The 42,578-nt window shown below is 44.8% G+C and carries 47 protein-coding genes and 1 pseudogene; 30 read left to right on the forward strand and 18 right to left on the reverse strand.

Going from position 1 to position 42,578, the window contains the following annotated elements; translation table 11 throughout:
* Positions 1-108 precede the first annotated feature (108 nt).
* From GTK07_RS18280 to GTK07_RS18320, 9 genes are all read right to left on the reverse strand, one after another.
* A complete protein-coding gene (locus tag GTK07_RS18280) occupies positions 109-456 on the reverse strand; it encodes a hypothetical protein (RefSeq protein ID WP_163636552.1) in 348 nt (115 codons plus the stop codon).
* On the reverse strand, positions 453-872 hold the full coding sequence (locus GTK07_RS18285; RefSeq protein ID WP_127021323.1) for a GreA/GreB family elongation factor: 420 nt from the start codon (positions 870-872) through the stop codon (positions 453-455). Before GTK07_RS18285 ends, GTK07_RS18280 begins: the two co-directional genes overlap by 4 nt.
* Positions 873-931: 59 nt before the next feature.
* Complete coding sequence (locus GTK07_RS18290) at positions 932-2,224, reverse strand: Glu/Leu/Phe/Val family dehydrogenase (protein WP_127021325.1); 1,293 nt, start codon at positions 2,222-2,224, stop codon at positions 932-934.
* A 41-nt stretch (positions 2,225-2,265) separates the two neighbouring features.
* Positions 2,266-2,421: a hypothetical protein gene (locus GTK07_RS18295; protein ID WP_163636553.1), complete on the reverse strand. Its 156-nt coding sequence runs from the start codon at positions 2,419-2,421 to the stop codon at positions 2,266-2,268.
* Positions 2,422-2,462: 41 nt separating this feature from the next.
* Complete coding sequence (locus tag GTK07_RS18300) at positions 2,463-3,050, reverse strand: hypothetical protein (protein ID WP_163636554.1); 588 nt, start codon at positions 3,048-3,050, stop codon at positions 2,463-2,465.
* Between the two features lie 134 nt (positions 3,051-3,184).
* The gene (locus tag GTK07_RS18305; RefSeq protein ID WP_127021330.1) at positions 3,185-3,550 is read right to left on the reverse strand and encodes a hypothetical protein; all 366 of its coding nucleotides are present in this window, start codon (positions 3,548-3,550) and stop codon (positions 3,185-3,187) included.
* Positions 3,547-4,029, reverse strand: a complete 483-nt coding sequence (locus GTK07_RS18310) for a GreA/GreB family elongation factor (RefSeq protein WP_163636555.1) — start codon at positions 4,027-4,029, stop codon at positions 3,547-3,549. Before GTK07_RS18310 ends, GTK07_RS18305 begins: the two co-directional genes overlap by 4 nt.
* A 225-nt stretch (positions 4,030-4,254) precedes the next feature.
* Entirely contained in the window at positions 4,255-5,586 is a 1,332-nt protein-coding gene (locus GTK07_RS18315) for a sigma-54-dependent transcriptional regulator (RefSeq protein WP_127021334.1), read from the reverse strand.
* A gap of 2 nt (positions 5,587-5,588) precedes the next feature.
* Positions 5,589-6,677, reverse strand: a complete 1,089-nt coding sequence (locus GTK07_RS18320; protein ID WP_127021336.1) for a sensor histidine kinase — start codon at positions 6,675-6,677, stop codon at positions 5,589-5,591.
* Between the two features lie 275 nt (positions 6,678-6,952).
* On the opposite strand from GTK07_RS18320, the gene GTK07_RS18325 reads away from it, so the two are divergent.
* The 3 genes from GTK07_RS18325 (at position 6,953) to GTK07_RS18335 (ending at position 10,382) form a co-directional block, all read left to right on the forward strand.
* Entirely contained in the window at positions 6,953-7,330 is a 378-nt protein-coding gene (locus GTK07_RS18325) for a hypothetical protein (RefSeq protein WP_127021338.1), read from the forward strand.
* A 96-nt stretch (positions 7,331-7,426) separates the two neighbouring features.
* Positions 7,427-9,487, forward strand: a complete 2,061-nt coding sequence (locus GTK07_RS18330; RefSeq protein ID WP_127021340.1) for a TonB-dependent receptor plug domain-containing protein — start codon at positions 7,427-7,429, stop codon at positions 9,485-9,487.
* A 40-nt stretch (positions 9,488-9,527) separates the two neighbouring features.
* The gene (locus GTK07_RS18335) at positions 9,528-10,382 is read left to right on the forward strand and encodes a hypothetical protein (protein WP_127021342.1); all 855 of its coding nucleotides are present in this window, start codon (positions 9,528-9,530) and stop codon (positions 10,380-10,382) included.
* A 127-nt stretch (positions 10,383-10,509) separates the two neighbouring features.
* Here GTK07_RS18335 and GTK07_RS18340 read toward each other — a convergent pair whose 3' ends face one another.
* Positions 10,510-10,941 (reverse strand): RrF2 family transcriptional regulator, encoded by a 432-nt coding sequence (locus tag GTK07_RS18340; protein WP_127021345.1) that lies wholly within the window; start codon positions 10,939-10,941, stop codon positions 10,510-10,512.
* Between the two features lie 116 nt (positions 10,942-11,057).
* Between GTK07_RS18340 and GTK07_RS18345 the strand changes: the two genes are divergently transcribed.
* The 16 genes from GTK07_RS18345 (at position 11,058) to nrdD (ending at position 24,342) form a co-directional block, all read left to right on the forward strand.
* The gene (locus GTK07_RS18345; protein ID WP_127021347.1) at positions 11,058-11,570 is read left to right on the forward strand and encodes a c-type cytochrome; all 513 of its coding nucleotides are present in this window, start codon (positions 11,058-11,060) and stop codon (positions 11,568-11,570) included.
* 5 nt (positions 11,571-11,575) lie between these two features.
* Positions 11,576-12,157, forward strand: coding sequence for a fasciclin domain-containing protein (locus GTK07_RS18350; protein WP_163636556.1), 582 nt, complete (start codon positions 11,576-11,578; stop codon positions 12,155-12,157).
* Between the two features lie 82 nt (positions 12,158-12,239).
* Complete coding sequence (gene nosZ, locus GTK07_RS18355; protein ID WP_417939687.1) at positions 12,240-14,147, forward strand: Sec-dependent nitrous-oxide reductase; 1,908 nt, start codon at positions 12,240-12,242, stop codon at positions 14,145-14,147.
* Between the two features lie 126 nt (positions 14,148-14,273).
* A complete protein-coding gene (locus GTK07_RS18360; RefSeq protein WP_163636558.1) occupies positions 14,274-14,888 on the forward strand; it encodes an LPXTG cell wall anchor domain-containing protein in 615 nt (204 codons plus the stop codon).
* The gene (locus GTK07_RS18365; RefSeq protein WP_163636559.1) at positions 14,885-15,316 is read left to right on the forward strand and encodes a nitrous oxide reductase accessory protein NosL; all 432 of its coding nucleotides are present in this window, start codon (positions 14,885-14,887) and stop codon (positions 15,314-15,316) included. The genes GTK07_RS18360 and GTK07_RS18365 overlap by 4 nt, the downstream gene beginning before the upstream one ends.
* 18 nt (positions 15,317-15,334) lie before the next feature.
* The gene (locus GTK07_RS18370; RefSeq protein WP_163636560.1) at positions 15,335-15,634 is read left to right on the forward strand and encodes a cupin domain-containing protein; all 300 of its coding nucleotides are present in this window, start codon (positions 15,335-15,337) and stop codon (positions 15,632-15,634) included.
* A gap of 121 nt (positions 15,635-15,755) precedes the next feature.
* Positions 15,756-16,940: a nitrous oxide reductase family maturation protein NosD gene (locus tag GTK07_RS18375; RefSeq protein WP_163636578.1), complete on the forward strand. Its 1,185-nt coding sequence runs from the start codon at positions 15,756-15,758 to the stop codon at positions 16,938-16,940.
* Complete coding sequence (locus tag GTK07_RS18380; protein ID WP_163636561.1) at positions 16,937-17,665, forward strand: ABC transporter ATP-binding protein; 729 nt, start codon at positions 16,937-16,939, stop codon at positions 17,663-17,665. The genes GTK07_RS18375 and GTK07_RS18380 overlap by 4 nt, the downstream gene beginning before the upstream one ends.
* Complete coding sequence (locus GTK07_RS18385) at positions 17,643-18,425, forward strand: ABC transporter permease (protein ID WP_163636562.1); 783 nt, start codon at positions 17,643-17,645, stop codon at positions 18,423-18,425. Before GTK07_RS18380 ends, GTK07_RS18385 begins: the two co-directional genes overlap by 23 nt.
* Positions 18,426-18,441: 16 nt before the next feature.
* Positions 18,442-19,662 carry a hypothetical protein gene (locus GTK07_RS18390; protein WP_235932923.1) on the forward strand — a complete coding sequence of 407 codons (1,221 nt, stop codon included), beginning with the start codon at positions 18,442-18,444 and terminating at the stop codon, positions 19,660-19,662.
* Between the two features lie 140 nt (positions 19,663-19,802).
* Complete coding sequence (locus tag GTK07_RS18395) at positions 19,803-20,237, forward strand: RrF2 family transcriptional regulator (protein ID WP_163636580.1); 435 nt, start codon at positions 19,803-19,805, stop codon at positions 20,235-20,237.
* Positions 20,238-20,301: 64 nt separating this feature from the next.
* Positions 20,302-21,030, forward strand: a complete 729-nt coding sequence (ric, locus tag GTK07_RS18400; RefSeq protein ID WP_163636563.1) for an iron-sulfur cluster repair di-iron protein — start codon at positions 20,302-20,304, stop codon at positions 21,028-21,030.
* Between the two features lie 7 nt (positions 21,031-21,037).
* On the forward strand, positions 21,038-21,499 hold the full coding sequence (locus tag GTK07_RS18405) for a hemerythrin domain-containing protein (protein ID WP_163636564.1): 462 nt from the start codon (positions 21,038-21,040) through the stop codon (positions 21,497-21,499).
* The gene (locus GTK07_RS18410; RefSeq protein WP_235932924.1) at positions 21,456-21,803 is read left to right on the forward strand and encodes a hypothetical protein; all 348 of its coding nucleotides are present in this window, start codon (positions 21,456-21,458) and stop codon (positions 21,801-21,803) included. The genes GTK07_RS18405 and GTK07_RS18410 overlap by 44 nt, the downstream gene beginning before the upstream one ends.
* Positions 21,804-22,057: 254 nt before the next feature.
* Entirely contained in the window at positions 22,058-22,507 is a 450-nt protein-coding gene (gene nrdG / locus GTK07_RS18415; RefSeq protein WP_127025131.1) for an anaerobic ribonucleoside-triphosphate reductase activating protein, read from the forward strand.
* A gap of 8 nt (positions 22,508-22,515) precedes the next feature.
* Positions 22,516-24,342 (forward strand): anaerobic ribonucleoside-triphosphate reductase, encoded by a 1,827-nt coding sequence (gene nrdD, locus GTK07_RS18420; RefSeq protein ID WP_163636565.1) that lies wholly within the window; start codon positions 22,516-22,518, stop codon positions 24,340-24,342.
* Positions 24,343-24,443: 101 nt separating this feature from the next.
* Here nrdD and GTK07_RS18425 read toward each other — a convergent pair whose 3' ends face one another.
* Together GTK07_RS18425 and GTK07_RS18430 are read right to left on the reverse strand one after the other, a co-directional pair.
* A complete protein-coding gene (locus GTK07_RS18425) occupies positions 24,444-24,896 on the reverse strand; it encodes an RrF2 family transcriptional regulator (RefSeq protein WP_163636566.1) in 453 nt (150 codons plus the stop codon).
* Positions 24,897-24,974: 78 nt separating this feature from the next.
* Positions 24,975-25,538: a 5-formyltetrahydrofolate cyclo-ligase gene (locus tag GTK07_RS18430; protein WP_163636567.1), complete on the reverse strand. Its 564-nt coding sequence runs from the start codon at positions 25,536-25,538 to the stop codon at positions 24,975-24,977.
* 135 nt (positions 25,539-25,673) lie between these two features.
* Between GTK07_RS18430 and GTK07_RS18435 the strand changes: the two genes are divergently transcribed.
* The 4 genes from GTK07_RS18435 to GTK07_RS18450 all read left to right on the forward strand — a co-directional run bounded on the left by GTK07_RS18435 (position 25,674) and on the right by GTK07_RS18450 (position 27,643).
* Positions 25,674-26,075, forward strand: a complete 402-nt coding sequence (locus GTK07_RS18435; RefSeq protein WP_127025114.1) for a group III truncated hemoglobin — start codon at positions 25,674-25,676, stop codon at positions 26,073-26,075.
* Positions 26,065-26,358 carry a hypothetical protein gene (locus GTK07_RS18440; RefSeq protein WP_127025111.1) on the forward strand — a complete coding sequence of 98 codons (294 nt, stop codon included), beginning with the start codon at positions 26,065-26,067 and terminating at the stop codon, positions 26,356-26,358. The genes GTK07_RS18435 and GTK07_RS18440 overlap by 11 nt, the downstream gene beginning before the upstream one ends.
* A 78-nt stretch (positions 26,359-26,436) precedes the next feature.
* Positions 26,437-27,348 carry a tryptophan 2,3-dioxygenase family protein gene (locus GTK07_RS18445; protein WP_127025108.1) on the forward strand — a complete coding sequence of 304 codons (912 nt, stop codon included), beginning with the start codon at positions 26,437-26,439 and terminating at the stop codon, positions 27,346-27,348.
* A 1-nt stretch (position 27,349) separates the two neighbouring features.
* Entirely contained in the window at positions 27,350-27,643 is a 294-nt protein-coding gene (locus GTK07_RS18450) for a cupin domain-containing protein (RefSeq protein WP_163636568.1), read from the forward strand.
* 58 nt (positions 27,644-27,701) lie between these two features.
* On the opposite strand, the pseudogene GTK07_RS18455 reads toward GTK07_RS18450, so the two are convergent.
* Positions 27,702-27,824: pseudogene (locus tag GTK07_RS18455) on the reverse strand (ATPase); the annotation flags it as partial.
* A gap of 83 nt (positions 27,825-27,907) precedes the next feature.
* Here GTK07_RS18455 and GTK07_RS18460 point away from each other — a divergent pair.
* Positions 27,908-28,720 carry a DUF4138 domain-containing protein gene (locus GTK07_RS18460; RefSeq protein ID WP_163636569.1) on the forward strand — a complete coding sequence of 271 codons (813 nt, stop codon included), beginning with the start codon at positions 27,908-27,910 and terminating at the stop codon, positions 28,718-28,720.
* 153 nt (positions 28,721-28,873) lie between these two features.
* Positions 28,874-30,421: a Fic family protein gene (locus GTK07_RS18465; protein WP_163636570.1), complete on the forward strand. Its 1,548-nt coding sequence runs from the start codon at positions 28,874-28,876 to the stop codon at positions 30,419-30,421.
* 91 nt (positions 30,422-30,512) lie between these two features.
* On the opposite strand, the gene GTK07_RS18470 is transcribed toward GTK07_RS18465, so the two are convergent.
* Positions 30,513-31,439: a site-specific integrase gene (locus GTK07_RS18470; protein WP_313790833.1), complete on the reverse strand. Its 927-nt coding sequence runs from the start codon at positions 31,437-31,439 to the stop codon at positions 30,513-30,515.
* Positions 31,440-31,840: 401 nt separating this feature from the next.
* On the opposite strand from GTK07_RS18470, the gene GTK07_RS18475 reads away from it, so the two are divergent.
* The 5 genes from GTK07_RS18475 (at position 31,841) to GTK07_RS18495 (ending at position 38,427) form a co-directional block, all read left to right on the forward strand.
* The gene (locus GTK07_RS18475; protein ID WP_163636571.1) at positions 31,841-32,281 is read left to right on the forward strand and encodes a hypothetical protein; all 441 of its coding nucleotides are present in this window, start codon (positions 31,841-31,843) and stop codon (positions 32,279-32,281) included.
* A gap of 82 nt (positions 32,282-32,363) precedes the next feature.
* Positions 32,364-33,548 carry a TolC family protein gene (locus GTK07_RS18480; RefSeq protein ID WP_163636572.1) on the forward strand — a complete coding sequence of 395 codons (1,185 nt, stop codon included), beginning with the start codon at positions 32,364-32,366 and terminating at the stop codon, positions 33,546-33,548.
* Positions 33,549-33,567: 19 nt separating this feature from the next.
* Positions 33,568-33,813 (forward strand): hypothetical protein, encoded by a 246-nt coding sequence (locus GTK07_RS18485; RefSeq protein WP_163636573.1) that lies wholly within the window; start codon positions 33,568-33,570, stop codon positions 33,811-33,813.
* Between the two features lie 12 nt (positions 33,814-33,825).
* A complete protein-coding gene (locus GTK07_RS18490; RefSeq protein WP_163636574.1) occupies positions 33,826-35,331 on the forward strand; it encodes an efflux RND transporter periplasmic adaptor subunit in 1,506 nt (501 codons plus the stop codon).
* A 12-nt stretch (positions 35,332-35,343) separates the two neighbouring features.
* Positions 35,344-38,427: an efflux RND transporter permease subunit gene (locus GTK07_RS18495; RefSeq protein ID WP_163636575.1), complete on the forward strand. Its 3,084-nt coding sequence runs from the start codon at positions 35,344-35,346 to the stop codon at positions 38,425-38,427.
* A gap of 172 nt (positions 38,428-38,599) precedes the next feature.
* Here the strand turns inward: GTK07_RS18495 and GTK07_RS18500 are convergent, their stop codons facing one another.
* From GTK07_RS18500 to GTK07_RS18515, 4 genes are all read right to left on the reverse strand, one after another.
* Positions 38,600-38,809, reverse strand: a complete 210-nt coding sequence (locus GTK07_RS18500) for a heavy-metal-associated domain-containing protein (RefSeq protein WP_051947607.1) — start codon at positions 38,807-38,809, stop codon at positions 38,600-38,602.
* Positions 38,810-38,836: 27 nt separating this feature from the next.
* Positions 38,837-41,095, reverse strand: coding sequence for a heavy metal translocating P-type ATPase (locus tag GTK07_RS18505; RefSeq protein WP_163636576.1), 2,259 nt, complete (start codon positions 41,093-41,095; stop codon positions 38,837-38,839).
* A gap of 126 nt (positions 41,096-41,221) precedes the next feature.
* Positions 41,222-41,866 carry a formyltransferase family protein gene (locus GTK07_RS18510; protein ID WP_163636577.1) on the reverse strand — a complete coding sequence of 215 codons (645 nt, stop codon included), beginning with the start codon at positions 41,864-41,866 and terminating at the stop codon, positions 41,222-41,224.
* Between the two features lie 134 nt (positions 41,867-42,000).
* Positions 42,001-42,558, reverse strand: a complete 558-nt coding sequence (locus tag GTK07_RS18515; protein ID WP_313790834.1) for a helix-turn-helix domain-containing protein — start codon at positions 42,556-42,558, stop codon at positions 42,001-42,003.
* Positions 42,559-42,578 lie beyond the last annotated feature (20 nt).

Consider the following 42,578-nt stretch of genomic DNA (forward strand, 5'->3'; position numbering starts at 1 on the left):
CAACACTCAAATAGAATCGATCTTTTTAGTGGCTCACGTTCATCCGCCCCACTATGCTCACTTTGGTCCGCCGCGGGTGGCTCACTTTGACCCGCCGAAGGTGGTATACTATGCCCGTTTTTTGCAAACATGATCCATGTAACCGTCTCGGTTCTTTTCATGGGTGTTCAAATAATATGCATCACATTCGGTGGTATCGCATTTGATTGCTTTGGTCATGGTCCGTTCGTAGCGATACAGTGCACCGAGACGGAATTGGTTCTCACGTTGTACCGCTACAAGCTGCTGGTTCCATTGGGGACTGCCAAGCACCTGCTTTTCCAACAGGATCAGACTTTGCAGTTCCTCGTTGATCAATTCCATGCTTTCGGTCCAATTGCTGATCTCGGCCCTGTCTTTCTTAACGATGATCTGGCTCAGCGATTCATGAAAATAAGGTCGGTTCATGGTGCTCATAATACCATATCTAGGTTGATGGATTGGTTTTCCTGTTCTACTTTTTCTATCTGTAACTGTTGGTTTCCCGAAGGGAATTCCCAAACCAGCGAATCCCCTTCCGCATAACCGATCACCGCTGCCCCCATAGGGGTGAGGATGGAAATATGGTTGTTCTTGACATCGCTGTTGCTCGGCAGTACCAATTTGAATTTTTTGTGCCATCCAGCCTCGGATACGATGGTGACCATGGTATTGAACCGGATGACATCTTTCGGCATTTCGCCGTCATCCAAGATTTGGGCGGTTTCCATCTCCCCGACCAATTTCTTGACAGAGCTACGTAAGGTGTTGTCCTTGTAATACCCGGTTAGGTTCATCAACCGCTTGAGCAACACATACTCCTTTTTTTCTATAACTAAATTGCCGTATTTCATCTTAACATGTATAATATTAGTCCATTACCTCTTCGCAGATCCTTGTGGGGGCATAACCATTAAGGGAATATGCCTCTTTGGACATAGGTTTCCTCCAGCCGTTCAATGGCAATGATAAAGGCGGCGGTCCGCATATCGACCTTTTTGGATTTTGCCTTTTGGGCCACCTTAAAGTAGGATTCCCTCATCTTTTTCTCCAATTTGTCCAATACTTCCTCCAAGGTCCAAATTTCACCATTACGGTTCTGCAACCACTCAAAATAGCTACCAATCACCCCGCCGGAGTTGCACAAAATATCGGGAATGATGTCCACGCCCCGCTGTAATAGAATCTCTTCGGCCTGTACATCGGTCGGTCCGTTGGCACCTTCCGCAATGAGTCCTGCCTTGATGGTATGGGCGTTCTTGACCGTGATCTGGTTGCCCAAGGCCGCTGGAATGCAAATGTCACAGTCCAATGAGAAAAAATCTCCGTTGTCCATGGGACTGGCCCCTGCAAATCCAAGGATGCTCCCCTTGTTTGCCTTGGTATAGGCCATAAGGTTCTCTGTGGAAATGCCCTGATCGTTATGGATACTGCCATAGGCATCCTGTACCGCCGTGAGCACTGCACCTTCCCTTTCCAAAAAATAGGCGGCCCAATACCCCACATTACCGAATCCCTGTACAATGAATTTTTTGCCCTTCAAGTCCGTGTTTTTGGATTCCGCCCAAAACTTGATGGTCAAATAGACCCCATAGCCCGTGGCCCTGTCCCTTCCCTCGGAACCTCCGGCCCCAATGGGCTTACCAGTGACCACATGGAGGTTTTTGGAACGTTCGTTGGGGGATTTTGTGGACATATAGGTATCCAGTATCCAGGCCATGGTCTGCGCATTGGTGTTCACATCGGGAGCGGGAATATCCAACTCGGGTCCGATATTGTCCCCCAGGGCATAGGTGAACCTTCTGGTGATACGTTGGAGTTCGTCCTGGGAATATTTGGTCGGATCCAATTGGATGCCCCCCTTGGCCCCGCCATAGGGCAATCCGGCCAACGATGTTTTCCAGGTCATCCACATGGCCAATGCCCTTGCGGCATCGATATCCACGGTTGGATGATAGCGAAGCCCTCCTTTATAGGGACCCAAAGCGTTGTTGTGCTGTACCCGATACCCGGTAAAGATTTCCACCTCACCATTGTCCATACGGACCGGAAAATGCACGATGAACTCGCTATTGGTCACCTCTAGGATCTTGCGAATGTTCTTGTTCAGTTCGATGATGTCGGCCGCATTGTTGAATTGGCGCATGACATTGTCCAACATGCCCTGTTTGGGCTGTTTTTTTTCAGATGTTATCGTTGTTGTCATTGTTGAAAATTAAACGGACCTTCGGTCCATTGTTTGTTGATTTACATTTCATCGGTGACCATAATGGCCGGTTCCCTGGAATCGTCCAATCGATGGACATATTCATTGCAAACCAGGGTCTTGGTTTTGTCCGTGTTCAACGAGCAATCGTCAAGGTACAGACACGTTGTGCACAAACTGCGGATGATCTCTTTCATGTGGTATATGTTTTATTTTATCTCTCCTAGGTTTTCAATGGTCAGTTCCAATGGATGGGTTGGAATATCTTGACAGGATAAAAGATCAAGAGCATGATGCAAATGGCAATGATTACCAGGAACACCACTTCCAAATTGGACAACATCCGGTTCACACCCAAGGTTTTTTCAGATAGCTCGGTCAGTCTGTTCCCTTGGTCCAACTGGATCTGCTCCAGCCCATCCAAGGTTTGCCCTATTCTTTGCAATTGGGCCAGGGCGGGTTCCCTATCCTTTAGGTCCAGGGCAGAAAACTGCTGTCGCAGTTCCCCCAGCAGCCGGGCCTCCTCCCGAGTCAATTGGGTTTGCGCAAAATCCCCCAAGAGGCCGTCGATACGTCCTTGGGGATGGTAGGTATCAAATTGCTGCTGTTCCCCGATAAGATCCAATGCCATTTTATGGACATGGTTCTGCAACTGATAGATATAGTCCTGTACCACGATACGGTCCACATAAATGGATTTTACGGATTGTTCAATGGTCGAAAAATGTCGCCGATCCATGAGGTTGGACCCAAGGACCAGTCCAAAGGCGACACTCAAGATCAGACCAACCTGTATCCGTTGTTTGACTGAAAGTTTTGCAATCATGGCTATAAAGGTTTTATTCGTTCAAAATTTGTGCTGTCCAATACTGAAAATCCACCCGGTCTCCGACACTACCTGAGCTAAACTAACTTTGGGATTCCGGGTGGACCACATCAATCAACTAACCGGTCTTCAATTCATTTTACGGCCAACAGTTCACCGGATTCCATGGCATGTTCAAATTCGGCCCCTATCTGGGCATGGCTGCCAAAAAATCGTCTACCATCGGCGCGTTTGATCTTTATCTTGGTACGGCCGTCCCTGCGTTCCTTGATCGACACTACGGTTACCCTCTCACCGATCAAGCGTTTGAAATCGGCAATGCCTCCTTTCTTGATGATAAAATTGGCCCTGGGAAAATCAATGTACCGGTATTGGGCCGATTCGGGCTTGCCTATTTCAAGGACGTCGCCCACATTGACCTCCAAACGGGCCGGAATTGAAGTATCTTGGGCACTCAACAGGCCCGTACTGAACAAAAGGACAATTACATATTTGATCATATCATATCAATTTTGGGTTCTTTGTTTTTTCGAGGGTCCACCACCATATTCCTCAAATCCGCATCCGAAATGGAAAGACGCATCCTTCCGGGGCCCTGTACCACATTTTCAATGAGCAAGGATCTTTGGTTGCCCGGCAGGCCGTGGGAAATCCTATCGCCTTTGGAAAATCCGATCAGGGAGGCTCCCAATCCACTGATGACCGAAATGTGGTCTTCTTTGGCATCGATCTCATTGGGGGGCACCAGACGGAAAGAACGGCGTTGACCCGAATAATCAACAATGGTAACCATAGAATACAGCCCGATAACGTCGGAAGGCACCTGACCTTTGTCCATCACTATGGCATTGTCCAGATTTTTTTCCAATGTTTCCAACACATACTGATGGGCATAGTCTTCCAACAATGGGTTCCCTTTCAAGAACTTTCTGGTCATCAAAAACTCGTTCTTTTCAAAAATGAGGTTTCCATATTTCATAAGCGTACTTGATTACCGTTTAACCTTTTCCGTGCCTTCAGGATAACTTCCATTTCACGATGGGCATCTTTTGGCATACAAGGAGCAAAGTCTATGCCCAAGAATGACATAAACAACTTGAAACCATTCAAGTTTCTGAAAAACAGCTATTTAATATTTTATTTAAATATGGAAGAAATCAAAGAAATGGGGAATATTTCCCCAGTTGGGGAATATTGCACCAACTCAATCCAGCTTGTCACGGAGGGTTTTACGATCGATTTGCAAAATTTCTGCAGCCTTGCTCTTGTTTCCCTGGGTATGGTCCAATACTCTTTTTATGTATTGCCTTTCCATCTCCCGGAGTGGAAGAAAGGGTGTTTCGGGAAAATCAATCTGAAATTTGAGGTTGGTCGGTAGGTCCTTTACATCGATTTGGCCATCGGACATGATGACCGCACGTTGCACAACGTTTTCCAGTTCCCTAATATTTCCTGGCCACCCATAGCGTTCCAGGATTTTCAGGGCTTCAGGGCTTATGCGCAAAAGACGGTCCTTGTATTCCACACCATATTTGTGAAGAAAACGATCTACCAAAAGAGGGATGTCCGACTTACGTTCCCTAAGCGGGGGAACATTGATCTCCACAACGGTCAGCCGGTAATAGAGGTCTTCCCGGAACTGTTTGTTAGCTATGGCTTCCACCAGGTCGACATTGGTTGCCGCCACGATCCGTATCTCCACTTTTTCAGTTCTTCGTGAACCTACCTTGGTAATTTCCTTTTCCTGCAGGGCCCTAAGCAGTTTGGTCTGGACCGCGAGGCAAGCCGATCCTATTTCGTCCAGAAACAACGTTCCCCCTGATGCCGCTTGAAAAAAACCATTTCGGTTCTCATTGGCCCCTGTAAAGGCTCCTTTGACATACCCGAACAGCTCTGCCTCTTGGAGGTTCTCCGGAATGGCCCCACAATTGACGGCCACAAACGGACCTTTGGCAAAAGCCCCGGAATAATGGATTGCCCTGGCCACTAACTCCTTCCCCGTACCGCTTTCTCCACGAATGAGTACGGTTGCCCGATTGTTCTTGACCCTGTCAATGATATTGTTGATTTGGTGAAAAGCCTTGGAATCCCCGACCATTTCCCGAAAGACGGGAACCGATTTGTCGACCTGGGGCGTCTTCACGACCGGTTCATTTACTTTTGGTCTATGGGCCAATGCCTTCTCCACAGCCGACTTGAGTTCCTCCATGGTAAAGGGTTTGGTCAGATAATCCACGGCACCGGATCTAAGGACCTCAAGGGCTCCGTCCACCGAGGGATAGCCCGTGAGCACCAGTTTCGGCATCTTTGGATAATGTTCATTGGCGTACTTCAGCAATTGTAGACCATCCACTTCGGGCATCTGGATATCGGTGATCAAAAGATCGATGGCACCGTCCTTTAGAATGAACAAGGCCTCCTTAACGGAAATAGCCTTGTAGGCATGGTACTCGAGACCTTTCAACTGCCTGGACAATAGCTCCAATATTCCTGTATCGTCATCAACCACCAAAATATTCTCCCTATGAAGCGCCATGCCTATACTTTTGGAAATGTTAGGACAAATATAGTTCCTTTGGGTCTATTGGGTCTATGGATTATGTTTCCCTTGTAGCTTCGGACAATCCCATGGACAACGCTAAGGCCTAGCCCTGTACCTTCTCCAAGGGGTTTGGTGGTATAAAACGGTTCAAAAACACGATCGGCTTGGCTTGGGGCTATCCCTTGCCCCTGATCTGCGATTTGAATCACGGTTTCCCTCTCCGAATCATCCATATCAATCGTGATGGTACCCTTTTCTGGGGAATAATAGGCCGCGTTCATGATCAAGTTGAAAAATACCTGTGTCAATTGGACCGAATTGGCCTGAATAAGGACCGGACCACGGGTATCGGATTTGACCACTTTCAACTTCTTGTCCTTCAGGGAGGGGCCCAATAGGCGTAGGACGTTGTCCACGATACCGTTCAACTCGATGAGCTCCATTTCCTGGGGCATCTCACAGGTGAAGAACATGAGTTTTTTGACAATTTCGCGACTGAATATGGCATTGTCCCTGATCTTTTGAAGGTCCCTTTTGGCCTGTTGATCATCGGTACTTTCCATCAACAATTCGGCAAAGCCCAAAATGTTGGCCAATGGTGTATTGAGTTCATGGGCTATCCCAGCAGTGATTTCTCCCATAATGTGGAACCTATCGGCACGCTCCATTTGTCTTTTTGTCTCTTCCTCAGCATCCCGGATCTGTTTTCGTTCCATTAAACTCCCAACCGCAAGACTGATATTGTTGAGCAAGGTACGCTCCTCCTCCAAAAAATCGTTGTCTGAAAACTTTGGGCGGGGATAGCCTACTGTAATATAACCTTCCGAATTATTGAACAATTTAACCTCGGCAGTCAATGCTACCATATCCTTGTGGAAATTTTCGGTGCCCACCTGATATTCCCCAACGGATAGATATGCTTCCGCCACATCACTATATTGCCATCCCCGTTTCAAACAATAAGCGATGGCCTCCAAGGAGGCTTCCAACTGGTCATAATTGGAATTAACGATAATGGAGGTTACTTCGTACAAACAGGTCAGTTCCTTGACACGTTCCTTTAATTTTTGTTCCGTATTTGTCATAGATGGATACGATCGTTTCTGTTGAAAATGGCTATGGACACCTCGCATTGGATCAGCTCTTTAAGTAAAGACTTCATGAATGCCCAAACACCATACTGTAACAAAGGTACGGCAAGATTGGGGAAGCCCATCCCTGTCCCTATCAATTGGTGACCGAAATGATTTTGGGATATTGCAGAAGGTAGCATACAATAAAATCCGAAAAAAAGATATTTTTATCCTATTTATGACAATTGTCATGGACCTCTCCATTTCCTACCTTTATTTTTGTTCACATGAAGCGCATGGTAATTCTTTTGGTCGCACTCACCATGTTGGTCAAGCCCCTTTGGCCGATTATGGAATATGTGAACAATTACGATTACATCGCGAACGTACTATGCGAGAACAAGGACAAACCGCAACTTCAATGCAACGGCAAATGCTACCTCGCCAAACTATTGGAGCAGGAGCAGAACGATCAAGACAAAAACCCCTTTGGGGAACAAAGGTCCAAGGCGGAAGTACAACATGTCGTCTACTTTGAGTCCATGTCACAAATAGATCTTGGACGCCAAACAACTATAGCTACCAAGAACAGTACATTTTATTATCAAGGAATGATTGTTCTACTCTTAACGGCAGACATTACCCATCCCCCAGAATTGACCTGATACCCTTTGACGTACTTTCCCAACCTATTCCATAGTCCTAGGAATTCGGAAAAGTACCCCTATTCCTTTTTGAAATCGTTCAAAACCGTTTTAACAATGAAAAACAAAAATTCATCCGGGACCGGTTTGCGCAGTTCGATGTATGTTGTATGGACCCTGGTTCTATGCATTGTTGTTCTGCTGCACCAAAAACTACAGGCCCAAGAACCTGTACCGGTTCCGACCATGGACTCGATTATCCCCATAAATCTTGAGGAAGTGATTGTCATTTCTGTCTTTAAAAGGGGTATATCGCACAAATCACAGCCCAAGCCCCTGTCCACTTTGGACCAGTATTTGGAATCCTCCAAGAAAGTATCCATGATCAAAAGAGGGGCCTATGCATGGGACCCCATGCTCAATGACATGACCTCCGAGCGTTTGTCCATCACCATTGATGGTATGCGGATCTTTGGGGCCTGCACTGATAAAATGGATCCCATTACCTCTTATGTGGATGTATCGAATCTTTCTGAAGTCCAAGTCAAAAGTGGACAACAGGGTGCCCAACATGGCAATACCATTGGAGGAGCCTTGGACATGCGTTTGGAAAAGAGCAACTTTAAGTCCTTGGGATGGACCGGTTCCGTGGAAACGGGCTATGAGACCAACAATGCATCCCAGATTGTGGGAGGGGAACTCAATTTTTCGGATGCGCGCTTCTATGTGGATACTGACATCATTTACCGCAAAGCGGATAATTATACCGCAGGTAGTGGTGAAGAAATTGCATTTTCCCAATTTGAAAAATACAACCTGTCCGCTAACGCGGGGTACAAAGTTGCCGAAGACCAAAAGCTGTTGGCCAGTTTTATTTTTGACGAGGCACGGGATGTTGGGTATCCTGCGCTTCCCATGGATGTATCCCTCGCCAGGGCATATATAGGCTCCGTGAGCTGGATACAATCAAAATTTGTGGGAAGCTTCAAAAACTGGGAGACCAAGGTCTATGCGAATACCATTACGCATGTCATGGACGATAGCCAACGGCCCGATGTGCCCATTCGGATGGACATGCCCGGCTGGAGCGATACCTATGGATTTTACACCCAGACGGAATTGTCCGTGGACAATCATGTGCTTATGGGTAAACTTGACGGCTATTACAACCGTTCCCTCGCGGAGATGACCATGCATCCCAATGACCCCAACGAGCAAGAAATGTTCATGTTGACCTGGCCCGATGTGCGGACCTTGAATTCGGGCATCTATCTGGAGGACAAGATTACCCTAAAGGAAGCATCATTGAAGTTTTCAACACGAGTGGCTGTCCAAGCCTATAATGTGGCCGATAGGTTCGGTTTGAACAGCCTTCGGATCTTCTATCCGGATATGACCCAACGGCAGACCCGGGTGATGAAGAGCATTTCCGCACATTATCACAAGGCGTTCAAGGGGGTGCACTTCAGTGGCGGGCTTGCCTATGGGGACCGATCTCCATCGGTCTCGGAAGGTTTTGGCTTTTATCTGTTCAACAGTTTTGACAACCACGACTATATTGGAAACCCGGACCTTAAGAATGAAAAGGCCTTGGAGTCCCATTTCAAGTTGGCGTTGCCGTTAAAAAACCTTGAAATCGGTGTGGAAGGCAATTATTTCCATACCATGGATTACATCATAGGGGAGATCGATCCTGTTCTGGATGTAATGACCATTGGTGCCGACGGGGTCAAGGTATATACCAACCTTGAATATGCCAACCTTTACAATGTTTCCTTGGACATGGCATACAAGATCACTTCGGAACTTGATTGGAACGGATCCATCTCCTACCACCGGGGCACGGACCAAAATGGCCGTAACCTGCCTTTTATAAGTCCCGTGGACTATCGTGTCCGATTCACCTATGGTGATGGAAGTTTTTCCGGTTCCCTTAGCCTTTCGGGAGCATTGGAGCAAAACAACTTTAGTCCGGATTTTGGTGAGGACCGAACCCCTGCCTACACCCTGCTCTCCCTGTCCATGGGAAAATCCTTTTCGATGGGCCAGGACAGGCTGTATGCCAAGATGGGAATCGAGAACATCTTCGATACCTATTATTCCACCTATGCCGACTGGAACAACATTCCTCGGATGGGAAGGAACTTTTTCATGACCCTTTCCTATGCCATCAATTGATCTTAAAACTTTTTATCAATCCAATTAAAAATACATAACAATGAAAACTATAAAATCCATATTTGCACTTCTATTCTTGTCCATGGGGATGGTATCCTGTTCCGATAGTACGGATGATCCCATGCCCGTTTCGGACAATCCGCTTGAAGCCTTCAACCTTACCTCCAGTTTTGAGGCCAATGGGCATGTCTTGGAGCTCTATTCGGATCAGGACGGTTATTTCTTAGGCTATAACGAGGTCTATGTCCGTATCAAGGACCTTGCCACCGAAAGCTACATTCCCGATGCGACCATCGCATGGAATCCCATCATGCATATGACCGACAAGACCCATTCCTGCCCTAGATCTGAGATTACAGCAACAGGGGATGCTACGGTCTATAAGGGTTATATAGTCTTCCAGATGGCCAGCAATACTGATGAATATTGGGAACTGAACCTGGAATATCGTATCGGGGGCACCACCTATAATGTCACTGATCAAATTGTAGTCAATGCCCCTGTGAACGGAAAGAAAACGGTCAACGTGTTCACCGGAACGGATAATGTCCGATACATATTGACCATGATGCCCTTTGCCCCGGAAGTCGCCGTGAACGACTTTTCGGCTGTACTCTTCAAAATGGAGACCATGATGAATTTTCCCCCGGTTGCGGATCACACGATCACCATAGATCCTCGAATGCCCAGTATGGGCAACCACAGTTCCCCTAACAATGAGGATTTGATCTTTGATCCCGAATCGGGCAGTTACATTGGAAAACTTTCCCTGACCATGACCGGTTACTGGAAAATCAATCTAAAACTTCTCAATGACAACGGGGATGTATTGAAAGGTGAGGACATTACAGAGGAAAATGAAGAAAGTAGCCTATTTTTTGAACTGGAATTTTAATTCCATGGCATCTTAGGTTATTCGTTTGTTGGAAATGGCCATCCGTGATCGGATGGCCATTTTTATGAATATAGGTTCGGGGTTTAAGAGGTTTCTGGGAACCGACTATAAAAAGATTGGGGGCGGGTCAAATAGGAAAAAACTCTTCGATGTCCTGTTTTCCGTCTATCAAGTCCAAAATGGTCGTTCTTTCCAAAACTTTGATAAATTTCGCCTTGTTGGCACCCACCAATTTATGGAGTACGCAGGGATGGTCCATATCACAATCCTTAAGCCCCATGACACAGGATTTCACCCGTTTCTCACCATCGATGACCTTTACGATATCCATTAGCGTTCTTTTCCGGTCTTCTTCGTTTAGGTAGAACCCTCCTTTGGGACCACGGGTTGAAGAAATGACTCCATGCCTGGAGAGCTCCTGCAACAATTTGGCCAAGTAGGTCTCCGACACATGGATGGATTCATACATATCCCTGACCAAAATCTTTTGGTCTTCACCGGAGTTCAGGGCTAAGTACAGGACTCCTTTTATGGCATATTTGGATGAATTGGATAACATAGGTTCAATATGCTAACAAAGATTAAAAGACATTTTTATCCTTTTTATGATTTATATCATGTTATGGGTAAGTAACCCTGGTTACATTTGACACAAATTATTTAACCATTTAACATATGAAGACGATAATCAAAGGAATAACATTGCTCTTCGTGCTGATCATGATCGGTTGCGGAGGAAAACAAGAGGAGAAGAAAGAGGATGGCTTTAGTGTCCAACGGAAAAAGGCCACAACGGAACAACCTATTGAAACAAGCCCTGCCACGGAGACCAAAGCTTCCGAACGTGTAGACATGTCCACCAAAGGCGTCGGTCCCATCAAATCCGTGACCTTGGCCCCAGAGATCGATCAGGCCATGGCAGACAACGGCAAAGCCATTTATGACCAAATGTGCTTGGCCTGCCATAGAGTGGGTAAAAAATTTATAGGCCCTCCACCCAATGGGGTATTGGAACGAAGGACGCCGGAATGGATCATGAACATGATTTTGAACCCCCAGGAAATGGTACAACAGGATCCCCTGGCCAAAGACTTGCTCCAAGAGTTCAACGGATCGCCCATGTCCAACCAAGGGTTGACCGAAGAGCAGGCTCGCGCCATACTTGAATACTTCAGGACATTAAATTAAACCATATGAAATCAACCATTAAACTCAGTACCCTCGGGCTGACCTTATTGCTTGCGATTCACGTCGGTTGTAAGGATAGGGCCCAGAACGAAACAACCGGCCCTGACACAAATGCATCCGAAGCCATAATGGAGAGCAACAAAGGACAGGCCTTTATCGAAGATGACGAATCCACTCCCAACGTACTTCAGATTGCCATTGGTTCCCCTGACCATAGTACACTGGTGGCAGCGGTCCAAGCTGCCCAACTGGAGAATGCCCTGGTCAACGCAGGACCTTTGATGGTATTTGCCCCAACCAATGAAGCCTTCGATGCATTGCCGGCAGGCACCGTGGAAGATCTTTTAAAACCAGAGAACAAAGAGGCTTTGGCCAACATTCTTAAATACCATGTAACTCCCGGCAACTATTCCAAGGACTTTTTGAAGAAATTCAAAAAACTGGGGCAGGCCAACAACCAAGATGTCCCCGTGGAAGTAAAAGGTGACGATGTCTTTGTCGGAGGGGCCAAGATCATCGCCAGTGTACCTGCTGGAAACGGGATTGTCCATGTCGTGGACAAGGTCATCCTCCCTCCTGCCCAATAACTGATAAACACCAATAAAACGAATAAATCCTAACACAATGAAAGTAAAACACCATTTGATACTGACCTTGGGAGCGGCCTTTATGCTGGCTTCCTGTGGACAGCAGAACCAAAGTTCGAACGGGGCCCTGTCGTCCAGTGCCGCCGAAAAAGTCTATGTAGCTCCTGGGGAACAGGATGAATTTTACGCCTTCCTTTCTGGGGGATATAGTGGTAACCTTACCGTTTACGGATTGCCATCCGGGCGGATGTTCAAGGAAATCCCTGTATTCTCGCAGTTCCCTACATCGGGATACGGCTATTCCGAAGAGACAATCCCCATGTTGAACACCTCCCATGGATTTGTGCCCTGGGATGACCTGCACCACCCTGATATTTCCCAGACCAACGGAGAATTGGATGGAAGATGGATTTTTGTGAACGGGAATAATACCCCCCGTATCGCTAGGGTGGACCTAAGCACCTTTGAGACTGCGGAGATCATCGAGGTTCCCAACAGTGCAGGGAACCACAGTTCCTCATTCATTACGGAAAACACCGAATATGTGGTGGCAGGTACCCGTTTTGCCGTACCCGTGCCCCAACGGGACATGTCCATCAGTGAATACAAAGGAAACTTTAAAGGTGCCCTTACATTTATCAGTGTAGATCCCGAACATGGCCACATGGCCATCAAGTTCCAATTGTTGATGCCGGGCTTCAACTATGACCTTTCCCACCCAGGAAGGGGCAAGTCCCATGGCTGGTTTTTCTTTACCACCTATAATACTGAAGAGGCCAATACCCTTTTGGAAGTGAATGCTTCCCAAAACGACAAGGATTTCATCGCGGCCATCAATTGGAAAAAGATCGAAGAATATGTGAACAACGGTGGAGGCACCAAAATGCCGGCCAACTATGCACACAACGTGTATGATGAGCATTCCCATACCGGGACAACGACCATGAAGGATGAAGTACTTACCGTGGACCCCACCAAGGTTCCCGGTGCCGTATTTTTCCTACCGACACCAAAATCCCCCCATGGCTGCGACGTAGACCCGACCGGACAGTATATCATAGGCAATGGTAAGCTATCTGCTGATTTGACCGTACATTCTTTTGATAAAATGATCGCTGCCATTGAAGGGGAGAAATTCGATGGGGAAGCCTATGGCATTCCAATTTTGAAGTTTGAGGATGTCTTGGCCGGACAGGTTAAAAGTGGAGGTCTTGGCCCACTGCACACCGAATTCGATGGTAAGGGCAATGCCTACACCACATTCTTCATCTCTTCGGAAGTCGTGAAATGGCAGTTGGGAACCTGGGAGGTTATCGACAGAAAACCCACCTATTACTCTGTGGGACACTTGATGATTCCCGGGGGTAATTCCAGAAAGCCATTTGGCAAGTACGTTGTGGCCATGAACAAGATCACCAAGGACCGTTATTTGCCCACTGGTCCGGAGATGGAGCATTCCGCGCAGATCTATGATATTTCCGGGGATAAAATGGAATTGATCTATGATTTCCCTACCCATGGGGAACCCCATTATGCAGCAGGATGTCCAGCGGAGCTTTTGGCCCCAAGGTCACAAAAAATCTACCGTTTGGACGAAAATAGGCACCCCTATGCAGTCACTACAGCGGATGGGTCCAAAGTGGTCCGGGATGGCAACGAGGTACATGTTTATATGTCTACCATACGTAGCCACTTCACACCGGACAACATCGAAGGTATCAAGGTAGGCGACAAGGTCTATTTCCATATCACCAACCACGAACAGGACTTTGATGTGCCCCATGGATTTTCCATCCTGGGCCAAAACACCTCCGAGCTGTTGATCATGCCAGGACAGACCAAAACATCCGTTTGGGAACCCAAGCAAGTTGGGGTATGGCCCTTCTATTGTACAGATTTCTGTTCTGCTTTGCACCAAGAGATGCAAGGCTATGTCAGGGTCTCCCCTGCCAATTCCAACGTGGAACTGAAATGGTCCCTCGGTGAGTGATTCGGATTGACTTACCATGGAATAAAGCGGGCTGTGTCCATGACCTGCCCGCTTTTTTTACAAATTGAAAAACAACCGTCTACCAAAAAACCGAACTCAGTTTGTAACCCTTAAATCAAAAAAAAAATGAAAAAGGCTAGTATATTAATGATCATTGGCCCGCTCTTCTTATTGGGATTGTATGTCTTCCCACTCTGGAATATCATGTTGGGTGCCCCACAATATCCCGACCCATTGGGCTTGAACATCCATATCAATGGGCTACAGGGCGTTAACGAATTTGATATTCAAAACATTGACGGATTGAACCATTACATCGGCATGCACACACTTCCCAAAGTAGAGGATATGTGGGAATTTGGCACCTTTCCAATAATAATCGGAATCATGGTTGGGCTCGGGGTACTGATCGGAATTTTGGGTTTTCTTGGTAAACTAAGCTACAAATGGTTCCTGGGATGGTTCGCTCTGATGTCCTTGATGGGCATACTTGGGATGTATGATTTCAATGAATGGTTGGTGGACTACGGCACCAATTTGGACCCCAATGCCATTATGAAATTGACCAATCCTGATGGAACCCCAATGACCTACAAACCCCCACTACTGGGCCATGTGAAGATGTTGAACTTTGATGTTACCTCTTTGCCCGCTACAGGTGCATGGCTGATGTTCCTGGGCATGATGTTGACCTTGGCTGCCGGATACTTTGGATGGAAAAGCAAAAAAATTAAAACATGAAAAAACAACTTTTGCCATTGCTATTGACATTGGTGCTTTCGATATCATGCACTGTAGCTCCCAAACCCATTGATTATGGCCATGTGGCCTGCCACTACTGTAGTATGACCATTGTGGACAAGCAACATGCCGCACAGTTGGTCACCACCAAGGGTAAGGTCTTCAATTTTGATGCCGTGGAGTGCATGATGAACCAATTGAAGGAAACGGACACATCCACCATCTCCTTGTACTTGGCCAATGATTTTGACCGGCCAGGGGATCTGATCGATGCCACCGGTGCCACCTATTTGATCAGCGAGAACATTCCGAGCCCCATGGGCGCCTATCTCAGTGCCTTTGCCGAAGAAAGAGCTGCCCAACATGCACTGGATGCCAATGGAGGTGAATTGCTTTCCTGGAACGAATTAAAGCAACAATATCAATAGTGAAACAATTACACAACTATGTATAAAATAGATATAGACAATACCATTGCCCAACAACCCTTTGACGGACTACAGATTGAAAAACTGGCCAAAACTGAATCTATGGAAATCTTGAGCATCAGTTTGGCCAAGGATGCCATCTTTCCTAAGCACACTTCCCCTAAAGATGCCCATTTGGTCGTTTTGGAGGGTTCCATTGATTTCCACATCGAAAATCAAAGCGTCACTTTATTGCCACAGCAACACTTTGGTTTTTCCAAGGAAGTTGAACATTGGGTAAGGGCCCTTTCTGATGCCAAATTTTTGATTATCCGATAAAGAAAGCATAGCTTCATAAGCCAGAAGGTCGCCTTTGGGCTAACCAAACAACAGTATCAAATTGAAGACTCCTTATCACACATACATCCTTTGCCTTATCTTTTCCTTGTTAGGTCAAGGAATTTGGGCCAAGACCTGGAAGATTTGTACTACCTGTGAATACAGTTCCATCAAGCAGACCATCCAACTGGCAAAGGCCCATGACACCCTGTTGGTGCAAAAGGGAACCTATCGGGAATATGAGATTGTGGTGGACAAGCCTTTGGTCATCAAGGGTACGGATTATCCGATTGTGGATGGCGAAAAAAAGGGGGAAATCTTCCAGATCCAATCGGACGGGGTGACGCTCGACGGGCTTTTCATCATCAATGTGGGGGTCAGCTATACCAAGGACAATGCGGCCATACGGGTGATCCGGAGCAAGGATTTCCGAATCCAGAACATGGTTTTGGAGCAATTGTTCTTCGGCATCTATTTGGAAAAATCCTCCCACGGCAAAGTCTACCACAACCGAATCATTGGTGAGGCAGTGGACGAATATAATTCGGGGAACGGTATCCAATTGTGGTATTCCTCGGACATCGAGGTGTCCAAAAATCATGTTCAAGGAACGCGGGACGGCATTTATCTGGAGTTTTCCGATCGGATTACGATTACGGGCAACACTAGTATGGACAATCTCAGATACGGGCTTCATTTCATGTTTTCCAACAACGATATCTATACCCAAAACACTTTTGAAAACAATGGTGCCGGTGTTGCGGTCATGTTCTCCAAGTTCATAACCATGAAAGACAACACTTTTCGAAAAAACTGGGGAACGGCTGCCTACGGCATGCTGTTGAAGGAAATCAATGATGCCGAGATCATTGGAAATACCTTTGAGGAAAACACCATCGGTATCAATATTGAGGGATCTAACCGAATCCGGTATACCAACAACGATTTTATAGGCAATGGTTGGGCCATTAGGGTGATAGGGGCCTGCTATACCAATAGTTTCAGGGGCAATAATTTCTTGTACAACTCCTTCGATATTTCTTATAACAGCAAATTGAACGACAATGTGTTCGAGGGCAACTTTTGGAGTGGCTATACCGGATATGATCTGGACAAGGATGGTATCGGGGATGTGCCCTACCGTCCGGTCAAGCTCTTTTCGTATGTAGTGAACCGAACTCCGGAGACCATTGTCCTGTTGCGGAGCCTTTTCATGGATATCATTGATTTCTCCGAAAGGGTCTCCCCGGTGTTCACCCCGGACAATTTAAAAGATGCCCAACCTTTAATGAAAATACGATCATGACCATTGACATAAAAGACCTTCATAAACAATTTGGCAAGAACCAGGTATTGAAAGGTGTCGACCTGACCATTGACAAGGGCCGGATATATGCCATTTTGGGCCCTAACGGTTCGGGAAAGACCACCTTGATCAAGAGTATCCTGGGTATGGTGCTTCCCGACAAAGGTCATATCACCGTATTGGACAAGCCTATCAAAAAACAATGGAAGTACCGCAAGCAGATCGATTATCTCCCACAGATTGCCAACTTTCCACCGAACATCAAAGTGAAGGAGCTTATCCATATGATTAAGGACCTGCGGAACAGTCCCAGTGCTGAAAAGGAATTGATAGACCTCTTTGGCCTTGGACCCTTTCTGGATAAAAAACTGTCCACCCTCTCCGGGGGCACCAAACAAAAGGTGAACATTGTACTGACCTTTATGTTCGACAGCCCCTTGCTCATTCTTGATGAACCGACAACGGGGCTGGACCCCATGGCCCTGATTCGTTTGAAGGAGTTGATCTTGAAGGAAAAATCCAATGGAAAGACCATCCTCATCACATCCCATATCATGCAATTTGTGGAAGAAATGGCCGACCAGATCGTATACCTGTTGGAAGGTGACATTTATTTTAAGGGAACCATCCCCGAACTTAAGAAACAGACAGGGCAGTCCAGTTTTGAACATGCCATTGCAACCCTAACCACTTCTGAAAACCATGCTGAAAATACTGAAATATAGTTTTTACGACCTTATTCGTAGCCGCTGGAGCTATGTCTATTTTTTATTTTACTTGATTCTGGGATTTGTATTGTTGTTCCTGAACAACGATGTCTCCAAGGCCGTAATCACCCTAATGAACGTGATCATTGTATTGATTCCTTTGATAGGGACCATTTTCGGAGTGATGTACTATTACAATTCCCGGGAGTTTACCGAACTGCTCTTGGCACAGCCGATCAATCGCACCTCTATTTTTATGGGCCAGTATTTGGGTGTGGCCGGTTCCCTGACCATGAGTCTGGTTCTTGGACTCGGCATCCCTTTTCTACTCTATGGGCTTTTGCGCAGTGATGCCATCTTTGACTTTTCACTCCTGCTGGTTACCGGGTCCTTTCTGACCTTCATCTTTGTGGGGTTGTCCTTTGTCATTGCCATATCCAACGAAAACAAGATCAAAGGATTTGGGTATGCCGTACTGTTATGGCTCTTTCTGGCAGTAGTCTATGACGGGCTCTTTTTAATGTCACTTATTGTTTTTGAGGAGTATCCCTTGGATACTTTTTCCTTGGTGGCCACCATGCTCAATCCCATTGATCTCTCCAGGATATTGATACTTCTCAAATTGGACATTTCTGCTCTATTAGGCTATACAGGGGCCATCTTTAAAAAGTTTTTCGGGACCGATCTTGGGTTCCTGGTTTCCATGGCCATACTGCTGTGCTGGACGGTCTTGCCCGTGTTAGGACTGGGATACAAGGCAAAACGAAAGGATTTTTAGGAAAGGTGTGGGCCATTTGAACAACATCCAAGCGAGTAAAAGAAAATACCGACGACATGCCTTGTTGGCCATGCTCTATTTTACCATTGCCGCCCTCCTCGGTGTCCTGTTACGCTTTTATCCCTTGTCCTCCTTCACTTTTAATTATCGGTTTGTGGTACATGCCCACTCGCACATTGCCCTATTGGGATGGGTGTATGTTGCACTGACCACCATCCTTCATTATTGTTTTGTGAAAAACGATACAACGGCCCATAAGAGATACAACTGGATTTTTTGGGCAACGCAGGGAACATTGATCGGCATGATGCTGACCTTCCCGTTCCAAGGCTATGCCTTGTTCTCGATCATTTTTTCCACGTTGTTTTTGATCATGTCCTATATCTTTTTCCATCATTTCCTAAAAAATATCGACCCCAAACATAAGGATAGTAGGGCACTGCAATGTATGAAGGCGGCCCTTTGGTATATGGTCATCTCCAGTTTGGGGCCTTGGGCCCTGGGCATGATCATGACCCTCCTGGGCTCCCAATCCATTTGGTATCGCATCGCCATTTACTTTTACCTTCATTTTCAGTACAACGGGTGGATGGTCTTGGCCTTGATAGGGTTGGTTCTTTTTGCCTTGGAACAACAGGGCATGGCGTTCCCCAAAAAAAGGTTCTCCCGCTTTTTTTGGAGCATGAACATTGGAATCGTCCTTACTTTTTTCCTCTCCACACTTTGGACGGATCCATCCCCAACGGTCTATGTCCTTGCAGGTATTGGGACCTTGGCCCAATTGGGTGCCTTTGGGGTTTTGTGGGTACAGTTCAAAGGGGAGGCTGCCAGACTGCTCCTCACCAAGTGGCAGGTGATGCTCCTCAAATTGGTTGTGGTCCTGTTTTGCATAAAACTGCTGTTGCAACTTCTGACCACACTCCCCTATTTTGTACAAATGGCCACTCGTCATATTGACCTTATCATTGGATACCTGCATCTGACCTTTTTGGGCGTGATCAGTATAGGACTCTTCTTCTTGATGGATTATTTCAAGCTGTTCCAGGTTTCAAGAAGACCGTTTCAATGGTACTTTTTAGGGTTCCTGACCATGGAAATCCTGATTTTTTACAGAGGTATGGCAGGATGGCTACAATGGCCCCTTTGGGATGGCCATACCGAAACGTTGGCCGTGGGCAGTCTATTGATTCCTTTGTCATTGCTCTGGATGCTTCTTAAAAACCGGTTGCCCTCCTGAATTTTTACACCATGCATCAAACCACAACCATTAACCAGTAATATTTGGCAACCATCGTTCCATGGATCAAAAAAATAATAAAGGATAAATTTGTCCGAATTGGTTTTAAACGTATCTTTGTACTGAAATAGATTCCCATGATGTTTTCAAAAGCTTGTGAATATGGAATTCGGGCAGCGGTCTATATTGCCCTGCAATCCTTGGAAGGCAGACGTGTCAGTGTCAATGAGATTGCCGAGGAAATCGACTCTCCCATTGCCTTCACCGCCAAGATTTTGCAACAGCTGTCCAGAAACAATGTCATCCATTCCGTAAAAGGGCCCACAGGAGGTTTTGAAATTGAACGTACCGATATGGAAGCCGTGAAATTGAACATGGTCGTCAAGGCCATTGACGGAGACCAAATATACGTGGGTTGCGGGCTTGGTCTCAAGGAGTGCGATGCGGGTAAACCCTGTCCCCTGCACGATAAGTTCGTGGATATCCGGACGGACCTTAGGCATATGTTGGAAAGCACCAGTCTATATGAACTGGCAACCGGACTCGAGGTGGGATTGACCTATTTGAAACGCTAAAAAAATTTGATCAAATAAAGGACAATTTTGTCCGATTAATAAGTATACCAGTAAATCCGTTATTATGAACCCTACGATGGAAAAAACAGTGGGCCAATTGGTGGCCGAGGACTACCGAACTGCCCAAGTATTCAAGAACCACAAGATTGACTTTTGCTGTAAGGGCAACCGGACCTTGCAAGAGGTTGCAGCACACAAAAACCTGGATTTCGAAGTTCTGTTGCAGGAATTGGGGGAAGCCCGGAAAGAAAGTCAAAGCGACCTGCCCGATTTCAATACATGGCCGTTGGACCTATTGATCGACTATATCGAAAAGAAACACCACCGCTATGTGGAGGAACGTATACCCATCCTAAAGCAATACCTCAACAAACTATGCCAAGTCCACGGGAGCAATCATCCCGAGCTATATGGCATCTTCGAACACTTTACTGCCTCGGCCGGGGAACTGGCCATGCACATGAAAAAAGAGGAGTTGATCCTGTTCCCACACATCCGCAAAATGGTGCAGGGGCAAACCCAAGGTGAAGAATTGGACCGCCCCCATTTCGACACCGTCAAAAACCCCATACGAATGATGATGGAAGAGCACGACAACGAAGGGGAACGCTTTCGAAAAATCGCCAAATTGAGCGGTGATTACACCCCGCCCGATGATGCCTGTAACACCTATAGGGTCACCTACTCCCTACTTCAAGAGTTTGAGGGAGATCTGCACCGCCATATCCATTTGGAGAACAATATTCTCTTTCCAAAAGCGGAAGCCCTGGAAAAAAAATTGTCCCAAAACTAAAATTGCCTTGGACCACGCTCACATCAAAAGACACAAGGCCCTTCAGCAGGTAAGCCGTGAACACCATCACGGCCTGCTCCTGTGTTGGAAAATCCGGATGGGACTATCCAAAAAAGTGGCCCCTGAACGGATCAAAACCTATTCGGATTGGTTTTACAAAACCTATTTGGTACCGCATTTCGAAATGGAGGAGCTTTACATCTTTCCCATTATCGGAAATGACCACCCGTGGATCAAAAAAGCATTAACGGACCATCGAAGATTGACCCGGCTGTTCACTATAGCCCTGCCAGATATCAAAACGTTGGTACAGATCGAGGAAACGTTGGAACAGCATATCCGATTTGAGGAACGCCAATTGTTCAACCATATCCAACATGTGGCCACCACTTCCCAATTGCACCTTTTGGAAAAACACCATACCCATGAAAAATTCAAAGACAATACCGATGACCCCTTCTGGAACTGAACAACACACAAATGTCTTCACTAGAATCCATCATCAATGGTTCACTGAGTTCAAAAAGGGCCAGATGGGCTATGCCACCATTGCGATCATTGGCCAAAGCTGTCTAGGTTCCGCGGCTGCCATGGTATTATTGATGGGGACACTGGACACGGCCATACAAATGACTTTACTGTTCTTTGTAACCATCCTCTGCATGGCGTTCAACGGTGCAGTACTGGCCCAATTAAGACCCTTGACGACATTCAATCTTTTGATTATGAGCGTCGTCTTCAATACCTTGGTCGTTTTGTTCCATATCATTTAATCTTCCAGATAGGTAACCTGACTTAGGTATTTTCGAAGTTTCTTATTGACGTTTGGATAGTGTAAGGCCTTTTTCCTCATAGTATGTTGAATGTCTTATCCCTAATTTCATTGTCACCCAACTTTCAAACATCAATATATGATAAAAAGGTCATTTTATTGTTAATAAGTCATTTTATAACTTTTGCCCTCCTTCCCCTATTCAAAATCCCCTTAGTTTAATTTTATGGAGGATCAAAACCAAACACCCTGTTTATGTTCTTTTATGATTTTCAGGTCGTCCTCCAAGAAGTACCTGGTGAGATCAGTCTTTGCTTTTCCATCTCGGGTTGCCCCTTGCACTGTGAGGGATGCCACTCCCCTTTTTTATGGAAGGAAGGAAGCGGCACCAGGCTGACATCCGAATATTTCCAAAAACGATTGGACCAATATACCGGTCTTGCAAGTTGTGTGCTCTTTATGGGTGGTGAATGGCATTCAAGAACCTTGGTGGAACGTTTGAAACATGCCCGGCAACAGGGATACAGGACATGCCTTTACACGGGTGCCGATCACGTACCACCTGAAATCCTCGAACATCTGACCTATATCAAGACAGGCAAGTGGAACCGGTACCTAGGGGGGCTGGACCGCAAGACTACCAACCAAATGTTCAAGGAAGTCAGTACCAACACCATGCTCAACCATTTGTTCAATCCTAAATAAATTTTAATATGATACGACTGACCCATGATCAGATTTCCAAAAAGATGGCATTCATCGACCATTACCTCAATTCCGACAATGCCGCGGATGGTTCGAAGGTCGACGCCAATGCCAATGTCACCTCCAAGAACATCGCTACCATGGAAGCAGAACTCAACAAGGACATCAATATTCAGGTGAACCGGGCCCTCGTCCAGCGTAAGATCGCTTCCTTGTTCGGGGAAGCACTTGCCCTGGAATATGCACGGCAAATCGAGTCCCATGAAATCTATGTCCACGATGAGACTTCGCTCAAGCCCTATTGTGCCTCTATCAGCATGTATCCCTTCCTCTTGGACGGACTGACCAAATTGGGTGGGGAAAGTCAGGCCCCAAAGCACTTGGAAAGCTTTTGCGGGGAATTCGTCAATTTGGTGTTTGCGGTAAGTTCCCAGTTTGCCGGTGCCCTGGCCACTGTGGAGTTTTTGATGTATTTCGACCACTTTGCGGCCAAAGATTATGGTCCAGATTACCTAAGGACCCACACCCATATCATTGCCAATCATTTACAGCATGTGGTCTATGCCATCAACCAACCTGCTGCAGCCAGGGGCTACCAATCGGTTTTCTGGAATATTTCCATCTACGATAGGCCCTACTTTGATAACATGTTCGCGGATTTTGTCTTTCCTGATATGGGCAGGCCCCAATGGGATCGGGTCAAAAAGCTCCAAGCCTTTTTCATGGACTGGTTCAACCAAGAGCGTACCAAGGCCATCCTGACCTTCCCCGTGGTGACGGCCGCCATGTTGACGAAGGATGGAACCCCCGTTGACTTGGAATTTACCGACCTATGTGCCCGGGAACTGAGCGAGGGCAACTCCTTTTTTATCTACCAGTCCGAAAATGCGGACAGTCTGGCCTCCTGTTGCAGATTGCGCAATGAGATCAGTGACAATACTTTTAGTTATTCCCTTGGAGCTGGTGGCGTTGCCACAGGTTCCATCAATGTGATTACGCTGAACATGAACCGCTTGGTGCAACAAGGATCCGATATTGTGGCAGCGGTCCAAAAGGTCCACAAGTACCAGGTAGCTTTTAGAATGCTTATCGATGATTATGAAAAAGCAGGGATGTTACCGGTCTATAATGCCGGGTTGATATCACTGGACAAACAATTCCTGACCGTGGGCATCAACGGCATGGTGGAGGCTGCTGAAAGCCAGGGGATACAAGTGGGCAACAATGAAATGTACAAGGATTTTGTCAATCATTATCTCAAAGCCATATACCAAGAAAACAGAAAGGCCCGTGAAACCTTTGGTTACCTGTTCAACACTGAATTCGTCCCTGCCGAAAACCTAGGGGTCAAAAACGCCAAGTGGGACCGGGAAGACGGATTTTTTGTTTCCAGGGACTGTTACAACTCTTATTTCTATGTGGTGGAGGATGACCGGACCAACACCTTGGACAAGATCATGTTGCACGGAAAGGATACCATCCAATATTTGGATGGGGGATCGGCCCTCCATCTCAATTTGGAGGAAACCCCCAACCAAGAAGGGTTCAAAAAACTGATCCATGCCACGGCCAGGGCCGGGTGCAATTACTTTTGTTTCAACATCCGTATCACCATATGCAATGATTGCGCCCATATCGACAAACGGACCCTATGGGAGTGCAGTTCATGCCATTCACACAATGTGGACCATGCCACCCGGGTCATCGGGTACCTCAAACGGGTTTCCAATTTCAGTTCGGGCAGACAAAAGGAACATGGATTGCGCCATTATCATTGCAACGATCAGGTAAAACCTGTCAAACGAACCAACTTGGAAACCATGGAACGTGAATAACCCCACCCCAGGTGTCATAAATCCCATAATGTCCGGCAAGACATCAATTCATGGGATATCATGGGACGTTCAACAAAGTCTTTGGAAACAGATTTCTTTGCTCAATCTTCCAGAAAGGGCATTTTTAAGGAAATTACGGTACCGTTATCCTTGATTTCTTCGATCAATTGGCCAATGGTCCGTTCCTGAAAATTGAACAGCAGCTCTTTTTTGAAGGGGGATACCAAATGGTGCACGGGACAGGGATGGGCATCATCGCAGATGGAAAGCCCCAAGAAACATTCATGGAACCGATGTTCCCCATCGATGCTCACAATCACCTGCCATAACGTATGTTCCCGATCGGCATCCTCCAAGTAAAATCCTCCCCCTGGACCCTTGGAGGAAGAGATCAACCTGTCTGTGGTCAAAGTACGGAGCAATTGGGCCAAAAACGCTTGGGGGATGTCCAAAGCCCCGGCAATGGTCTTGGCGCCCATTTTTTTATTGGCGTTGCTATGGATAGCCAAATACATAACAGCCCTGATGGCATATTTTCCAGCATTGGTGAGCATATGAGATCACATCAAAATCAATAGACGATAAAATAATCATTAAATAAAGGAAAGACCCAAGAAAAATCAAAAAAAGTTTCATCTAGGCATTCCCAAGATCAGGATTTCATCCAGTTGAACATCATGGTCCTCTGTTGGAACCCGCCTGATACGTTGGAAGGGATAAAACAACCCCATTTTGCGGGTCTTGGGGTGGTGTGCCAAAAAAGTATCATAGTACCCACCTCCATACCCAAGCCTGGACCGATTGCCATCACAAGCCAGCCCTGGAACGATGATAAGATCATAAAGGCCCTTGTACACCCTATTGCCGGAAGGATATGAGGTCCCGAATACGCCCCGTTCCAACCCCTGAAGTGATGAAAGCACCAAATTATTGAACTGTCTATCGGGCAAGGTTTGGGGGACTACAACGGTTAACTGATGTTCTAGACATTGCGCTATGAACGGCACGATATCGACCTCGGAGCCCATGGGGAGATAGGTATGCACGGACTGGATTTCCTTTTGCTCCACTAGACCCCAAAGTACTTCACAGACCGCATGGTCATAAAGGGTTTTTTCCCTATGGGACATCCGATTCCGTCTTTCCAACATCTGCTCCCTGATTTCTTTTTTTAGTGATTTGACCGTATTTCCCATCGCATTAAATATTTCGGACAAAATTATCCGTTATTTTTCAATTCCCCGTATCTTTATACCCTATAAAGTGCTGTCCCATTAAAGTTTCCAAAAGGAAGCATTGGTACGGGTCACATTCATATTTTCATTCACATAATGACGCAAAATAAAGAAATTACAACCCTGGATGACATCAAGCAATTGGTGGACCTTTTTTATGGAAAGGTCCGGGAAGATGACCTACTGGCGGATATTTTCAATGGAGTGATCCAGGATAATTGGCCGGCGCATCTGGAAAAAATGTACCGTTTTTGGCAAACCGTCCTATTGGGGGAGCACACGTATTATGGCAGTCCTTTCGCCCCCCATGCCAGGCTACCGGTCCAAGGGGAACATTTTGACCGTTGGAAACTACTCTTTATACAGACCGTTGATGACAATTTCATTGGTGAAAAGGCGGCCGAGGCCAAGTTTCGTGCCGAAAAAATGGCGGAGATGTTCCAACTGAAGATTGCCTATGTGAAAGCCAACACAACCCATGGGGACCATGAAGGTTAAGCTCTCGGATATCTTTGTCAAAAGGGACGATCGATCCTTATATTCCATACAGGAATTGGTCAACCTCGACATCAAAGCGGATTTTGTCGAGCGATTGTCCCAACATTTTCAAATTCCCTATAGACCAAATCGTACAAAGGAGCACAATTTGTGCTATGCCAATAGCCCACTGATCAGATTCGAATACAAAACCACATTCTCAGAAGCTGATATCATCAATCATCTATATCACACGTTGAATCAGAAAAAATACCATATCGATATGGAAGAAATAACCTTTTAAGAACAAATATTCCGGTACCATTGAGATCGGACACCAATATTTTCCATAAACAACAGCTAACAACATAACAACGATACCATGACCCAAACACTAGCACAGATCATCAACAAATACCAAGAACTTGGTGAAAATCCTGAAACCTATCTGGAAGGTCTCCTCCATGCCTCACCCCTCACCTATTGGGACTATATCGAAGTGGATACCCTTTTGTCCCTACAAAAGCCCCGCACCCACTTCAAGGATGAAACCATCTTCATCATGTACCACCAGGTCACCGAGCTCCTTCTGAAAATGATGCGGCACGAATTGGAGCAGCTGGTTGACCAAAATGAAATCGATGCCGCTTTCGTGCTCCCAAAAATCAACCGGTGCATTCGCTACACCAACCTCTTGATCGGTTCCTTTGATATCATGAAAGATGGAATGGACCATGGGGAATACCAAGAATTCCGGAAGACCCTGACCCCCGCCAGTGGTTTTCAGAGTGCCCAGTTCCGATATATCGAGATCTTGTGCACCCCTCTGGAAAATCTCATCAATGATGAAGGCAGGGAACGACTTCCCCAAAATCCATCCATGGAGGATTATTTTGAGCATATTTACTGGAGGGATGCCGGATTTGACCGCACCACCGGTAAAAAGACCTTGACCTTGAGAAGGTTTGAGCAGCGGTACCTTGAAAGTTTTACTGCCTTGGCCAAAAAGGTCAAGGGTCGCACCCTTCAGGACAAGATCAATGATTTGCCCGAACCGACAACCCTTCTGATTGACCGCCTAAAAGAGTTCGATCACCTCTACAATGTGCAATGGCCCCTGGTCCATTTAAGGACGGCCGAACATTATTTGGAAGGTCCTGATTGTAAAAAAGCTGCAACCGGGGGATCCCAATGGAAAAAATATTTACATCCCAGATACCAACAACGAAAATTCTTCCCAACGCTATGGACCGATATGGAGAAAAAGCAATGGGGAGCAACTGAGAATATTTGATATGGCAACAACCAACATGCCCCAACTACATACTTTGATCGAAGGTGAAACCTATAAGGCAATACTGCTGAATGGAATTCCTGGAATGGTCATACCATACCACCACAACACCGGGGAAGCATTGTTGATGGTCAATGAGGGGAAAGCACTTTTAAGAATGGCCGATGGCGAACATACCCTTGGCGTGGGCAGCGTATTTATAATTCCTGCAAATAAAGAACACACCCTTACCATACTTGCACCGTTCAAGGCTGTCAAGGTAATGTCCCTGGATACTGAGATTCATTTTATTTGACCTTATCCTTGAAATCCGGACATCAAGGGACAAAAAAATGTAAAGAATTCCCTTTCCTTCATTTACGTTTGTCCAAACTCCCCTTATCAAATGCCAACAGATTGAACAGCTCCCGCATCCGGGACCTTACACGGTTCCCATAACGACCCTCCAATTCCGCAGCATTCAGATTGGTAGTGGCATCAAGAATATCTTCCGTAAGGACAATCGCGCCATCAAGGTGGAAATCTCCAATAACTATCAATTCCTATTAAAACCCTAATCATGTATTTAAAGCAGCTCTACACACTCATCATCATTTCAACGATTTCGATAAAGGCACATGGCCAACCAGCCATGGACACCATTTATGCCAATGAACACCATAACGTGGCCTTTTTCTTTCCCAGTCCCGTGCAAAAAGCGATTACAGGGCATCCCGCTTTTGTATTCACCTACAACAGGGAACAGGAAGAACACCTTGGTTTGTTACAGGCAGTTCCAGGAAGACCGAGCAATCTATTGGTCATGACTACCAGTGGTAAGGTCTACTCCTTCCATTTGGCATATGCAAAGACACTTCAGCGTTACAACCACTTTATAACAACGGAACAAAGCATAGGGACCCTTCCACCCAAACTAAACAATAAGAAACTGGATTCAAAAGTCGTGGATTCACTTACAAAGCAGCAGAAAACATACAAGGAACGCTGTTCATATCTATTGGAACACAACCCCAAAAATTTAGTGACCAAACGAAAAAGTGGACTTCGGTTACGCTTGGAATCCATGACCTATCATGGCAATGAAGTGTACTTGGTTATTGATATCAAAAACACATCGGCCATTGATTTCGAATTGGGTCATTTGGCCATAACTGTCACCAATGGCAGTAAAAAAAGAAGAGCTTCCTCCCAAGAAATACCATTGGATGTGGCCTACATCCATAAAAACCCAAGTATCATTCGAACTGGAAATCATGAACACTTTGTCTGTGTGACACCCAAGTTTGTCCTGGGAAACGAGGAAACATTAAGGATACAGCTATGGGAAAAAAGAGGCAGTCGCACCATTGACCTCAAGTATGCAAGACACTGATTACTAACCTCAATTTCCGATTTTTGATAAAAATAGCACCAAAACCCAATTCAAAAATAACATTTTTTCATAAAAAATAATTATAAATAATCATTTTTCACGTTAAGTAATCATTTTTCATGGTATATTTGTCACTGTTTTTCATACAAAAAAATGAAAAGTAATTTTTTTTCACATAAAGTAACTGTTTTTCACGGACGTAAATTACCTGAGGAAGGTTACCTGGTCGGCTATTCCCTATTGATTTCAGTCATTGGAAACCAATTTGGCACGGCAGTTCCCCTGCCCGATATAATGGCCATGGCAACAGAAAAGCACCAACGCTACGACACTGACCAATGGCAGGTGTTTACCATTAGGCATAAACCCAAGGAAGACCTGAAAAGTCATTTGGTCTTTGCTCTTAAATACGAGCCCTTGGACCTATATATATTGAAAAGGATTTTCGAGTTGATCGGTGATGCCATCATACACCAAATGTTGAAAGAAGAGCCTACGGGGCAATATACAAGAAGGGCATGGTTTTTATATGAATGGTTGACCGGGAAGACGCTCGATGTTCCCAACCTGAACAGAGGCACCTACGTGGAGGTGGTGGACCCTTCCCTGCAATATGCGGGCCAATCCGAGAATTCCACCCGGCATCGTGTAAAGAACAACTTGCCCGGGGTTCCGGGATTCTGTCCAATGATTCGTAGGACTGAGAAACTGGAGAGGTATATTGAAAAAGATCTTTCCGAAACCATAGAAAAGGGATTGGGAAAGCGGGACAAGGATCTCATACGAAGGACCGCTGCCTTTTTACTGTTGAAAGATTCCAAGGCATCGTTTGCCATTGAAGGGGAGCATCCCCCAAGCATGCGGGCAAGAAATTGGGGAAAGGCCATTGGGCAATCGGGAAAATCCCCTTTGAACATCGAAGAGATCGAACGGTTGCAGCACATTGTCATCGGAAGCAAAAAATTAAGGCATATGGGCATACGGACCATGGAAGGCTTTATAGGCGAACATGATAGGGAAACCCTATCCCCTATGCCCGACCATATTTCCGCCAAGGCTTCAGACCTGCCCTTGTTGATGCAAGGGTTGCTCGACACCAATGCACTGTTACAGCAAGCCGGTTACAATCCGGTATTGGCCGCGGCCACCATTGCATTCGGCTTTGTTTTCATCCATCCCCTATCCGATGGTAATGGCAGGATACACCGATATATCATCCACCATTTACTCACTCGGATGGGCTATACCAAACGAGGGATGATCTTTCCCATATCCTCTGCCATTCTGGAACGCATTGACGAATACCAGGACATTCTGGAGCATTACTCCTCCCAGAGGGTGGATTTGATCGAATGGAAGGAAACATCCGATCACAATATTGATGTCCTTAACGAGACCATTGACCTATACCGCTACTTCGACCTCACCCTACAATCGGAATTCTTGTATGAATGTGTCGAAGAGACCATTGAACAGATCATTCCTGAAGAATTGGATTATCTCGAAAAATATGATCGCATGATGGATTTTATCAATTCCCATGTCACGCTACCCGATACCAAAGTGGATCTATTGATAAAGTTCCTTAACCAAAATGCCGGTAAACTGTCGAAACGGGCAAGGGAAAAGGAGTTTTCAGAACTCAATGGAGACGATATCAATGATATCGAGGCCCAATACAACCATATATTTGGTTCTTAGGGACCATCGGGGTTGACCAAAAAGAGATTAACCTGATCAGCCTTCCTAAAGGTTTCATCACAAACATGGGTCTTTAAGGTTACAGTCCTGTTTATCGAACTATTCGAAGTCCATGGGTTTTGGCCACATTTTGACCGTTATCCTTTTCCGCTAGTGGACTTTTGGCCAATAAATCTTTCAATTGGGTCATATCCTTACAGATCTTTTTCTCCACCACTCTTGCATATTTCTGTGTGGTCGAAAGTTTGGTATGCCCCAAAAGTTTGGAAACTGTCTCAATGGGCACATTGTTCATTAAGGTAATCGTGGTAGCAAAGGTATGTCGGGCCACATGGAATGTCAGGTGTTTATCTATACCTGCCTTTTGGGCGATCACTTTTAAATATTGGTTCACTTTTTGGTTCGAATACACCGGCAACAAGGTATTCTCTTTTTTGGGAAAGGCTTCATACTTTTCCAGTATGCATTTCGCCCTGGGCAAAAGAGGAACCTTTACCGGGGTCTTTGTCTTTTGGCGCCTTACATCGATCCACAACTCTCCATCGATACCCGATACAATATCCCTGGGCCTTAGTAGTTTTACCTCAATGTAGCTGAGTCCCGTAAAGCAAGCGAACATGAAGATATCACGGACCAAGTCAGCTCCTTTCTCCGCCAATTCGAGTTGCACCAACGCCTGGATCTCCTCTTCTTCCAAAAAGTCACTGTCATAGTCCACCATTTTCACCTTATAGAGGTTAAAAGGGTTTTTGGGAATACAATCAAACTTATAGGCCATGTTCATCAACTTCTTGAAACGTAGCATATGCTTCATGATACCATTGTTGTTCAAGGGCGGGAAGGCTTTTATGGGTTCACAGTTCCGCATGTAGTTTTCAAAATCCAACAAAAAGGCATAATCGATTGAGGCCAGACCAACATCAGATACTCTGAACTTTTCAGATAGGACATCCTCACCAATGGTTTCAGATGGAAATAAAAAAAACCAGAAAAAATTAATTTTCTGGTTTTCAATTATTTAAGGTTTTACTTAGTGCCATAAAACCAAGGTTCGTCGGGATGACTGGCCCAATAAATAACCAGTACATCTCTATAAACCAATATGTTACGTTGTTTTTTCAAAAAAAGGTAACCGAATAGGTAACTTTTGACCGTTCCGATATGCTTTCTATGGCCAAATTAATAAATTTTAGAGACATTTTTTATTAATTGAATTTAAATCATGTTTTTTTGAACTTTAATGGTAAATCGAGTCCACTGGTTTGTTAAAGTTCATTTCCGTGTACTAAATAAATAGTTTACATTCTGAAGTTTATTTAACCTTTCAGGTTATGGTTTTTGGATTTGCATTGGGGTTTTACTAAAAAGTTGTGGTATTGTAGTTTAGCTTGATTCAATAGATTCCTATATTTGTATCAGATGCGGAAATACCAAAACATTAAGGCACTTTTTTTCCTGGGCATATTCAGTATGTTGCTCATGCACCAAATCGTTCCGCATTGGCACCATCAACACCAGACCGAACAGTTCCAAACAGGCCATGATCACGACCATGTGGCCGATGGCCATCACCATCATGGAAAGCCAGAGGACAAAAAGCCGAGCAAGGGCCTATTTGACTGGTTCTTGGATTTCCACACCCATTCCAACACACCGACCAATGTATTGGTATGGGAACATTCTTCCGTCCACAAAATAACGGACCAAAAGCAACAGATAAAAACGGTTCGCATACCAGAAGTGGCCCAGATTATATGGGAAGACATCCTTTTGGATAAAATTTGGCACGAGCCACTGAATACCCCACTAAAAGACCATTTCCCCAATCTCTCGCTTCGGGGACCCCCAGCATTAGGTTAATCAAGTAGACAAGCTGATTCTTTTTGATAATTGAATCAATGTGTTTGTTTCTCAATTTTTGATAAACCTAATCAAAATCATTATGAAATTTAAATTCGTATGCGCCCTTTGCGTGTACCTGTTTTTTGGCAAAGTGTTTTCCCAATCCACTGAGATGGAGAAAGTGCTGAACCAAATAGAACAGAACAATAAAGAGTTGAAGGCCTATCAATCGTACATTAATGGCCAACAACTGCAAAATAAAAGCGGTAACAATTTGCCGAACCCCGAGGTTCTTGGGTATTATTTGCCATTTGGTGACCACCAGTCGGACGATTACGCTGAATTTGAAGTCTCACAATCATTCGAATTTCCTACGGTGTATTTGGCCCGTAACAAGTGGAACAAGCTTCGGGCAGACCAGTTGGAGACGATGTACACCAATAAGCGCCAAGAAATTCTTTTGAAAGCCAAAGAGGGGTTGATCAATCTCAATCTACTTCAAAAACGGAAGGAGATAGAAGAAGTCAGAAAAACCCAAAGTATGGAGGTTTTCCAACAAGTCCAAGAAATGTATAACAAGGAACAGGTTGGAATCTTGGATCTTAACAAGGCGAAAGTAGCTTGGATTCAGGAACAGTTTATAATGGAACAGTTACAAGCTGACATTCAAAACCAACTGACTGAATTGCAAACGCTAAATGGTGGACAATCCATTGAAATGAATGATTTGCAGTTGGAGAGTCCTGTCCAATTACAAAATTTGGAAATTATTTGGAGTGAAAAACTGGCCAATGACCCAAGATTGATCGAGCTCCAAGCCAAGGAAGCCTCTGCTTTTCAGAACGTCAAACTGGAAAAGAACAAAGTGCTGCCCAATATCTCATTGGGATATAACTACCAAGGTGTAAACGGCAATGACTATTCAGGAGTATTTGGCGGTTTGTCTATTCCCTTATGGAACAGTAATAACAAAGTGAAGGCAGCAAAGGCCAATTTTGAGTACCAACAAACCAATTCAGAAGTAACAAGGGCATTGATGTATTCACAATTCCAACAGGAATACAACCAATACCTTTTGTTGTTCAACAAATACACCGAATATCAAGAAACGCTATCCAACCTAGATAGTGAGGCACTTTTATTTAAAGCCTACAATCTGGGTGAATATTCCTTTTTGGAATATTATATGGAAGTTCAGTTTTATCGGGATGCAACCGATAGGATGTTGGAAATGGAAAAACAACTACAGCTATTACAAGCACAATTATTAATACATCAATTGTAACAACTTAAAAAACTAAAAGATGAAAACAGTATCAAAAATTTTAATGGCGTCAATGGTATTCATTGCAATAGGAATTACAGGATGCCGTGACACCAAAAAAGAAGAAGCAAAAGACGACCATGGACATACCCATGGGGAAGGTGCGGATCATACGCATGAACAGGAAGAAGTGAAACAAGAAGAGTTCACTGTTGGCAAGGATTCAACAGGGACCGAAGAAGGGACCCATACCCACGAGGATGGAGTAACACACCACGACCACTAAACTTTAATCAAAATGAAAAAGTATTTAATAATTGTGCTTGCCTTAATGGCAACAGCTTGTAAACAAAATAAGGAAGAAGACCATGCCCATAACCCAGATGGCAGCCATGTAGGGGATGAAAAACCCCGATTGGATTATACCATTTGGACGGATGACACAGAATTGTTTGTGGAGTTCCCAGCATTGATTGTGGGGCAACCAAGCAAATTCGCCGCACATTTCACGGTATTGGACAAACATCAGCCAGTACGTGAGGGTTCGGTTACGGTAAGTTTGGTCAAAGGGGAAAAAGGAATACGGTCAACTGCTGACGCTCCCTCGTCACCAGGAATATTTTCTCCACTTCTTCAGCCAACAGGACCAGGTGAACATCAATTGATTTTTGACCTTACCACTCCTCAATACACTGATAAAATCATAATCGAGGATATTATGGTGTATGCCAGTTTGGATGAAGCCAAAGAGGCCTTGGGTGAAGCGGGCGAGGATGGATCTATTTCATTTTTGAAAGAACAGGCTTGGAAAACAGCTTTCCAAACTGAACCCGTAATAAAAGGTGAAATATTCGATGTCATCAAGACCTCTGGGGTTTGGCAACCAGCCCAAGGAGCATTAAAAACAATGGTGGCAACGACCAATGGAACCGTCAACTTCTCAACTCTGAACCTTACAGAGGGTATGGAGGTAACAAAAGGGCAATTGCTTTTAAGTGTGAGCAGCCAAGGCTTGGCATCCAATAATTTGAGTGCCGAAGTAGCCAAAGCAAAGGCCAATTATGATCAGGCAGCTTCGGAATACAACAGAAAAAAGGAACTTTATGAGAGCAAGATCATTCCAAAGGCTGCATTTGAAAAAGTGGAAAGTAATTATGCCATAGCAAAAGCAGAATATCAATCCATTGCTTCGGGAGTTTCGGGTGACAGCAAACAGATTCGAGCCCCTTTTAATGGATTCATTAGATCTGTGAATGTGGCCAATGGTGATTATGTAGAGCAAGGAGCTGTATTGATCAGTGTGGCGACAGAAGATTCAAAAGTGTTGAAATCGCAGATTGCACCCACCTATGGTTTGACCATGGAGAACTTTAAAGGTTTATGGTATCAAACGGAAACTGGTAATTGGAAGAACATTTCGGATTCAGATGGTATGATCCTATCCATTTCAAAAGATGTGGAAAAGGACAGTCCATTGATTTCTGTGTTTGCCAGAGTGAACGACGTTGTTCCAGTTCCAGATGGTAGTTTAACCCAAGTACATATAGCAATGGGTGATGGCAAACCAACCACACTTGTTCCCGAATCGGCCTTGTTGGAAGATTACGGCAACTATTCGGTTATGGTGCAACTTTCAGGAGAAAGCTTTGAGCGGAGATCAATTACCATAGGAAAACGCAATGGTGAAAATGTAGAGGTATTAAAAGGCCTTCAAGCTGGGGATGTCGTGGTAACCACAGGTGCGTATCAGGTAAAAATGGCCTCCATGTCAGGAACAACCCCTGCACATGGCCATGAACATTAAAAAGCAAAAATTATGTTGACTAAAATATTAAATAGTTCCCTACATAATCGTTTGCTGATTTTGTTGGGAGCCGTAGTGTTGAGTGTATTGGGTGTGTACTATGCAAAAACAATGAATGTTGATGTATTCCCGGACCTCACAGCACCTACGGTAACCATTCTTACCGAAGCCCACGGAATGGAATCGGAAGAAGTGGAAAAACTGGTGACCTATCAATTGGAAACCGCCCTGAACGGTTCGCCCAATGTAAGGCGTATTCGTTCCTCATCGGCAGCGGGTATTTCCATTGTCTGGGTCGAATTTGAATGGGGAACGGATATATACAGGGCACGGCAAATTGTAAGTGAACGCATCCCGATGGTGCGTGAAAATCTGCCTGAAGGTATCGGTGCACCAACGATGGCGCCCATTTCATCCATTATGGGTGAGATTATGCTATTGGGAGTAACATCTGATAGTTTGTCACCCATGGAATTACGTACCCTATCTGACTGGACGATTCGCCCACGCATCAAAGCGATTGGCGGTATCGCCAATGTGGTGGTCATTGGTGGCGAGTACAAACAATACCAAGTATTTGCCAATCCCGAAAAGTTGAAGCACTATAACGTGAGCTTATCAGAATTGGTAGACCACGTTAGGGAAGCCAATGTAAATGCTCCAGGTGGCATTGTAAATCAATATGGGAACCAATACATCATTAAAGGTAGTGGTAGGGCCTATGCTTTGGAAGACCTACAGGAAGCTGTTTTAAAGCAGATCAATGGTCAGACCATTAAAATCAAAGATGTAGCCACTGTACAGATCGGGGCATCGGACAAGATCGGTGATGGTTCATTGAATGGGAAGGAATCGGTGGTCTTGACCATATCCAAACAACCCGATGTCAACACCTTAAATTTGACAGATCAGTTGGATTTGGCCATTGCCGATCTACAAAAAACTTTGCCCAAAGGTGTGGAAATCAAAAGCCAGATATTCAGGCAATCCGATTTTATCGAGGCCTCCATAAGCAATCTAAATTCCACCTTGTTGGAGGGTGCATTTTTTGTGGTGATTGTATTGTTCATTTTCTTGATGAACTGGCGAACCACGGTAATTTCATTGTTGGCCATTCCTATTTCATTATTGGTGTCCATCATCATCTTAAAATTAATGGGATATACCATTAACACGATGAGTTTAGGTGGTATGGCCATCGCCATTGGTGCCTTGGTGGATGATGCAATCATTGATGTGGAAAATGTGTATAAACGTTTGCGTGAAAACAGTCGTTTGCCAAAAGAAGCTCAGCAATCCGTAATTACTGTCGTGCGGGATGCTTCTGTGGAAATACGTAGCTCCATCATCATAGCGACCTTGATCATTATTGTTTCGTTCGTTCCTTTGTTCTTTTTGAGTGGCATGGAAGGCAGATTATTACAACCGCTAGGAATTGCTTTTGTAACCTCTGTATTAACGTCCTTGATTGTTGCGGTTACAGTTACCCCTGTTTTATGTTCGTATTTATTGAACAACGAAAAGCTGTTGAACAAACAAGCCGAAGGCACAAAAGTGGAACAATGGCTCCAAAAATGGTATGCAGCCACATTGGACAAGGTGATTAAATTCCCAAAAACGGTGATCGGTGTAACTGTGATTGCCTTTATTTTGAGTTTGGCATTGGCGACCCAATTGGGAAGAAGCTTTTTGCCCGAGTTCAATGAAGGTTCGTTGGTGATCAGTGCAGTTGGCCCTCCCGGAATGTCTCTGGAAGAAAGTAACAAGGCTGGGAAACAAATAGAAACCTTGTTGTTGGAAATGCCCGAAGTTGAAGTGGTGACCCGCAGAACTGGACGTGCGGAATTGGACGAACATGCACAAGGGGTCAATGCTGCCGAAATTGATGTGCCGTTTATATTGGATGGTAAATCCAAGGAAGCTTTTTTTGAGGAAGTCCGAACTAAACTAAGTGTGGTGCCCGGCGTCAACATCACCCTTGGGCAGCCCATAGCACACCGTATCGATCATATGCTATCGGGAACAAGGGCCAATATCGCCATCAAGATATTTGGCCCCGATCTACAGCGTTTGTTCGAATTGGGCAAACAAGTGGAGCAGAACATCAAATCCATTGATGGGTTGGCGGATGTTGCGGTTGACCAGCAAATAGAAGTTCCCCAAATTCGGATAAAGCCCAAGCGCCAAATATTGGCGGCTTATGGTATGACAGCTGGCAACTTGATGGAACAGGTGGATATAGCGTTTGCAGGTGAGGAAGTGGGCGAGATCTATGAAGGGCATCAATATTTTGACCTCGTGGTCCGGTATGATAAACCCTTTCGTGACAATATCGAGCATTTCAAGAACACCTTGATCAGTCTGCCCAACGGAGGACAAACGGTGTTGGGTGAATTGGCGACCATAGGTTCAGTAAGTAGTCCTAATACCATCAGCCGTGAAGACGTACAACGTAAGATTGTGATTGCCGCCAATGTACAGGGAAGGGATTTGCGGAGTGCCGTAAACGAGATTGAAGCGGTGGTCAACAGTACCATTACCTTTCCAGAGGGGTATCGTGTACAATATGGCGGGCAGTTTGAAAGTGAATCCAAAGCATCCCAATTGTTATTGGTCACAGCATTTTTGGCAATCGGTATCATTTTCCTGTTACTGTATTATGAGTTCAAAAATGTGAAATTGGCCTTTGTGGTGCTCATCAATTTGCCTTTGGCATTGATTGGGGGTATTTTGATCGTCTACTTCACCTCTGGCATCGTAAGCATAGCAGCGACCATTGGATTTATCAGTTTGTTCGGTATTGCCACCCGAAACGGTATTCTATTGGTATCTCGATACGAAGATTTAAGACAGGAAGGAAAAACAGGAATAGACCTTATCAAAGCAGGTGCCTTGGATAGATTAAACCCTATTTTAATGACGGCCTTTACCACAGGATTGGCCTTGATCCCATTGGCTCTAAAAGGTGGGCAACCCGGTAGTGAAATACAAAGCCCCATGGCGGTGGTCATTTTGGGAGGTTTGCTTTCTGCAACACTTTTGAATTTAATTGTAATTCCTTGTGTGTATGAGTTGGTGATTAGTAAAAAGGAATAATAGGAATGAAAGGAAATTGGGCTGCTATAAATTATAGCGGCCCTTTCTTTGCCGAAAATTTTATGTATACATTTTTAAATGTAAAGTTCAACAAAACTATCTAATCCGAATAGGATCAAGGCAATCCCCAATCCCATTCGAACCATTTAATATATTCTTCTGGACATTCCATTTATTTCTTGGTCAAATGATATCCAGCCGATTCAACGGCAGAAGTGATTTCCTCTTCCGTGGCACTTGTGGTCTGTACGGTCAATAATTTGTCTTGGGAGGCAAAGTCAACCGACCAATCGGTCACGCCATCCACCTTATCCAAAAATGGTTTTACGGTATTGGCACATCCACTGCACTTAATATTTGATTTGAATTGTAATGTACTCATGTTCATCAATTTTAAATTAGAAAATAATTAAAGTTTAATTGTTTTAAGTCTCAAACTGTTCAATACGACCGATACACTGCTAAAGGCCATAGCGGCACCAGCGATCATCGGATCCAACAAAAATCCATTGATCGGATAAAGCAGCCCTGCAGCTATAGGAATTCCAATGATATTGTAAATAAAGGCCCAAAAAAGATTTTGTCTTATACCCACAACGGTCTTATGGGAGAGTTTCAACGCCTTGGGGATTGCATTTAAATCAGAGGTGATCAGGGTCATTTTCGCGACATCCATGGCAATGTCGGACCCTTTGCCCATCGCGATACTGACATCTGCTTGGGCAAGTGCCTGCGAATCATTGATGCCATCACCCACCATGGCGACCACCTTTCCGCTTTCTTGAAGCCTTTTCACAAAATCAGCTTTCTCTGATGGGAGTACTTCGGCTTCATAGCTTTTGATACCCACCTGATGTGATACGGCCTCGGCCGTCATCTTGTTATCACCGGTCAGCATATGGACCTCCAAACCGCTCGCCTGCATTTCTTGTATGGCTTCCTTTGAGGATTCCTTTATACTATCCATAATGGCCAAAATCGCCTTCACCTTACCTCCACCGCCAAAGTATATGACCGTTTTGGCCTCTTGCTCAAACCCTTCGACCAAATGTTCCAGATTGGCATCCATGGCAATTCCTTTTTCGACCATCAACTTATGATTGCCCACAAAGTAATGGGTGCCATCCAATGCCTCGGTTCGAACGCCTTTTCCTGTAAGACTATTGAAGTCCGAAATTTCGACCGGATTTACCTTTCTATCTTTTAAAAAGGAGACCACTGCCTCAGCCAAGGGATGTTCGGACTGTGCCTCCACAGCATATAAAATTTGCTCCAGGGCCTTCTGATCGGTCACATGGTCCGCAAAGACCATATTGGTCACCACAGGCTTTCCTTCTGTTATGGTGCCCGTTTTATCCAGGACAATGGCATTCACTTTGTAACCCAACTCCAGGCTTTCCGCATCTTTGATGAGAATATTGTGTTCGGCCCCCTTGCCGATTCCTACCATGATGGCGGTCGGGGTTGCCAATCCCAGTGCACAGGGGCAAGCAATTACCAAAACGGCAACTGCGGTCAGCAGTGCATGGGTGAAGGCATCCTCACCCCCCAGTGACATCCAGGTGATAAATGTCAACAGTGAAATCGTCATCACAACAGGAACAAAAATACCGGCAATCCTGTCCACCAATTTTTGTACGGGCGCCTTGCTCCCTTGTGCTTCCTGCACCATTTTGATGATCTGGGACAAAAGGGTCTCCCCTCCCACCCGGTCAGCAACAAACTGAAAGCTTCCCTTTTGGTTTACGGTACCGGCAAAAACTTTTTCACCTTTTGTCTTTTCTACAGGGACGGGTTCGCCCGTGATCATACTTTCATCAACATAGGAACTTCCTTTGGACACCGTTCCATCCACAGGGACCTTCTCCCCTGGTCTTACCAATATCGTTTGGCCTACCTTGACCGAAGAAATTGGGATTTCACTTTCCTCCCCATGTTCTATCACCTTTAAGGTCTTGGGCTGCAGCCCTATCAATTTTTTAATGGCCGAGGACGTATTTGATTTTGCCTTTTCTTCCAACAATTTTCCCAATGAAATAAAGGTGATGATCACTGTGGCAGCTTCATAATATACATGGGGTTCCATGCCTTTACTGAGCCAAAATTCAGGAAAAAGGGTATTGAATACACTGAACAAAAAGGCAATGCCCGTACTGAGTGCGACCAAAGTATCCATATTGGCCTTGCCGAATTTGGCCTGCTTGAGGGCATTGACGAAAAAGCTTCGCCCAAACCAGAACAGGATGGGTAGGGCTAACACCAATGAAATCCACCTACCCGGGACCCAATCCATAAAAAACATCCCCAATACGAAAATGGGAAGTGTCAAAATAGCGGACCAAAGGGTTCGCCTTTTTATAGACCCATAATGCTTTTTCGAAAGCTCTTCCTGTACTCCGGTCGGATCCTCGGCATCCACAACAATATCATAACCGATCTGACGTACCGCATTTTGAAGATCGGTAAGATCCATAGCACTATCAAATTCCACAAGGACCGTACTATTGGCAAAATTGACACTGGCATTGTAGACCCCTTCCGTATGGCCCAGCATGGATTCCACGCTGGATGCACAGGCAGCACAGGTCATTCCAGTGACCGGGAATGATTTTTTGGACACCGTCTTCGCTTTCCTTTCAGTATCCTCTATAATATCGATTGCATCCATTTTCTACTCTGATTTGTATGGTACAAATTTCAGAACAGAATTATGATGAGAAGTTATAGAATTCGCCGAAAGAATTATAAAATTGTCATAAGGGCATGGTTATTTATTGTAATGGAATGGATCAAACTATGTTTTGGACCGACCTAAATGTTCTTTTATATAACTATCCAAATAGATTTTGGGCTTATGTTCATTTTTCACTAAATTGAAGGTCCGCTCAATAAGTTCTATTCCTGCCTTGTTAAAAGCAATGTCAATTGTTGTAAAATTAGTGTTCCGCGGAATTCTAACGGCTTCTTGATCCAGAATAAAACCTTCATCAATTTTTTCATCTATAAGGTGAGTGGTTACTCCTGAAACCCTAGCCCCCAAATCCATTGCATCCTGTATTGCTGTTTGGGTGTTTTTAAATGATGGTAACAATGAAGGGTGAATATTCAATATTCTATTTTTAAATGGCACTAATAATTCAGGCCTTATCCTATACTTATATCCCAACAAAAAAAGATAATCAATTTTATTCTTCTGAAGAATGTCCGCCAACCAAATCTGATACTCTGTGATGGAACCAAAATCACCCGGATATCGATCAATAATAGTGATTTGATTATCCGAAAAGTGTTTGAGGTTTCCAGCCGGCTGCCCCGCTGTCACCACACATTTTATTTTATGTCCCCTTAGTCGTCCCTCCGTTAAAAGGTCCAAACAATCCTTTGCACATCTTCCACCTCCAGAAAAGAAGATACCCCAAGTTATTTTTTCGTTTTCCATGATAAGAATATTTTAAATTCGACTTATAAGACATTGCAGAAGATTGAAGACAAGGCCAAAACCAATTCTTTAATCACATTTTCGTTTATAATAAGATATAATTCAGAAGCCTTCTATATTTAATTTCCTTTAATTTAAATCTCATCCAAAGACTTTCTATTATGCTTCAAGCTTTGCTTAAAAAAAGTCGGGGTCATACCCGTCACTTTTTTGAATTGATTGCTCAGGTATGCGGTACTGCTATAATCCAATTGAAACGCTATTTCCTTTAAGCTCAATTCGTCATAAACCAGTAACTCTTTGACCTTTTCAATCTTTTGGTTGATGATATATTGCTCCAAAGTGATGCTTTCCACCGAGGAAAACAGCGAACTCAGATACTTATAGTCAAGATGCAATACATCGGAAAGGTATTCGGGCCATTTGACCTTTTCCATAGATCGAGCATAATGGATTGCCTCAATTACAAGGTTTTTAATCTGTTCGATCAACTGACCTTTACGATCATTGACAATCGTAAATCCGATTTTCCCAAGTCTTTTGTTGAGAACTTCCCGTTTTTCATCCGTTATTTTTCCGCTAAGTGTTATTTCACCCAACGACACATTCATATAGGGAATGCCCTCATCGTCCAAAATACCTTTGACGGCCATGATGCATCTCGGACAGACCATGTTTTTGATGTACAACACATCTTTCGATTTACTGGACC

Source organism: Flagellimonas sediminis, from assembly GCF_010500845.1.
Taxonomy (GTDB): domain Bacteria; phylum Bacteroidota; class Bacteroidia; order Flavobacteriales; family Flavobacteriaceae; genus Flagellimonas; species Flagellimonas sediminis.

Coding starts and splice junctions, on each gene's coding strand:
- GTK07_RS18495 (WP_163636575.1), top strand. CDS start 35,344: ATGTTGACTAAAATATTAAATAGTTCCCTACATAATCGTTTGCTGATT.
- GTK07_RS18320 (WP_127021336.1), bottom strand. CDS start 6,677: ATGACAAATACGGAACAAAAATTAAAGGAACGTGTCAAGGAACTGACC.
- GTK07_RS18425 (WP_163636566.1), bottom strand. CDS start 24,896: ATGCTCACCAATGCTGGAAAATATGCCATCAGGGCTGTTATGTATTTG.
- GTK07_RS18340 (WP_127021345.1), bottom strand. CDS start 10,941: ATGTTATCCAATTCATCCAAATATGCCATAAAAGGAGTCCTGTACTTA.
- GTK07_RS18465 (WP_163636570.1), top strand. CDS start 28,874: ATGAAAAGTAATTTTTTTTCACATAAAGTAACTGTTTTTCACGGACGT.
- GTK07_RS18475 (WP_163636571.1), top strand. CDS start 31,841: ATGCGGAAATACCAAAACATTAAGGCACTTTTTTTCCTGGGCATATTC.
- GTK07_RS18505 (WP_163636576.1), bottom strand. CDS start 41,095: ATGGATGCAATCGATATTATAGAGGATACTGAAAGGAAAGCGAAGACG.
- GTK07_RS18335 (WP_127021342.1), top strand. CDS start 9,528: ATGAAAACTATAAAATCCATATTTGCACTTCTATTCTTGTCCATGGGG.
- GTK07_RS18490 (WP_163636574.1), top strand. CDS start 33,826: ATGAAAAAGTATTTAATAATTGTGCTTGCCTTAATGGCAACAGCTTGT.
- GTK07_RS18285 (WP_127021323.1), bottom strand. CDS start 872: ATGAAATACGGCAATTTAGTTATAGAAAAAAAGGAGTATGTGTTGCTC.
- GTK07_RS18290 (WP_127021325.1), bottom strand. CDS start 2,224: ATGACAACAACGATAACATCTGAAAAAAAACAGCCCAAACAGGGCATG.
- nosZ (WP_417939687.1), top strand. CDS start 12,240: ATGCTGGCTTCCTGTGGACAGCAGAACCAAAGTTCGAACGGGGCCCTG.
- GTK07_RS18315 (WP_127021334.1), bottom strand. CDS start 5,586: ATGGCGCTTCATAGGGAGAATATTTTGGTGGTTGATGACGATACAGGA.
- ric (WP_163636563.1), top strand. CDS start 20,302: ATGAACCCTACGATGGAAAAAACAGTGGGCCAATTGGTGGCCGAGGAC.
- GTK07_RS18385 (WP_163636562.1), top strand. CDS start 17,643: ATGCTGAAAATACTGAAATATAGTTTTTACGACCTTATTCGTAGCCGC.
- GTK07_RS18345 (WP_127021347.1), top strand. CDS start 11,058: ATGAAGACGATAATCAAAGGAATAACATTGCTCTTCGTGCTGATCATG.
- GTK07_RS18295 (WP_163636553.1), bottom strand. CDS start 2,421: ATGAAAGAGATCATCCGCAGTTTGTGCACAACGTGTCTGTACCTTGAC.
- GTK07_RS18510 (WP_163636577.1), bottom strand. CDS start 41,866: ATGGAAAACGAAAAAATAACTTGGGGTATCTTCTTTTCTGGAGGTGGA.
- GTK07_RS18500 (WP_051947607.1), bottom strand. CDS start 38,809: ATGAGTACATTACAATTCAAATCAAATATTAAGTGCAGTGGATGTGCC.
- GTK07_RS18350 (WP_163636556.1), top strand. CDS start 11,576: ATGAAATCAACCATTAAACTCAGTACCCTCGGGCTGACCTTATTGCTT.
- GTK07_RS18365 (WP_163636559.1), top strand. CDS start 14,885: ATGAAAAAACAACTTTTGCCATTGCTATTGACATTGGTGCTTTCGATA.
- GTK07_RS18410 (WP_235932924.1), top strand. CDS start 21,456: ATGAAAAATTCAAAGACAATACCGATGACCCCTTCTGGAACTGAACAA.
- GTK07_RS18460 (WP_163636569.1), top strand. CDS start 27,908: ATGTATTTAAAGCAGCTCTACACACTCATCATCATTTCAACGATTTCG.
- nrdD (WP_163636565.1), top strand. CDS start 22,516: ATGATACGACTGACCCATGATCAGATTTCCAAAAAGATGGCATTCATC.
- GTK07_RS18380 (WP_163636561.1), top strand. CDS start 16,937: ATGACCATTGACATAAAAGACCTTCATAAACAATTTGGCAAGAACCAG.
- nrdG (WP_127025131.1), top strand. CDS start 22,058: ATGTTCTTTTATGATTTTCAGGTCGTCCTCCAAGAAGTACCTGGTGAG.
- GTK07_RS18440 (WP_127025111.1), top strand. CDS start 26,065: ATGAAGGTTAAGCTCTCGGATATCTTTGTCAAAAGGGACGATCGATCC.
- GTK07_RS18310 (WP_163636555.1), bottom strand. CDS start 4,029: ATGAAATATGGAAACCTCATTTTTGAAAAGAACGAGTTTTTGATGACC.
- GTK07_RS18435 (WP_127025114.1), top strand. CDS start 25,674: ATGACGCAAAATAAAGAAATTACAACCCTGGATGACATCAAGCAATTG.
- GTK07_RS18300 (WP_163636554.1), bottom strand. CDS start 3,050: ATGATTGCAAAACTTTCAGTCAAACAACGGATACAGGTTGGTCTGATC.
- GTK07_RS18280 (WP_163636552.1), bottom strand. CDS start 456: ATGAGCACCATGAACCGACCTTATTTTCATGAATCGCTGAGCCAGATC.
- GTK07_RS18360 (WP_163636558.1), top strand. CDS start 14,274: ATGAAAAAGGCTAGTATATTAATGATCATTGGCCCGCTCTTCTTATTG.
- GTK07_RS18480 (WP_163636572.1), top strand. CDS start 32,364: ATGAAATTTAAATTCGTATGCGCCCTTTGCGTGTACCTGTTTTTTGGC.
- GTK07_RS18430 (WP_163636567.1), bottom strand. CDS start 25,538: ATGGGAAATACGGTCAAATCACTAAAAAAAGAAATCAGGGAGCAGATG.
- GTK07_RS18450 (WP_163636568.1), top strand. CDS start 27,350: ATGGCAACAACCAACATGCCCCAACTACATACTTTGATCGAAGGTGAA.
- GTK07_RS18325 (WP_127021338.1), top strand. CDS start 6,953: ATGAAGCGCATGGTAATTCTTTTGGTCGCACTCACCATGTTGGTCAAG.
- GTK07_RS18445 (WP_127025108.1), top strand. CDS start 26,437: ATGACCCAAACACTAGCACAGATCATCAACAAATACCAAGAACTTGGT.
- GTK07_RS18370 (WP_163636560.1), top strand. CDS start 15,335: ATGTATAAAATAGATATAGACAATACCATTGCCCAACAACCCTTTGAC.
- GTK07_RS18395 (WP_163636580.1), top strand. CDS start 19,803: ATGTTTTCAAAAGCTTGTGAATATGGAATTCGGGCAGCGGTCTATATT.
- GTK07_RS18305 (WP_127021330.1), bottom strand. CDS start 3,550: ATGATCAAATATGTAATTGTCCTTTTGTTCAGTACGGGCCTGTTGAGT.
- GTK07_RS18330 (WP_127021340.1), top strand. CDS start 7,427: ATGAAAAACAAAAATTCATCCGGGACCGGTTTGCGCAGTTCGATGTAT.
- GTK07_RS18485 (WP_163636573.1), top strand. CDS start 33,568: ATGAAAACAGTATCAAAAATTTTAATGGCGTCAATGGTATTCATTGCA.